The 56,397-nt window shown below is 71.5% G+C and carries 46 protein-coding genes and 5 pseudogenes (1 of these 51 only partly in view); 33 read left to right on the top strand and 18 right to left on the bottom strand.

The annotated features are described in order from the left end of the window. From AQJ67_RS48995 to AQJ67_RS05995, 5 genes and pseudogenes are all read left to right on the top strand, one after another. Nucleotides 1-553 (top strand): annotated as a pseudogene (locus AQJ67_RS48995) (alpha-1,4-glucan--maltose-1-phosphate maltosyltransferase); the annotation flags it as partial. A gap of 5 nt (nucleotides 554-558) precedes the next feature. Beyond that, nucleotides 559-2,277 (top strand): maltose alpha-D-glucosyltransferase, encoded by a 1,719-nt coding sequence (gene treS, locus AQJ67_RS05980; RefSeq protein WP_062716990.1) that lies wholly within the window; start codon nucleotides 559-561, stop codon nucleotides 2,275-2,277. Nucleotides 2,278-2,318: 41 nt separating this feature from the next. Further along, nucleotides 2,319-3,680, top strand: coding sequence for a maltokinase N-terminal cap-like domain-containing protein (locus AQJ67_RS05985; protein ID WP_062716991.1), 1,362 nt, complete (start codon nucleotides 2,319-2,321; stop codon nucleotides 3,678-3,680). A gap of 3 nt (nucleotides 3,681-3,683) precedes the next feature. After that, nucleotides 3,684-5,891 (top strand): 1,4-alpha-glucan branching enzyme, encoded by a 2,208-nt coding sequence (gene glgB / locus AQJ67_RS05990; protein WP_062716992.1) that lies wholly within the window; start codon nucleotides 3,684-3,686, stop codon nucleotides 5,889-5,891. Nucleotides 5,892-6,024: 133 nt separating this feature from the next. After that, on the top strand, nucleotides 6,025-7,929 hold the full coding sequence (locus tag AQJ67_RS05995; RefSeq protein WP_062716993.1) for an AMP-dependent synthetase/ligase: 1,905 nt from the start codon (nucleotides 6,025-6,027) through the stop codon (nucleotides 7,927-7,929). Between the two features lie 39 nt (nucleotides 7,930-7,968). Here AQJ67_RS05995 and AQJ67_RS06000 read toward each other — a convergent pair whose 3' ends face one another. Together AQJ67_RS06000 and AQJ67_RS49000 are read right to left on the bottom strand one after the other, a co-directional pair. After that, a complete protein-coding gene (locus AQJ67_RS06000; RefSeq protein WP_062716994.1) occupies nucleotides 7,969-8,529 on the bottom strand; it encodes a fibronectin type III domain-containing protein in 561 nt (186 codons plus the stop codon). A 10-nt stretch (nucleotides 8,530-8,539) separates the two neighbouring features. Then, complete coding sequence (locus AQJ67_RS49000; RefSeq protein ID WP_244190374.1) at nucleotides 8,540-8,800, bottom strand: hypothetical protein; 261 nt, start codon at nucleotides 8,798-8,800, stop codon at nucleotides 8,540-8,542. A 541-nt stretch (nucleotides 8,801-9,341) separates the two neighbouring features. On the opposite strand from AQJ67_RS49000, the gene AQJ67_RS06010 reads away from it, so the two are divergent. The 4 genes from AQJ67_RS06010 to AQJ67_RS06025 all read left to right on the top strand — a co-directional run bounded on the left by AQJ67_RS06010 (nucleotide 9,342) and on the right by AQJ67_RS06025 (nucleotide 14,078). After that, nucleotides 9,342-10,733 (top strand): NAD(P)/FAD-dependent oxidoreductase, encoded by a 1,392-nt coding sequence (locus AQJ67_RS06010; protein WP_062716995.1) that lies wholly within the window; start codon nucleotides 9,342-9,344, stop codon nucleotides 10,731-10,733. Between the two features lie 69 nt (nucleotides 10,734-10,802). Next, nucleotides 10,803-13,049: an FUSC family protein gene (locus AQJ67_RS06015; RefSeq protein ID WP_062716996.1), complete on the top strand. Its 2,247-nt coding sequence runs from the start codon at nucleotides 10,803-10,805 to the stop codon at nucleotides 13,047-13,049. 52 nt (nucleotides 13,050-13,101) lie between these two features. Beyond that, a complete protein-coding gene (locus tag AQJ67_RS06020; RefSeq protein WP_062716997.1) occupies nucleotides 13,102-13,323 on the top strand; it encodes a hypothetical protein in 222 nt (73 codons plus the stop codon). A gap of 299 nt (nucleotides 13,324-13,622) precedes the next feature. Further along, complete coding sequence (locus tag AQJ67_RS06025) at nucleotides 13,623-14,078, top strand: cyclic nucleotide-binding domain-containing protein (RefSeq protein ID WP_062716998.1); 456 nt, start codon at nucleotides 13,623-13,625, stop codon at nucleotides 14,076-14,078. A 3-nt stretch (nucleotides 14,079-14,081) separates the two neighbouring features. Here the strand turns inward: AQJ67_RS06025 and AQJ67_RS06030 are convergent, their stop codons facing one another. Further along, a complete protein-coding gene (locus AQJ67_RS06030) occupies nucleotides 14,082-15,395 on the bottom strand; it encodes an MFS transporter (RefSeq protein WP_062716999.1) in 1,314 nt (437 codons plus the stop codon). A 79-nt stretch (nucleotides 15,396-15,474) separates the two neighbouring features. Beyond that, nucleotides 15,475-15,726: pseudogene (locus tag AQJ67_RS46595) on the bottom strand (LysE/ArgO family amino acid transporter); the annotation flags it as partial. Between AQJ67_RS46595 and AQJ67_RS46600 the strand changes: the two are divergent. Beyond that, a pseudogene (locus AQJ67_RS46600) lies at nucleotides 15,725-16,150 on the top strand (LysR substrate-binding domain-containing protein); the annotation flags it as partial. The pseudogenes AQJ67_RS46595 and AQJ67_RS46600 sit on opposite strands and share 2 nt — an antisense overlap. 131 nt (nucleotides 16,151-16,281) lie before the next feature. On the opposite strand, the gene AQJ67_RS06045 reads toward AQJ67_RS46600, so the two are convergent. Beyond that, nucleotides 16,282-16,983 carry a TetR/AcrR family transcriptional regulator gene (locus AQJ67_RS06045; protein ID WP_062717000.1) on the bottom strand — a complete coding sequence of 234 codons (702 nt, stop codon included), beginning with the start codon at nucleotides 16,981-16,983 and terminating at the stop codon, nucleotides 16,282-16,284. Between the two features lie 144 nt (nucleotides 16,984-17,127). Between AQJ67_RS06045 and AQJ67_RS06050 the strand changes: the two genes are divergently transcribed. Both AQJ67_RS06050 and AQJ67_RS06055 read left to right on the top strand, forming a co-directional pair. Further along, nucleotides 17,128-18,345 carry a saccharopine dehydrogenase family protein gene (locus tag AQJ67_RS06050; protein WP_062717001.1) on the top strand — a complete coding sequence of 406 codons (1,218 nt, stop codon included), beginning with the start codon at nucleotides 17,128-17,130 and terminating at the stop codon, nucleotides 18,343-18,345. 106 nt (nucleotides 18,346-18,451) lie between these two features. After that, a complete protein-coding gene (locus AQJ67_RS06055; RefSeq protein ID WP_062717002.1) occupies nucleotides 18,452-18,685 on the top strand; it encodes a WhiB family transcriptional regulator in 234 nt (77 codons plus the stop codon). A 103-nt stretch (nucleotides 18,686-18,788) separates the two neighbouring features. Here AQJ67_RS06055 and AQJ67_RS49010 read toward each other — a convergent pair. Both AQJ67_RS49010 and AQJ67_RS06060 read right to left on the bottom strand, forming a co-directional pair. Further along, nucleotides 18,789-19,043 (bottom strand): annotated as a pseudogene (locus AQJ67_RS49010) (response regulator transcription factor); the annotation flags it as partial. Continuing rightward, a complete protein-coding gene (locus AQJ67_RS06060) occupies nucleotides 19,034-20,446 on the bottom strand; it encodes a M1 family metallopeptidase (protein WP_062717003.1) in 1,413 nt (470 codons plus the stop codon). The pseudogene AQJ67_RS49010 and the gene AQJ67_RS06060, both read right to left, overlap by 10 nt. 141 nt (nucleotides 20,447-20,587) lie before the next feature. On the opposite strand from AQJ67_RS06060, the gene AQJ67_RS06065 reads away from it, so the two are divergent. Next, entirely contained in the window at nucleotides 20,588-20,938 is a 351-nt protein-coding gene (locus tag AQJ67_RS06065; RefSeq protein ID WP_062717004.1) for a DUF488 domain-containing protein, read from the top strand. On the opposite strand, the gene AQJ67_RS06070 is transcribed toward AQJ67_RS06065, so the two are convergent. After that, a complete protein-coding gene (locus AQJ67_RS06070; protein WP_062717005.1) occupies nucleotides 20,935-22,608 on the bottom strand; it encodes an FAD-binding dehydrogenase in 1,674 nt (557 codons plus the stop codon). The two genes, AQJ67_RS06065 and AQJ67_RS06070, sit on opposite strands and share 4 nt — an antisense overlap. A 24-nt stretch (nucleotides 22,609-22,632) precedes the next feature. Beyond that, nucleotides 22,633-23,259, bottom strand: coding sequence for a TetR/AcrR family transcriptional regulator (locus AQJ67_RS06075; protein ID WP_062717006.1), 627 nt, complete (start codon nucleotides 23,257-23,259; stop codon nucleotides 22,633-22,635). 130 nt (nucleotides 23,260-23,389) lie between these two features. Here AQJ67_RS06075 and AQJ67_RS06080 point away from each other — a divergent pair, with 130 nt between their 5' ends. The 4 genes from AQJ67_RS06080 to AQJ67_RS06095 all read left to right on the top strand — a co-directional run bounded on the left by AQJ67_RS06080 (nucleotide 23,390) and on the right by AQJ67_RS06095 (nucleotide 27,410). Next, nucleotides 23,390-24,019 (top strand): alpha-ketoglutarate-dependent dioxygenase AlkB family protein, encoded by a 630-nt coding sequence (locus tag AQJ67_RS06080; RefSeq protein WP_062717007.1) that lies wholly within the window; start codon nucleotides 23,390-23,392, stop codon nucleotides 24,017-24,019. 109 nt (nucleotides 24,020-24,128) lie between these two features. Next, on the top strand, nucleotides 24,129-25,340 hold the full coding sequence (locus AQJ67_RS06085) for an acyltransferase family protein (RefSeq protein ID WP_079055802.1): 1,212 nt from the start codon (nucleotides 24,129-24,131) through the stop codon (nucleotides 25,338-25,340). A 49-nt stretch (nucleotides 25,341-25,389) separates the two neighbouring features. After that, on the top strand, nucleotides 25,390-26,136 hold the full coding sequence (locus AQJ67_RS06090) for an MBL fold metallo-hydrolase (RefSeq protein ID WP_062717009.1): 747 nt from the start codon (nucleotides 25,390-25,392) through the stop codon (nucleotides 26,134-26,136). 41 nt (nucleotides 26,137-26,177) lie between these two features. Continuing rightward, nucleotides 26,178-27,410, top strand: a complete 1,233-nt coding sequence (locus tag AQJ67_RS06095; protein ID WP_062717010.1) for a DUF4032 domain-containing protein — start codon at nucleotides 26,178-26,180, stop codon at nucleotides 27,408-27,410. Between the two features lie 37 nt (nucleotides 27,411-27,447). Here AQJ67_RS06095 and AQJ67_RS06100 read toward each other — a convergent pair whose 3' ends face one another. After that, nucleotides 27,448-28,320, bottom strand: a complete 873-nt coding sequence (locus tag AQJ67_RS06100; RefSeq protein ID WP_062717011.1) for a universal stress protein — start codon at nucleotides 28,318-28,320, stop codon at nucleotides 27,448-27,450. A 62-nt stretch (nucleotides 28,321-28,382) separates the two neighbouring features. Between AQJ67_RS06100 and AQJ67_RS06105 the strand changes: the two genes are divergently transcribed. The 4 genes from AQJ67_RS06105 (at nucleotide 28,383) to AQJ67_RS06120 (ending at nucleotide 32,335) form a co-directional block, all read left to right on the top strand. Further along, entirely contained in the window at nucleotides 28,383-28,739 is a 357-nt protein-coding gene (locus tag AQJ67_RS06105; RefSeq protein ID WP_062717487.1) for a VOC family protein, read from the top strand. A 118-nt stretch (nucleotides 28,740-28,857) separates the two neighbouring features. Then, the gene (locus AQJ67_RS06110; protein ID WP_062717012.1) at nucleotides 28,858-30,534 is read left to right on the top strand and encodes an NAD(P)/FAD-dependent oxidoreductase; all 1,677 of its coding nucleotides are present in this window, start codon (nucleotides 28,858-28,860) and stop codon (nucleotides 30,532-30,534) included. Next, on the top strand, nucleotides 30,531-31,976 hold the full coding sequence (locus AQJ67_RS06115) for an ATP-binding protein (RefSeq protein ID WP_062717013.1): 1,446 nt from the start codon (nucleotides 30,531-30,533) through the stop codon (nucleotides 31,974-31,976). Before AQJ67_RS06110 ends, AQJ67_RS06115 begins: the two co-directional genes overlap by 4 nt. Beyond that, nucleotides 31,973-32,335, top strand: coding sequence for a UBP-type zinc finger domain-containing protein (locus tag AQJ67_RS06120; protein ID WP_062717014.1), 363 nt, complete (start codon nucleotides 31,973-31,975; stop codon nucleotides 32,333-32,335). Before AQJ67_RS06115 ends, AQJ67_RS06120 begins: the two co-directional genes overlap by 4 nt. 18 nt (nucleotides 32,336-32,353) lie before the next feature. Here the strand turns inward: AQJ67_RS06120 and AQJ67_RS06125 are convergent, their stop codons facing one another. The 4 genes and pseudogenes from AQJ67_RS06125 to AQJ67_RS06140 form a co-directional block, all read right to left on the bottom strand. Beyond that, nucleotides 32,354-33,556, bottom strand: coding sequence for an SGNH/GDSL hydrolase family protein (locus AQJ67_RS06125; protein ID WP_062717015.1), 1,203 nt, complete (start codon nucleotides 33,554-33,556; stop codon nucleotides 32,354-32,356). Then, nucleotides 33,553-34,356: pseudogene (locus AQJ67_RS46605) on the bottom strand (glycosyl hydrolase family 95 catalytic domain-containing protein); the annotation flags it as partial. The gene AQJ67_RS06125 and the pseudogene AQJ67_RS46605, both read right to left, overlap by 4 nt. Nucleotides 34,357-34,632: 276 nt before the next feature. After that, nucleotides 34,633-36,444 carry an alpha-galactosidase D gene (locus tag AQJ67_RS06135; protein ID WP_062717016.1) on the bottom strand — a complete coding sequence of 604 codons (1,812 nt, stop codon included), beginning with the start codon at nucleotides 36,442-36,444 and terminating at the stop codon, nucleotides 34,633-34,635. Nucleotides 36,445-36,476: 32 nt separating this feature from the next. Further along, entirely contained in the window at nucleotides 36,477-37,655 is a 1,179-nt protein-coding gene (locus AQJ67_RS06140; protein ID WP_062717017.1) for an ROK family transcriptional regulator, read from the bottom strand. Nucleotides 37,656-37,872: 217 nt separating this feature from the next. On the opposite strand from AQJ67_RS06140, the gene AQJ67_RS06145 reads away from it, so the two are divergent. From AQJ67_RS06145 to AQJ67_RS06175, 7 genes are all read left to right on the top strand, one after another. Beyond that, a complete protein-coding gene (locus tag AQJ67_RS06145; RefSeq protein WP_079055803.1) occupies nucleotides 37,873-39,126 on the top strand; it encodes a serine hydrolase domain-containing protein in 1,254 nt (417 codons plus the stop codon). 89 nt (nucleotides 39,127-39,215) lie between these two features. Beyond that, a complete protein-coding gene (locus AQJ67_RS06150; protein ID WP_062717018.1) occupies nucleotides 39,216-40,622 on the top strand; it encodes a CAP domain-containing protein in 1,407 nt (468 codons plus the stop codon). Between the two features lie 65 nt (nucleotides 40,623-40,687). Continuing rightward, nucleotides 40,688-41,365 (top strand): AIM24 family protein, encoded by a 678-nt coding sequence (locus AQJ67_RS06155; RefSeq protein WP_062717019.1) that lies wholly within the window; start codon nucleotides 40,688-40,690, stop codon nucleotides 41,363-41,365. Nucleotides 41,366-41,569: 204 nt separating this feature from the next. Then, entirely contained in the window at nucleotides 41,570-42,658 is a 1,089-nt protein-coding gene (locus tag AQJ67_RS06160) for a tetratricopeptide repeat protein (protein ID WP_062717020.1), read from the top strand. Continuing rightward, the gene (locus AQJ67_RS06165; RefSeq protein ID WP_062717021.1) at nucleotides 42,655-43,689 is read left to right on the top strand and encodes a polyprenyl synthetase family protein; all 1,035 of its coding nucleotides are present in this window, start codon (nucleotides 42,655-42,657) and stop codon (nucleotides 43,687-43,689) included. Before AQJ67_RS06160 ends, AQJ67_RS06165 begins: the two co-directional genes overlap by 4 nt. 138 nt (nucleotides 43,690-43,827) lie before the next feature. Continuing rightward, nucleotides 43,828-44,787: a threonine/serine dehydratase family protein gene (locus tag AQJ67_RS06170; RefSeq protein WP_062717022.1), complete on the top strand. Its 960-nt coding sequence runs from the start codon at nucleotides 43,828-43,830 to the stop codon at nucleotides 44,785-44,787. Between the two features lie 157 nt (nucleotides 44,788-44,944). After that, nucleotides 44,945-46,537: a serine/threonine protein kinase gene (locus tag AQJ67_RS06175; RefSeq protein WP_062717023.1), complete on the top strand. Its 1,593-nt coding sequence runs from the start codon at nucleotides 44,945-44,947 to the stop codon at nucleotides 46,535-46,537. On the opposite strand, the gene AQJ67_RS06180 is transcribed toward AQJ67_RS06175, so the two are convergent. After that, nucleotides 46,538-47,974: a serine hydrolase domain-containing protein gene (locus AQJ67_RS06180; RefSeq protein WP_062717024.1), complete on the bottom strand. Its 1,437-nt coding sequence runs from the start codon at nucleotides 47,972-47,974 to the stop codon at nucleotides 46,538-46,540. A 137-nt stretch (nucleotides 47,975-48,111) separates the two neighbouring features. On the opposite strand from AQJ67_RS06180, the gene AQJ67_RS06185 reads away from it, so the two are divergent. Then, nucleotides 48,112-49,083: an LLM class F420-dependent oxidoreductase gene (locus AQJ67_RS06185; RefSeq protein ID WP_062717025.1), complete on the top strand. Its 972-nt coding sequence runs from the start codon at nucleotides 48,112-48,114 to the stop codon at nucleotides 49,081-49,083. A gap of 70 nt (nucleotides 49,084-49,153) precedes the next feature. Further along, nucleotides 49,154-50,197, top strand: a complete 1,044-nt coding sequence (locus AQJ67_RS06190; RefSeq protein ID WP_062717026.1) for a hypothetical protein — start codon at nucleotides 49,154-49,156, stop codon at nucleotides 50,195-50,197. A gap of 47 nt (nucleotides 50,198-50,244) precedes the next feature. Here the strand turns inward: AQJ67_RS06190 and AQJ67_RS06195 are convergent, their stop codons facing one another. Then, entirely contained in the window at nucleotides 50,245-50,727 is a 483-nt protein-coding gene (locus AQJ67_RS06195; protein ID WP_062717027.1) for a DUF6328 family protein, read from the bottom strand. A gap of 82 nt (nucleotides 50,728-50,809) precedes the next feature. Then, nucleotides 50,810-51,793, bottom strand: a complete 984-nt coding sequence (locus AQJ67_RS06200; RefSeq protein ID WP_062717028.1) for an aldo/keto reductase — start codon at nucleotides 51,791-51,793, stop codon at nucleotides 50,810-50,812. Between the two features lie 137 nt (nucleotides 51,794-51,930). Here AQJ67_RS06200 and AQJ67_RS06205 point away from each other — a divergent pair, with 137 nt between their 5' ends. Next, nucleotides 51,931-53,619, top strand: a complete 1,689-nt coding sequence (locus AQJ67_RS06205; RefSeq protein WP_062717029.1) for a cholesterol oxidase substrate-binding domain-containing protein — start codon at nucleotides 51,931-51,933, stop codon at nucleotides 53,617-53,619. A gap of 7 nt (nucleotides 53,620-53,626) precedes the next feature. On the opposite strand, the gene AQJ67_RS06210 is transcribed toward AQJ67_RS06205, so the two are convergent. Then, entirely contained in the window at nucleotides 53,627-54,850 is a 1,224-nt protein-coding gene (locus AQJ67_RS06210; RefSeq protein WP_062717030.1) for an FAD-dependent monooxygenase, read from the bottom strand. A 340-nt stretch (nucleotides 54,851-55,190) separates the two neighbouring features. Here AQJ67_RS06210 and melC1 point away from each other — a divergent pair, with 340 nt between their 5' ends. Then, nucleotides 55,191-55,565, top strand: a complete 375-nt coding sequence (melC1, locus tag AQJ67_RS06215) for an apotyrosinase chaperone MelC1 (RefSeq protein WP_062717031.1) — start codon at nucleotides 55,191-55,193, stop codon at nucleotides 55,563-55,565. 34 nt (nucleotides 55,566-55,599) lie between these two features. Continuing rightward, nucleotides 55,600-56,397, top strand: partial view of a tyrosinase MelC2 gene (gene melC2 / locus AQJ67_RS06220; RefSeq protein ID WP_062717032.1) — the 5' portion only. The gene runs 27 nt beyond the window's last position; the window shows 798 of its 825 coding nt (coding positions 1-798); it begins with the start codon at nucleotides 55,600-55,602; its stop codon lies off the right edge, out of view.

The following is a 56,397-nucleotide window of genomic DNA, read 5'->3' on the forward strand; positions in this document are numbered from 1 at the left end:
CGGCGGCCGCCCCGCCTTCGAACTGCGCGCCGTCCTCGCCGCCACCCTCTCGCCCACCTGGGGCATCTACAGCGGCTACGAACTCTGCGAGAACACCCCCCTGCGCAAGGGCAGCGAGGAATACCTCCACTCCGAGAAGTACCAGCTACGCCCCCGCGACTGGACGGCCGCCGAGCGCGAAGGCCGCACCATCACCCCCCTGATCACCCAGCTCAACGCCATCCGGAGGAGCCACCGCGCCCTCCACCGGCTCAGGAACCTCCGCTTCCACCACACCGACAACGACGCCCTCATCGCGTACAGCAAACGCACGGGTCCGGACACGGTTCTGGTGGTCGCCAACCTTGATCCTCACCACACCCAGGAGGCCACGGTCTCGTTGGACATGCCGCAACTCGGCCTGGACTGGGATGCCTCCCTGTCCGTGCACGACGAACTGACGGGTGAGACCTACCGCTGGGGCCGGACCAACTACGTGCGCCTCGAACCCGGCAGGGCCCCCGCGCACGTGCTCCACGTCCAGGCATCGCCACCGCAGATCGGAGGGTCTTGAGCGTCATGACCGTCAACGAGCCCGTGCTGGACACGTTCGAGGACACGCCCGCCAAGGATCGTGACCCGGACTGGTTCAAGCGCGCCGTCTTCTACGAGGTCCTGGTCCGCTCCTTCCAGGACAGCAACGGCGACGGTGTCGGCGACCTCAAAGGCCTGACCGCCAAACTCGACTACCTGCAGTGGCTCGGCGTCGACTGCCTGTGGCTGCCGCCCTTCTTCAAATCGCCCCTGCGGGACGGCGGCTACGACGTCTCCGACTACACCGCGGTCCTTCCTGAATTCGGCGATCTCGCCGACTTCGTGGAATTCGTGGACTCAGCCCACCAGCGCGGTATGCGGGTCATCATCGACTTCGTCATGAACCACACCAGCGACCAGCACCCGTGGTTCCAGGAATCGAGGAAAGACCCCGACGGGCCTTACGGCGACTACTACATGTGGGCCGACGACGACAAGCAGTACGCCGACGCCCGCATCATCTTCGTCGACACCGAGGCCTCCAACTGGACGTACGACCCGGTCCGGGGCCAGTACTTCTTCCATCGCTTCTTCTCCCACCAGCCGGACCTCAACTACGAGAACCCGGCCGTCCAGGAGGAGATCCTGGCCGCCCTCCGTTTCTGGCTGGACCTCGGCATCGACGGATTCCGGCTCGACGCCGTGCCCTATCTGTACGCGGAGGAGGACACGAACTGCGAGAACCTTCCCGCGACCCATGAATTCCTGAGGCGTGTCCGACGCGAGATCGACGCGATGTATCCGGACACCGTGCTGCTGGCCGAAGCGAACCAGTGGCCGGAAGACGTCGTCGACTACTTCGGTGATTATCAAAACGGTGGCGACGAATGCCACATGGCCTTCCACTTCCCAGTGATGCCCCGCATCTTCATGGCCGTACGGCGGGAATCCCGCTACCCGGTCTCGGAAATCCTCGCCAAGACGCCGGCCATTCCCTCCGGCTGCCAGTGGGGCATCTTCCTGCGCAACCACGACGAGCTGACCCTCGAAATGGTCACCGACGAAGAGCGCGACTACATGTGGGCGGAGTACGCCAAGGACCCCCGTATGCGGGCCAACATCGGCATCCGCAGGCGGCTCGCCCCGCTCCTCGACAACGACCGGCACTCGATCGAGCTGTTCACCGCCCTGCTGCTCGCCCTGCCGGGCAGCCCGATCCTGTACTACGGCGACGAGATCGGGATGGGCGACAACATCTGGCTCGGCGACCGCGACGCCGTCCGCACCCCCATGCAGTGGACGCCGGACCGCAACGCCGGCTTCTCCTCGTGCGACCCCGGGCGGCTCTGTCTTCCCACGATCATGGACCCGGTCTACGGCTACCAGGTGACGAACGTCGAGGCCTCCATGGCCTCCCCGTCGTCGCTGCTGCACTGGACGCGCCGGATGATCGAGATCCGTAAGCAGAACCCGGCCTTCGGGCTCGGCTCCTACACGGAACTCCAGTCCTCCAACCCCGCGGTGCTCGCCTTCCTCCGCGAGTACGAGGACGACCTGGTGCTGTGCGTGAACAACTTCGCGCGCTTCGCGCAGCCCACGGAACTCGACCTGCGTGAGTTCAGCGGACGTCATCCGGTGGAGCTGTTCGGCGGGGTCCGTTTCCCGGCGATCGGCGAGCTGCCGTATCTGCTGACCCTCGGGGGCCACGGCTTCTACTGGTTCCGGCTCTCCCGAGTCGCATCCCGCATCGGTCGACGGCTGTGAGCGTGCGCTCCGAGTCCGTGCCGAGGAAAGGACGGGTCACCATGCAGAAGACCGCATCTCCCCGATCGAGCCGTACGGTCGACGCGAGCCCCATGGTCTCGCTCGCCGGGCTGCTGCGCGAATGGCTGCCACGGCAGCGCTGGTTCGCGGGCAAGGACCGGCCCGTCACGGACCTCGCGCTGCTGTCGATGACGGAGCTGTTCCCGGGCTGTCTGCATCTGCTGGTGCACGCCGGTCACTCGGCGGTGCCCGCGCCCGGCGGCGCTCCCCCGGCCGGCGACTGCTACCAGCTGCTGCTCGGCGTACGACAGCATCTGTCGCCGCGGCTCGGCCGGGCGCTCATCGGGCGTGCGGAGGAGGGACCGCTGGCCGGGCTGACGGTCTTCGACGCGTTGCAGGACCCCCGGTCGGCCCAGCTGCTGCTGGAACGGCTGCGGCATCCGGGCACGTCGGGCCCGCTGTGCTTCGAGGCCGACCCGTCGGTGTCCGTGCCCGCCGGGCTTGTGCCCCGGGTGCTGGACGCCGAGCAGTCGAACTCCTCGCTGGTGTACGGCGATACGTTCATCCTCAAGCTGTTCCGGCGCATCCAGCCCGGTGTCAACCCCGACCTGGAGCTGTCCGGCGCGCTGGCCGGGCAGGGCTGTGGTCGGGTACCGGCCCCGGTGGCCTGGTTCCGGACGACGTACCCGTGGGAGGCCACGCTCGGCGTGCTGCAGCCGTTCCTGCGGGACGCCTCCGACGGCTGGACGCTGGCGCTGAACGCGCTGGCCTCGGGCGGCGACTTCACGGCCGAGGCCCGTCAGCTGGGGCGGGCGACGGCGGAGGTGCATCTGGCGCTGGCGTCGGCGTTCCCGTCGCTGTCCCGCGGCGAGAACGACCGGATGGCGGCGGCGATGACCGAGCGCCTGGAGCTCGCCGCGCACTTCGTCCCCGCGCTCCAGCCGTACGTCCCCGGCCTGCGTACCGCCTTCGGTGCCCTCGCCGGCTGCGATCCCGGGCCGCCCGCCCAGCGCATCCACGGTGACCTGCACCTGGGTCAGGTGCTGCGGGCCGGCCGGGAGTGGTTCGTCATCGACTTCGAGGGCGAGCCGTCCCGTCCGCTCGCCGAGCGGCGTGGCGTCCACTCGCCGGTGCGGGACATCGCCGGCATGCTGCGCTCCTTCGACTACGCGGCCCGGCAGCGCCGGCCGTGGCGTCCGGAGTGGGCGCGCCGCTGCCGGGAGGCGTACTGCGCGGGCTATGCCGGCCTCGCCGGATGGGACCCGCGCAAGAAGCACGGCTTGCTGCGTGCGTATGAGACCGACCGCGCCGTGTACGAGGTCCTGTACGAGGCCCGGCACCGACCCGACTGGTTGCCCGTACCGATGGCGGCGATCGAACGCCTCGCCGTGAGAGGAGCCTGACCCATGGCCCTGCACGAGACCTCGCGCCCCGAATCGGCCGGCCCGGGCCGACGCGCCGCCGCGCCCGATCTGGACCCGGCCGACCGTGAGCGCCTGCTGTCGGGCGCCCACCACGATCCGCACGCGCTGCTCGGGGCGCATCCGGTCCCGGGCGGGATCGCCTTCCGGGCGTTGCGTCCGTTCGCGCGTGCGGTGAGCGTGGTGGTCGACGGCGAGCGCACGGGGCTGGTCTCGGAGGGCGGCGGGCTGTTCTCCGGTGTGCTGCCGCTGGACACGATCCCGGCGTACACGCTGCTGGTGTCGTACGCCGAGGACGGGTCCGACGAGCGCGAGGTCCATGACCCGTACCGCTTCCTGCCGGCCCTCGGCGAGCTCGACCTGCACCTCGTCCGCGAGGGCCGGCACGAGGAGCTGTGGAAGGCGCTCGGCGCCGAGCCGATGACCCATCAGGGGGTGGCCGGAACCCGATTCACCGTGTGGGCGCCGAACGCCCGGGGTGTCCGGGTCGCCGGGGACTTCACCTGCTGGGACGGTACGGCGTTCCCGATGCGGTCCCTCGGGGCGTCCGGGGTGTGGGAGCTGTTCCTGCCGGGGATCGGCGAGGGCACGCGGTACAAGTTCGAGATCACGTCCCGGTACGGCGGCCGGTTCCTCAAGGCCGACCCGATGGCCCGCCGTGCGGAGGTCCCGCCGGACACGGCGTCGATCGTGCACGCCTCGCACTACGAGTGGGGCGACGAGCACTGGATGGCGCACCGGGGTGACGTTCCGGTGCACCAGGCCCCGTTCTCGGTCTACGAGGTGCATCTGCCGTCCTGGCGTCCGGGCCTGACCTACCGGCAGCTGGCGGATGAGCTGCCCGCGTATGTCGAGGAGCTCGGTTTCACCCATGTCGAGTTCATGCCGGTCGCCCAGCACCCCTTCGCCGGGTCGTGGGGCTACCAGGTCACCGGCTTCTACGCGCCGGCCTCCCGGCTCGGCACGCCGGACGACTTCAAGTACCTGGTGGACGCCCTGCACCAGGCCGGCATCGGGGTCATCGTGGACTGGGTGCCGGCCCACTTCCCGAAGGACGACTGGGCGCTGAGCCGGTTCGACGGGGATCCGCTGTACGAGCCCGGGGACGCGCGGCGGGCGGAGCACCCGGACTGGGGGACGTTCGAGTTCGACTACGGCCGTACCGAGGTGCGCAACTTCCTGGTCGCCAATGCCACGTACTGGTGCGAGGAGTTCCACGTCGACGGGCTGCGGGTGGACGCCGTCGCCTCGATGCTCTATCTCGACTACTCGCGGGACTCCGGGCAGTGGGCGCCGAACGCCTACGGGGGGCGCGAGGACCTGGACGCGATGGCGTTCCTGCAGGAGATGAACGCGACCGTGTACCGGCGCAACCCCGGCGTCGTCACGATCGCGGAGGAGTCCACGGCCTGGGGCGGGGTGACGCGGCCGACCGACAGCGGCGGGCTGGGGTTCGGGCTGAAGTGGAACATGGGCTGGATGCACGACTCGCTCCAGTACATGGCCAAGGAGCCGGTGCACCGCAAGTACCACCACAACGAGATGACCTTCTCGATGGTGTACGCCTACAGCGAGAACTACGTGCTGCCGATCTCCCACGACGAGGTCGTGCACGGCAAGCAGGCGCTGGTCTCCAAGATGCCCGGCGACTGGTGGCAGCGGCGCGCCAACCATCGCGCCTATCTGGGCTTCATGTGGGCGCACCCGGGCAAGCAACTCCTTTTCATGGGGCAGGAGTTCGCGCAGGGCGCGGAGTGGTCGGAGGCGCACGGGCCGGAGTGGTGGCTGCTGGATCCCGGGTACGCGTCCGCGGGCGACCACCGGGGCGTACGGGACCTGGTCCGGGACCTCAACACGCTGTACCGGGCGACTCCGGCGCTGTGGGAGCGGGACACCGACCCGTCCGGTTTCCAGTGGGTGGTCGGGGACGCCGCGGACGACAACGTGTTCGCCTTCCTCCGCTTCGGATCGGACGGTGACATCCTGCTCGCCGTCTCCAACTTCTCCCCCGTCGTCCGGCACGACTACCGGCTGTGGGTGCCGGACCGCGTCGACGCCTGGCACGAGACCCTCAACACCGATGCCGCGCACTACGGCGGGAGCGACGTCACCAACCCGGAACCGCTCAAGCCGGAGGACGGGCACATTCGGCTGACGCTGCCTCCGCTCGCCACGGTGTGGTTGTCGCCCTGACCGAGGGGAGATCACCGAACGAGGTCAATTGTCAGTTCTCGACACCGCGCGCTCTCAGCTGGGCTAGATTCGGGCACCGCCGATAACAGTACTCATCGGTGCTGTCACACCCGGTACACAACAGGAGCAGCGCATGCGTGACCTCGGCCTCGCTCCCCCCACCGTCACATCCCTGACCGGCGGGCTCGCCGACAGCGTCTTCGAGACGGCGGCCCTCGATCCCACCCTGCCGTTGCTCGCGCGCCGCCCGGACCCCTCCTCCACCACCTGGGAGGAGGTGACCGCCGTCGAGGTGCGCGAGGAAGTGACCGATCTGGCCAAGGGTTTGATCGCTTCGGGGATCTCGCCCGGTCATCGTGTGGCCATCATGGCGCGCACGCGGTACGAGTGGACGGTGCTCAGCCACGCGCTGTGGGCGGTGGGCGCCGAGGTGGTCCCGATCTATCCCACGTCGTCGCGCGACCAGGTCGAGTGGATCCTGCGGCACTCCGGCTGTGTGGCCGTCGTGGTCGAGGACGAACAGGCGGTCATGACGGTCGGCTCGGTGTGCGGGTCGCTGCCGCAGCTGCGCCATGTCTGGCAGCTGGACGCGGGTGCGTTGCAGCAGTTGGTGGAGCGGGGCGAGTTCGTGCCGCTCGCGACGGTGGAGTCGATGCGCCGGATCGTGCTGCCGGACTCCACCGCGGTCGTCGCCTACACCTCCGGTACGACGGGCCGGCCCGTGGGCTGCGCGCTCAGCCACCGCAATCTGGCGAGCACCTGCGACACGTTGCTCGCGGGCTGGGGGCACAAGGTGGTGCCGCCGGGCGGGCAGGCGTCCGTGCTGGCCTTCCTGCCGTTCTCCCATGTGTACGGCCTTCTGGTGCAGACCCTGTGCATCCGCGGCGGCATGATGATGGGCCACGAGCCCGACCTGCACGAGGAGGCGCTGTCGGCGGCGCTGCGTTCGTTCAGACCGACGTATTTCTGCGGGGTCCCGTCGATCTTCGAGAAGATCTACAAGAATTTCCTGCGGGTGGCGCAACAGGCGGGCCGGGGCGCGCTGTTCGAGCGTGCCGCCGACACGGCGCGGGACTACGCGGCGGCCCTCGAACGGCAGCGGCTCGGCGGCGGGCCGGGGCCGGGTTTCGATCTGCGGCTGCAGCACGCCCTGTACGAGCGGACGGTGTACCGCAAGCTGCGTGCCGCGCTGGGCGGCCGGGTGCTGCTGGCGACCTCGGGCGGCTCGTCCCTGAACCGTGAGATCTCCTTGTTCTACGAGGGCATCGGCATCTACGTGAACGACGGTTACGGGCTCACCGAGACCAGTGGCGGGATCACCGCGCAGCCGCTGGGCCGGGAGATGTCAGGGACGGTCGGTCGGGCGTTGCCGGGCACGGACATCCGCGTCGCCGACGACGGGGAGATCCTGGTGCGCGGGCCGTCGGTGTTCCAGGGCTACGTCCATGACGAGGCCTCGACGCGGGCCGCGCTGCGTGGCGGCTGGCTGGCCACCGGGGATCTGGGGCGGCTGGACTCCGACGGCTATCTGACGATCACCGGCCGCAAGAAGGACGTCGTCGTCACGAGCAGCGGCAAGAGCGTCTCCCCGGCGCTCCTGGAGCAGCGGCTGAGGATGCATCCGCTGGTCCACCAGGCGGTGGTCGTGGGCGACAACCGGCCCTGCGTCGGGGCCCTGATCACCCTGGATCCGGACTTCCTGGCGTACTGGCGGGAATCCCTCGCGGTGCGCAGCGACGCGCGGGTGAAGGAGGCGCGGGAGGAGAACGCGCTGCGGGAGGAGCTCTCTCGGGCGGTGGCCGCCGCCAACAGCGCGGTGTCGCGTTCGGAGTCCATCCGGGTGTTCCGGGTGCTGCCGGCGACGTTCGACGTGGCCAGCGGCTTGCTGACACCGTCGATGAAGCTGCGCCGGGACGCGATCGTGCGGCACTACGCGCTCCAGATCGACGCGATGTACCAGGCACGCTCGCGTGCGCCCCGGGAGCACATGGCGGACGAGTTGGCGCACTGGGACGACGCGGACAACGTCTTCGGCTGACCGCACCCGGCTCGTCCTGCCGGCCCCGCCGACCCGCGTCTACTGGCCCGTGGTGAGCCGTACTTCATTGGACTGCTCGCCGAGGACGAAGGCACGGACGCGGTAGGTGGCGTGCCGTTCGTCGGGCAGGGGGACGAAGTCGGTGGTCTCGGTGTCCGGAGGGACGACGGCGACGGGGTCGTAGCGGTGGCTGTTCTTCTTGCGGATCTCCAGGAGGAAGCCGTCCTCGTCCGGGGAGTCGTCGGTCCAGGTGAAGCGGAGGCCGTCCGCGAGGTCAGTGCGGGTCGGCCGGGCGGTGGGGCCGCGGTAGGAGCGCAGCCGGTAGTGGAAGGTGGTGTGCGGCAGGAGGTCGGGGTGGCGGTAGCTCGTCACCTGGGGGGCGAGGTACTTCAGGACGGTGTAGGGGCCGCTCTCCTCGGTCGCGAACTCCAGGACGTGGCCCGCGATTGAAGGTCGGGTGTCCTGCCAGTCCAGGTCGATGTCGGTGGGTGTCGTGAGGACACCGCGCAGTGGCCGCTCCGGATCGGTGGCGTCGGCCGAGCAGGCCGGCAGCGCCAGGATCAGCGCTGCCGACGCCGCGATGGGCGCCTTTCCTCGCATACGGCGGCCGCTACTTGCGCCAGAAACGGACGTTGCTCCACTCCACGGTGGCCTGTCCGCCGCCGCTGTCGGTGCGGTAGGCGCCGAACTTGTCGTAGAAGCTGCCGCCGGGGCTCGCGTAGGTGTGTTTGAGCGAGCCGTTGATGTAGGTGCGGTGCTCGGCGCCGACCTGGTGGACGGTGTTGACGCGGACGGTAGCGCCGACGGTCCCGGAGGCTGGTGATGCGGAAGTAGCCTTCGAACTGGCGGGTTCCTCCGGTGTAGGTGGCATAGCGTCGTTCAGCCCGTTGGTCGCCACTGGCGGTGGAGCAGGTGAGCCGGAACGTGAGGCCGTCGACCTGGCCGCAGCCGCGTTCCTGCACGGTGAAGGTCGGTGACACCGACTGCCAGCCGCCGGGCTCGACTTCGGCGAAGGCGTCCGGGGTGGCGAGCAGGGAGGTGGCGCACAGCGCCGTGGTGACGGTGAGGGTGCGCAGGCGTATGGGCATCCTGCCTCCTGTCGGATGTGGGGGGGCGGGCCGCACGCCATACACGCCGGGTCACATACTTGAACTGCGGCCCCTGACTTGGACGAGCGAGGGGGACGCTAGGTCCGGACCAACGGACCGTCAAGAGATCCCGCGCACATGTCTTTCGCCTCCGAACCGGTGTGCCCCCGCACGGGTTGGGGCAAGGTGGCTGTCGACGAGTTCATCTGCCTGCCGCACCCGGCTGGCGGAACGGCCGGTGGCGCGGTGGGATCGAGGCGTGCGAAGCCGCGGTCCGGGGGCAGGCGAACGACGTCAGGCACCCCGCCTGGAGCCGCAGAAGGGATGATCACCGTGACACGACCCAGGATCCTGGTGGTTGGCGCAGGCTTCGCCGGAGTCGGATGCGTGCGCCGGCTGGAACGCAGACTCTCCCCCGACGAGGCCGAGATCACCTTGGTGACGCCGTCCTCCTACCAGCTCTACCTCCCGCTGCTGCCCCAGGTCGCCTCCGGCGTCCTGACGCCCCAGTCGATCGCCGTGTCCCTGCGCCGCAGCCGCCGGTACCGCACCCGGATCATCCCGGGCGGCGCCATCGGCGTGGACCTCGCGGCCAAGGTCTGCGTCATCCGCACCATCACCGACGTGACCGTCAACGAGCCGTACGACTACATCGTGCTGGCGCCCGGCAGCATCACCCGTACCTTCGACATCCCCGGACTGACCGACCACGCCTACGGCATGAAGACGCTCGCGGAGGCTGCCTACCTCCGTGACCACGTCATCTCCCAGCTGGACCTCGCCGACGCCAGCCAGGACCCGGACGAGCGCGCCGCGCGGCTCCAGTTCGTGGTGGTCGGCGGCGGGTACGCGGGCACCGAGACCGCCGCCTGTCTGCAGCAGCTGACCCACAACGCGGTCAAGCGCTATCCGCGACTGAACCCGAAGCTGATCAAGTGGCATCTGATCGACATCGCGCCGAGGCTGATGCCCGAGCTCGGCGAGAAGCTGGGCAGTGCCGCGCAGGAGATCCTGCGCAGGCGGGGCGTCGACATCTCCCTGGGCGTGTCCATCGCGAAGGCGGGTCCCGAAGAGGTCACCTTCACCGACGGCCGCGTGGTCCCCACCCACACCCTGATCTGGACCGCCGGCGTCGCCGCCAGCCCGCTGATCGGCACGCTGGGCGCCGAGACGGTGCGGGGCCGCCTCGCGGTGAACGCCGAGATGAACCTGCCGGGCCACGACGGCGTGTTCGCGCTGGGCGACGCGGCCGCCGTGCCCGATGTGGCCAAGGGCGAGGAGGGCGCGGTCTGCCCGCCCACCGCCCAGCACGCCATGCGTCAAGGCAAGGTCGTCGCCGACAACGTCATCGCGGCCCTGCGCGAGCAGCCGATGCGGCCGTACGAGCACAAGGACCTCGGCCTGGTCGTCGACCTCGGCGGCCGCGACGCCGTCTCCAAGCCGCTCGGCATCGAGCTCAAGGGTCTGCCCGCGATGGCCGTCGCCCGCGGCTACCACTGGTCGGCGCTGCGCACCAACGTCGCCAAGACGCGCGTCATGACGAACTGGCTGCTCAACGCCGTCGCCGGGGACGATTTCGTACGCACCGGCTTCCAGTCCCGCAGCCCGGCGAAGCTGAAGGACTTCGAGTTCGTCCACGCGTATCTGTCGCCGGAGCAGCTGCGGGCGCGCGTCGACGGGAAGGGCGACGGGTCGATCGAGGGGACGGCTGACTGAGGTGACGGCCGCGCCGCGAGCCGCCGCTCGCGGCGGGAACGGGGAGAGAGCGGGAGAGAGTACGGCGACGTGAGGGCAGCGGGACGGCCGGTCCGGGCACGACTGCGGGACCGTTTCGCGGCGTCCGACCCCGGGCTGCTGCGGCTGACCGCCGGGCTGCGCACGGCGGGCGCCATCGCCCTCGCGGTCGCCGTGCTCGCCCTGCTCGGCACCGATGTGACGCACCTGGTCGCCGGGGCCCTGGCGGCGATGGTGGCCACCTTCGCGATCCGGGAGAAGCTGCGCGGACAGCAGGCGGTCACGCTCGCCCTGGGCCTGCCGGTGGCACTGGCGTCCATGACGCTGGCGGCGGCCCTGCACAGCGACATCGTGGCCGGGGACGTGTTCTTCGTCGTGCTCATCTTCTGCGCCGTCTACGGGCGCAGGTTCGGCGACCGCGGCACCGCGCTCGGCCTGATCGGCTTCCAGATCTACTTCGTTTCCCTGTTCGTCGGCGCCACGGTCTCCGGCCTGCCCGAGCTGTACGGTGCGGTCGCCCTGGCCTTCGGGTGCAGCGCGCTGGTGCGGTTCGCTCTCGTCCCCGAGACGCCGACGGGGGTACTGGAGCGGCTGCGCAAGGCTTTCCGCGCCCGGCTGGCCCAGTTGCTGTCGGCCCAGCTCGAACTGCTCGGCGCCGGCCCGGAAGAGGCGGACCGGGCCCTGGAGCGGGTGCGCGAGGGCACGGCGCGGCTGCACGAGACGGCCCTGCTGATCCAGGGCCGGCTGGCGGAGGGGACGACGGACGAGGCCGTCGCGCGGCTGGTGCAACGGCGGGTCGCGGACGCCGAGATCGCGGCCGAGCGGCTGGGTCTGTCGCTCCTCGCGGCGCGCGGCGCCGAGCGGGCCGACACCCTGGCCCTGCATCTGCCCGGCGCGCCCGTCCCCTCGGGCGGACGGCAGCCGGTCCGTGAGGAGGCGACCGTCACGCTGCGCCGCGACCTGGAGGCCCTGCGCCTGCTCGTCCTGCACCCCGTCGGCGAGGCCTCCAAAACCGCGCTGTCCCACGTCCGCAACCGGCTCCTCGGCTACCGCGACGAGGAGAACCTGCCCGACGCCTCCCCCGCCGTGCAGGACGCCTTCCGGGCCGTCGGCGAGGCCGCCCGCGCGGTCCTCGGGCTGCGGATCGCCCTCGGCGGACCCCAGGACGAGTCCGACGACAGTCCGGCCACGGCGCGCTCGCGTGAGGAGCTGGACGCGGAGGACGCCGTGCTCGACGCGGACGAGGCAGCGCCCTCGGAGGAACCGTCCGGGCTGCGCCGGCCCACCACGCGGGCCGCCGTGCAGGTGGCCGTCGGGTCGACGCTGGCGATGGTCGGCGGCGAGCTACTCTCCCGCGACCGCTGGTACTGGGCGGTGCTGACCTGCTGGATCGTGTTCCTCAACACCGCGTCCACGGGCGAGATCCTGGTCAAGGGCTACCGCCGGCTGCTCGGCACCGTGCTGGGCGTGCTGGCCGGCATCGTGCTGGCGGGCGCGGTCGGGCAGCACACCTGGACGGCGTTCGCGCTGGTGCTGCTGTTCGTGTTCGCGATGTTCTACTCGGCCCCGCTGTCCTACACGCTGTCCTCCTTCTTCGTCACCGCCGCCCTGGGGCTGCTCTACACGCTGTTGCACACCTACAGCCTCTCGGTGCTGGTGCTGCGGATCGAGGAGACGGCGCTCGGCGCGGCCTGCGGGGTGATCGCGGCCGCGCTGGTGCTGCCGGTGCAGACGGACCGCCGGACGAACGAGCTCCTGGCCACCGTGCTGGAACGGCTCGGCGAGGTCACTCGCAGCGCCGTCGAGCAGCTCAGCGGCGGGCCGCCCGTCGAGTTGCTCGACCAGGCGCGGGACCTGGACCAGGCGCTGGCGGACCTGCGGGCCGCGACCAAGCCGCTCACGCATCCGGTGACGCCGCTGCGGGCCCGGCGGGAGACCGCGCGCCATGTGGTGGCGCTACTGGAGACGTGCGCGTACCACGCGCGGTCCCTGGCCGCGACGGCCGAGCTGTTGCCCACCCACCCCTCGATCGCGGCGGATCCCCGGCTGCGCCGGGCCGCGGGGCGTATCGCGCACAACATCGAGACGATCACCCGGCACGTCACCGACGAAGACGCCACGGCCGGGATCGAGACCGGCCCGAGCATCGCCTCGCTCCTGGGCCGCAGCGCCCCCGGCGCACCGCGCTACGGCCGGGTCACCGACCGCGTCCTGCGGCATCTGCAACGCCTCGACGAGGGAGTGGCAGGTCTGGCCCGCCCGCTGGGCGTGCCGGTGACGGCGTCGGACGGTGTGTGAAGGCATCGGGGGAAGGACGGCTCATCGGGGGATACGGGGGTACGCGGATGTCATGACCGATGTCGTGGACTCAGACGAACTGCTGCGGCGCATGCAGCGCGCCAGGGCCTGTGCCCGGCAGGAGGAGCGGACGTGGCGGGCACGGAGCGAGCAGCTCAGGTCGACCGACCCCGACGCGGCCCGCGAGGCCGCCGTACGCACGGTGGCCTATGAAACCGTGATCACGGTGCTGGAGGAGATTCTGACCCCGGGCAGGCATCCGGAGCGGCCCTGAAACATAGATCCGAGTGAAACCGGTCACGTAACCCGGTCTTGGTTACGCAGAATCCACCAAGATGGTTTACGGTTCATACATACGTGGTCACGGGGTAGACAGTCTCGTCCCCCGCACCACCGCTTACGGCCCTGGCTGGCCTCCCCCGTCCAGCCAGGGCTTTTTAACACCCTGGCACGCTCTCGGTACGAACTCTCGACGAAACCGTCCGCCGCCGAGGTGCCCACCACGGCGGTAGCGGCTGAAATGGACGCAGGGAAAGCACCGGTACCTCAGTCGTCGGCGAGGAGCCCCGTGTCATGACCAAAGCGATCAAACTGCTGACCGCCCTTCCGCCACCTCAGCGCCAGCGTCTGATGGGGCTCGCCCGGGAGGTCTCCTTCCCGGAGGACACCCGGATCTTCGAGGCGGGCGGCACGGCCGACCGCTTCTGGGTGATCCGCTCGGGCGCCGTCTCCCTCGACCAGCGCGTGACGTCGATCCAGCGGGTGACCGTCGCCAGCCTCGGCTCCGGCGACCTGCTGGGCTGGTCCTGGCTGTTCCCGCCGTACCAGTGGGACTTCGGCGCGGAGGCCTTCAGCCCGGTGCGCGCCTACGAGTTCGACGCGGCGGCGGTGCTGCGGCTGTGCGAGGAGGATCCGGGCCTTGGGATGTCCCTGGTCCGCCATGTCGCCGAAATCCTCGCGCACCGGCTGGAGTTGACGCGCGGCAGACTGATGGAACAGTACGGCCACCAGCGGCGCAGCGCGCTCTGAGACTCAGACGCGATAACGGCGCAAGGCCGGAACCACCACGGCCAGGCCGACCATCAGGGCGACGACCAGCAGCCCGCCGCCCACGGTCGCCGTGCGCGCGCCGAACGCCGAACCCGCCGTGCCGTGCAGCACGTCGGCGAGGCGCGGCCCGCCCGCCACGACCACCGTGAAGACGCCCTGCATCCGGCCGCGCATCTCGTCGCTGGCGGCGGACAGGAGGATCGCCCCGCGGAAGACCATCGAGACCATGTCGGCGACCCCGGCGAGGGCGAGGAACGCCACGGCGAGCCACAGACTGCCGCTCAGTCCGAAGCCGGTGATGGCGCCGCCCCAGGCGACGACCGCGCCGATCACCATCCAGCCGTGCCGGCGGGCCCGGGAGAACGTGCCGGAGAACAGTCCGCCGGCGACAGCACCGATCGGGATCGCCGCGAACAGCAGTCCGAGGGCGAGCCCTTCGCCGTACGCCCCGTAGGTCTCGCTCGCGAGTTGCGGGAACAGGGCGCGGGGCATGCCGAAGACCATCGCGATGATGTCGGCCAGGAAGGACAGCAACAGCACCTTGTGCAGGGCGATGTAGCGGAAGCCGTCCGCGATCTCACGGATGCCCGCCCGGCGCCTGGCGGTGCCCGGGGCCGCGAGGGGCGGCAGCGCGGGCAGCCGTACGACCGCCCACACCGTGACGCACAGGGCCAGCGCGTCGATGAGGTACAGCTCGGCCAGGCCGATCACGGGTATGAGCACGCCGGCCAGCAGGGGCCCGACCACCTGGCCGGTCTGCATGACGGTCGAGCCGAGGGCGTTCGCGGCGGTCAGCTCGTCGGCCGGCACCAGACGGGCGATGGAGGCGTTGCGGGCCGGGGCGTTGAGCCCCCAGAAGGCCTGTTGGACGGCGAGCAGCACCATCAGCACGGCCACCGACGCGAGGCCGGTCACGGCCTGGAGCCAGAACAGCACCGAGGTGACCGCGATGCCGCTGTTGGTGATCAGCAGCAGCTTGCGCCGGTCCATGCTGTCGGCGACAGCCCCGCCCCACAGCGCGAACACCACGAGCGGCAGCAGTCCGGCGAGACTCGCCGCGCCGACCCACGCCGACGAGCCGGTGATGTCGTAGATCTGCTTGGGCACCGCGACCGCGGTGAGCTGGCTGCCGACGGCCGTGACGATGGTCGAGGACCACAGCCGGCGGTAGGCCGGACGGCGCAGCGGCCGGGTGTCCATGGCCCAGCGGCGCCAGCCACGCCGCCCGGGCGGCACCGCGGAGGGGGCCTTCTCCAGTGGATCCTGTGGTTCGGCACTGCTCTCGCTGGTATCCACGCGCTTCCTGGATGCTCGTTACATCTTTTCCGGTCGGGGATCACTATCGCAGTACCGGCCAGGCGTTCGGACGCGCGTCTCAGCTTCCGGCGAGGAGGCTGACGCCGAGGGCGATCATCGTCGCGGCGACCAGCCCGTCCAGGACGCGCCAGGGCGCCGGCTTCGCGAGGTGGCCGCTGAGCAGCCGGGCGCCGAAGCCGAGGGCGGCGAACCAGCACAGGCTGGCCAGCGCGGCACCGAGACCGAACGTCCAGCGCATCGGACCGCGGTCGGCGGCGACCGTGCCGAGCAGGAAGACGGTGTCGAGGTAGACGTGCGGGTTCAGCCAGGTGCGTCGCCTCGGCCGGATGCGCTACCTGGCCGCGGCCAGCCCCGAGTTCGCCGAGCGCCACCTCGGCTCGTCACTCGGGGAGGCGCTCGCGCGGGCGCCGGTCATGACCTTCGACCGCAGCGACGACCTCCAGGACGCGTTCGTCCGCACGCTCCGCCGCGGCCGCACCGGTGCGAGCCCCGTACGCCACCACATCCCCACCTCGGAGGGCTTCCTCGCGGCCGTGACCGCCGGCCTCGGCTGGGGCATGATCCCCGAGGTCCAGGCGGAACCGCTCCTGAAGACCGGCCGTCTGGTACAGCTGGCCCCGGACCGCCCGGTCGACGTCCCGGTGTACTGCCAGCAGTGGAAACTGGACTCACCGGCACTGGCAGCGGTCACGCAGGCAGTGCCGTCAACGGCAGCGGAATCGCTGCGCGCTTGAGCCAGCAGGCAACCCTGCAACGCCCTCAAGGGGCGCGGGGCTGTATCGATGTGCGGCTCCGCCGCGTGGGCGCGCCCAGCCACAACGAAGCCGCAGCCCCAAGACCACCTGACCCGGCACCACCTGCGGAGCTACAACGCTTCCAGCTGCGCCGCGGCACTGTCCAACAACATCTCCAACGCGGTCGGATACGCACTGTCCACCATCCGCGCCGCCAGCAAAGGCGCCGCCTCGGCGATCCGCGGATAAGCGGCACGGGGCAGCCGACCATACGTGGACCGCCACACATCCTCGTCAGCGCGCAGCGAATCCGTCGGCAGGGCCAGCGCCGCAGCGTCCAGCGCCGCGAAGGCCAGCGCTTGGTCGATGAAGGCGTGGTAGATCCGCACGGTGTCCGGCAGCGGAAACCCGGCGGTGCGCAGCACGTCCAACACCGTCTCGTCGGCGGCGAGTTCGTTGGGCCGCCCGGTGACCCGGCTGGTCGTGAGCGCGGCGGCCTGCGGATGGGCGACGTACGCGGCGTGGACGCGCAGCCCCACGGCGCGCAGGTCCGCCCGCCACTCCCCCGTCCGTTCCCAGCCGTCCAGCGCCTGGCCGATGAGGGCGTCGCCGATGGCGAGGGTCAGGTCGTCCATGCCGCGGAAGTACCGGTACAGGGTGCTCGGGTCCGCGTCGAGGGCGAGGCCGAGGCGGCGGGCGGTGAGACCGGAGCTGCCGTGTTCGCGCAGCATCCGCAGCGCCGTTTCGACGATCAGCCGCTCCGACAGCACGGTGCCGCTTTTCGTGGGACGGCGTCGGCGCCGCTTCTCCTCCGGCACGACCGGTTTCGGCACGATGACCTCCGTCCTTCCCGTCCTCTCCGTCCTTATGCCAACGCCATTGACCTTACGTGAACGGACCGCGTTGTATCTCGGGCGGGGCCCCACCTCGCCGTAGACCTTCAAGCCCGTGGACCTTCAAGCCGAGGGAGTCTTGTCATGCGTGTACTGCTCGTGGGAGCCGGTGGAGTGGGCACCGCCATCACCCGGATCGCGGCCCGGCGCCCGTTCTTCGAGGCGATGGTGGTCGCCGACTACGACCTGGCGCGTGCCGAGGCGGCCGTGGCGGCGCTCGACGGCGACGCCCGTTTCCGGGCCGAACGCGTCGACGCGAGCGACGAGGCGGCGGTGACCGCGCTGCTTCGGCGGCACGCGTGCGACGTGCTGCTCAACGCCACCGACCCGCGTTTCGTGCTGCCGCTGTTCCGGGCGGCACGCGCCGCCGAAGCGACCTATGTCGACATGGCGATGTCACTGTCCCGGCCGCACCCGCAGCGCCCGTACGAGGAGTGCGGGGTCAAGCTGGGCGACGCCCAGTTCGAGCAGGCCGCCGACTGGGAGAAGGCCGGTGCGCTGGCCGTCGTCGGGATGGGCGTGGAGCCGGGTCTGTCGGACGTGTTCGCCCGGTACGCGGCCGACGAGCTCTTCGACGAGATCGAGGAGATCGGCGTTCGCGACGGCGCGAACCTGACCGTCGACGGCTATGACTTCGCGCCGTCCTTCAGCATCTGGACCACGATCGAGGAGTGCCTCAACCCGCCCGTGGTCTACGAGGAGGGCCGCGGCTGGTTCACCACCGAGCCGTTCAGCGAGCCCGAGGTGTTCGACTTCCCCGAGGGCATCGGGCCGGTGGAGTGCGTGAACGTGGAGCACGAGGAGGTGCTCCTGGTGCCGCGCTGGGTCGACGCGCGCCGGGTGACCTTCAAGTACGGCCTGGGCGAGGAGTTCATCGGGACGCTGAAGACGCTGCACCTGCTGGGCCTGGACCGCACCGAGCCGGTGACTGTGCCGGGCGCCGACGGGCCGGTGCGGGTGTCTCCCCGGGACGTCGTCGCCGCGTGTCTGCCGGATCCGGCGACGCTGGGCGAGCGGATGCACGGCAAGACCTGTGCGGGCACCTGGGTGCGGGGCGTCAAGGACGGCAGTCCGCGCGAGGTGTACCTGTACCACGTGGTCGACAACCAGTGGTCCATGAAGGAGTACGGCAGCCAGGCCGTGGTCTGGCAGACCGCCGTCAATCCGGTCGTCGCCCTCGAACTCCTCGCCGACGGCGCCTGGTCGGGCGCGGGCGTGCTGGGCCCGGAGGCCTTCCCGGCCCGGCCGTTCCTGGATCTGCTGACGGCGTACGGCTCCCCGTGGGGCATGCGCGAACAGTGACCGGATTCGCCGGGGTCCGACGGGGTTTCACTTGCGCATCGACAGGCGACTCGAAAACGAGTAATGCATCCACCGAGGGCACATACGACGATCGCAGGTGACTTTGATGGACGACTGGCGAGACCACGCCGCCTGCCGCCATGAGGACCCCGACCTCTTCTACCCGATCGGCACGTCCGGACCGACCGTGCTGCAGACGGAGCAGGCGAAGGCCGTCTGCCGGCGCTGCTCGGTCCGGGAGCAGTGTCTGCGCTGGGCGCTGGACATGGACCAGTTCATCGGGATCTGGGGCGGCACGAGCGAGACCGAGCGCAGGGCGCTGCGACAGCGCGCCGGCTGAGCGGCCGTACCGCCGTGCGCCGTGACCAGGTGCCGGACGATCGGCAGCCCGAGCCCGCTGCCGCCGGTGCGCCGGCTGCGGAACTTCTCGGCCCGCCAGAACCGGTGGAGGCCCAGTCGATGCCCCGGGTCCACTCCAGCAACTGCCGCCTGGAGAAGACCCGTTCGGGTTCGGCGACCATCGCCGGCAGGATCTCGAACCCGGCCGCGGCGCATTCCACCGCCGCCCCCTCGCACCGCACTTCGTGCCGGACGGGGTCGACGGCGATCCCGGCGGCGCGTACGACGGGCTCCTCCCGCCGGCCGCCGGCCCGTCCGCCGCGCCGCAGCACGGTACGGATGCGGGCCATCAGCTCGTTGAGGAACTCGTCCGGCCCTGGGGCCGGTTCGGCTTGCCCGGTGTGTCCAGCCAGGTCCGGAACAGACCGTCCAGGTCCCGCCCCGAGACCTGTTCCGCGAGGCGCTCGAACTGTGCGGTGGTGCCGTGGCCGTAGCGGTGCCCGGACGCCCAGGCGCGCAGGATCAGGAGGAACGCCCGGTCGCCGACGGCCTTGCGCAGGGCGTGCAGGGTCATCGCACCACGGTTGTAGACGGGGGTGCCGAAGATGTTGGCGCCGCTGCCGGGGTTGGCGGGCGGGAACTCCCACAGGCCGTCGCTCGCGGGTTTCGCGTAGAGCTCGTCGAACGTCTTCTGCGCGCTGTCGCCGCCGTGCTGCTCGGCGTAGAGCCACTCCGCGTAGGTCGCGAAGCCCTCGTTGAGCCAGATGTCCTTCCAGGAGGTGAGCGAGACGGAGTCGCCGAACCACTGGTGGGCGCTCTCGTGGACGAGGGTGCTCAGGTCGGGCGCGCTGTCGTAGACCGGACGGCTCTGGGTCTCCAGCGCGTAGCCCACGTTCGGGGCGTGGTCCACGATCGATCCGGCGGCACGGAACGGGTAGGGGCCGAAGAGCTTGCTCTCCCACTCCAGGACGGAGGGCAGCTTCTTGAGCACGGGCGCCGCGGCGGCCGCCTCGCGCGGGTCGACGGCGTTGTAGACGCGGATGCCGTTCCTGGTGGTGAACTGCTCCACCTTGAACTTCCCGACGGTCGCGGTGGCCAGGTAGGCGGCCATGGGCTCGCTCTGACGCCAGCGGAACGTGGTCTTGCCGTGCGTGGTCCGCCGGGAGAGCAGGACGCCGTTGGCGACGGCGGTGCGCCCCTGGGGGACGGTGATCGTGAAGTCGTACGACGACTTGTCCGTGGGGTGGTTGTTCGCCGGGAACCAGGTCATCGCGCCCTGCGGTTCCCCGGCGACGAAGGCTCCGTCGTCGGTGGGGATCCAGCCGTCGAGCGAGCCGTCCGGGTCGGTGACGGGGGCGGGCTTCCCCTTGTAGGTCACGGTGATGGTGAATCGTTCCCCCTTGCGCAGGGCGCGCTGTGGGGTGACGACGAGTTCCTGTCCGTCGCGCCGGAATCCGGCCTTGGTGTGACCGACCGTCAGGCCGGTGACGGTCAGCCCCTTGAAGTCGAGGTCGAAGCGGGTCAGACGCTGGGTGGCACGGGCGGTGAGGACGGCCCTGCCGTCGAGGCAACCGCTGCCGGTGTCGTAACGGAGCGTCAGGTCGTAGTGGCCGACGTGGTATCCGCCGTTTCCGGCGAGCGGGAAGTAGGGGTCGCCGGCTCCGGATGAGCCCGTCGGCGAGGGCGCGGCGGCCCCGAGCAGAGCGGCGAGGGCGAGGGGGGTGGTGACGAGGACGAAGGTGCGTCTGACGGCCTTCGGCACGTGCTCTCCTACGGTTCGGGGGGTGGACAACGGCTTCACACTAAAGGCCCCCTCCCCCGCAACTCGCCCTTGATCGGGTCAAGTCCCGGCGGGCTCCGCAGTACGCTCCGACGCACCCGCCCCTTCGTCGAGAGGCCGCCCGTGAGCGTGCGCGTCCGCCGTGTCTACGAACCGCCCGAGCCCGCGGACGGCGTCCGCGTCCTGGTCGACCGGCTGTGGCCGCGCGGCCTGTCGAAGGAGGCGGCCCGCGTCGACGAGTGGCCGAAGGCGCTCACCCCGTCGACCGAACTGCGCCGCTGGTACCACGCGGGCGAGGGCTCGTACGAGGAGTTCGCCGAGCGGTACGAGGCGGAGCTGGCCGATCCCGAGGCCGTCGAACTCCTGGACCAGGTACGGGAGTTGGCACACAAGGGCGACGTGACCCTGCTGACGGCGTCCAAGACGCCGGAGCAGAGTCACGCCACCGTGCTGGTGCGCATGTTGGAGTCCTAGCCGACCTGCCGCGCCGCCGCCCGTCCCGCCGTGCGGCCGGAGAAGAGGCAGCCGCCGAGGAAGGTTCCCTCCAGGGCGTTGTAGCCGTGGACGCCGCCGCCGCCGAAGCCGGCGACCTCGCCGGCCGCGTACAGGCCGTCGATCGGCGTGCCGTCGGCGCCGAGCGCGCGGGAGTCGAGGTCGGTCTGGATGCCGCCGAGGGTCTTGCGGGTCAGGATGTGCAGCTTGACGCCGATGAGGGGGCCGGCCGCGGGGTCGAGGATGCGGTGCGGGGTGGCGACGCGGCCGAGGCGGTCGCCGATGTAGCGGCGGGCGTTGCGGATGCCCTGGACCTGGGCGTCCTTGCTGTACGGGTTGGCGATCTGGAGGTCGCGGGCCTCGATCTGGCGTCGGACGGTCTCGGCGTCGAGGAGCGGCTTGTCCGTCAGCTGGTTCATCTTCTCGACCAGTTGGTCCAGGTTCGGGGCGGTCACGAAGTCGGCGCCGTTGCGCAGGAAGGCCGCCACCGGTCCCGGGGCTCCCTTGCCGAGCACCCGCTCCTTGAGGAAGCCGGTCCGGTCCTTGGCGGTGATGTCGGGGTTCTGCTCGGAGCCCGACAGCGCGAACTCCTTCTCGATGATCTTCTGGCTGAGGATGAACCAGGAGTGGTCGTAGCCGGCGATGTCGGCGTCGGTGCGCAGGTGCTTGAGGGTGCCCAGGGTGTCGTAGCCGGGCAGGCAGGGGTCGGGCAGTCGGCGGCCGAGGGCGTCGAACCACATGGAGGACGGTCCGGGCAGGATGCGGATGCCGTGGCCGGGCCAGATCGGGTCCCAGTTCTGCAGGCCCTCGGTGTAGTGCCACATACGGTCACGGTTGACCAGGCGTACGCCCGCCTCCGCGCTGATGTCGAGCATGCGGCCGTCGACGTAGGCGGGGACGCCGGTGACCATCTCGGTGGGCGGGGTGCCGAGCCGTTCGGGCCAGTAGCGGCGGACGATGTCGTGGTTGGCGCCGATGCCGCCGGTGGTGACGACGACGGCCTGGGCGGTGAGCTCGAACTCGCCGACGCGGTCGCGGTTGGAGGCGACGCCCCGGGCCGAGTGGTCGTCGGCCAGGACCGTGCCGCGTACGCCGCGCGCCGTGCCCTCCTCGATGACGAGCTCGTCGACCTGGTGCCGGTGGTAGAAGGTGAGCAGCCCGTCGCGCGAGGCCTGCTTGGCGTACCGCACGAACGGCTCCACGACGCCGGTGCCGGTGCCCCAGGCGATGTGGAAGCGGGGCACGGAGTTGCCGTGGCCGTGGGCGCGCAGGTCGCCGCGCTCGGCCCAGCCGACCGTGGGCAGGAACTTGATGCCGTGCCCGTCCAGCCAGGCCCGCTTCTCGCCGGCCGCGAACTCGACGTAGGCGCGCGCCCAGCGCACCGCCCAGGAGTCCTCGTCGTCCACCCGGTCGAACCCGGCGCTGCCCTGCCAGTCGTTCCAGGCCAGGTCGAGGGAGTCCTTGATGCCCAGGCGCCGCTGCTCCGGGGAGTCGACGAGGAAGAGCCCGCCGAAGGACCAGAACGCCTGCCCGCCGAGGTTGGCGGCGTTCTCCTGGTCGACCAGCGCGACCCTGCGGCCCCGGCTGGTCAGTTCGCTCGCGGCGACCAGGCCCGCGAGTCCCGCTCCGACGACGATGACGTCGGCATCCATGGCGACCGTCCCTTCCTCATGTCCTCATCGGGTGGTGTCGCTGCCGTCGGTGAGCAGCGCGGTGAGCAGTTGCCCCAGCCAGGCCCGGGCGTGCTCGCCGTCCCGGTCCAGCAGCAGTTGGGTGGTGACGCCGTCGTAGGCGGCGACCACGGCGTGGGCGGCGCCGTCGATGTCGCCGAGCACGGCGGGCAGTGCGGTGTGTCCCCGTGCCCTGGCCAGCCGGTCGGCGATGGCGCCGCGCAGCCGGGCGCGGTGTTCCAGCAGGGCCTGCGCGACGGCCGGGTCGCGCGCGGCGTGCACCAGGAAGTCCGTCTTCACCAGCAGCCAGTCCCGGTCCAGCAGCAGCACCTCGGTCACCCGGTCCACGGCGGCGGGCACGTCCAGGTCCGGCCCGTCGAGGGCGAGCGCCCCGGACACCTGCTCCGCGATCAGGTCGGCGCGCTGCCGGTAGAGGGCGAAGAACAGCTCGTCCAGGCTGTCGAAGTTGGAGTAGAAGGCGCCCCTGCTGTAGCCGGCGGCCTCGCAGACCTCCTCGATGGAGACCCGGCCGAACCCTTTTGCGGCGAACACGGCGAACGCGGCGTCGAGCAGGTTGGCGCGCGTGCGGACGCGGCGCTTGGTGACGCGTCCGGTCGTTTCCTTCACCGCCATGTCCCGCCTCCGTTCGATACGTGAATGTATCCGATACAGGAATGTATCCAAAGAGCCGGGCGGAAACCGGCCAGGCGTCGACTGGGAATCGAATAGGAACATATTTTCGATTGAGGGTTACGCTGGAACCATGGCCACGCACCTCCAAGGCTCCCTGTTCGACCAGACCGACGAGCTGCGGCTCGGCGACCCCGCCGGGATCCGCCGTACCCGGCTGGCCCACGGCGCCTGGATCGACGTGCTGCCCGGCTGGCTGAGCGGCGCCGACGCCCTGTTCGAACAGCTCGCCGCCGAGGTGCCCTGGCGAGCCGAGCGGCGCACGATGTACGACCACGTCGTCGACGTACCTCGACTGCTCTGCTTCTACGGCGCCGACGACGCACTCCCGCACCCCGTGCTCACCGAGGCCCGCGACGCGCTGTCCGCGCACTACGCCGAGGAGCTCGGCGAGCCGTTCACGACGGCCGGGCTCTGCTACTACCGCGACGGCCGGGACGGTGTCGCCTGGCACGGGGACCGGATCGGGCGGGGCGCGCGCGAGGACACGATGGTCGCCATCCTCTCCGTGGGCGCGCCCCGGGATCTGCTGCTGCGCCCGGCGCGGGGCGGCGGCGAGACGGTGCGCCGCCCGCTGGGCCACGGCGACCTCATCGTGATGGGCGGCTCCTGCCAGCGGACCTGGGAGCACTCGATCCCGAAGACCACACGCGCCACGGGACCACGCATCAGCGTGCAGTTCCGCCCGCACGGCGTGCGCTGAGGCGGAGAGGCGGCCGCTTCGGGGGCGCGCGGGAGGGTGCCTCCGGTGGACGGCGCCGGAGGCGGCCCTTCCTCTGGGCGGAGCCCCGCCGGGCGGCCACACTGTGCGCGTGAGCGTCGAGACGCAGGTATCGGCCACCGCCCCCCGGCGCGGCGAACTGGACGCGCTGCGGGTCTTCGTCGTCCTGGGGCTGGTCTTCTTCCACTCCGCCCTGGTCTTCTCGCCGGACGACGACTTCTACGTCAAGAGCGCGCGGACGACCGAAGCCGTCACCGTGCTCGCCGGGTTCGGGGTCGTGTGGGCGATGCCGATGCTGTTCCTCGTCGCCGGGCTGGGTTCCCGCTACTCGATCCGCCGCCGAGGTGCCGCCCGCTTCACCCGTGAACGGCTGCTGCGGCTGGGCGTTCCGCTGGTCTTCGCGACCGTCGTCCTGTGCCCGCTCCCCCAGTGGCTGCGGCTGCGGGCCGCCGACCCCGGCTACGAGGAGTCCTACGGGCGTTTCTGGCTCCGCTTCCTCACCGTCCGTCCGGACCCGGCCGACTTCCCGTTCGTCCTGCGAGGGGAGCACTTCGAGACCGGCCATCTGTGGTTCGTCGTGCTGCTGCTCACCTTCAGCCTGCTGCTCGCCCCGGTCGCGGCGCCGCTCGCGGCCCGGTCGGAGCGGCTGGGGCAGGTGGTGCGGCGGAGGCCTTCCCTGCTCCTCGCGCCCCTCGTGCCGCTGGCCGCGATCAACGCGTTCCTCGGCATGGAGGAGGGCTTCGCGGGCTGGAACCGCTGGGCGTATCTCGTGTTCTTCGCCTTCGGGTACGTCCTCGCCGACGACGTACATGTCCGTGGCACGCTGCGTCGGGTGGCCGTTCCCGTGGGCGTGGCCGGGCTGGTCCTGTTCGCGGGGGCCGCGCCCGGGTTCATGTCGCTGGACGACCCGTTCACCGACGGGAGTCCGCTGGGCCTGGTGACGCGGGCCGTGTTCGGGGCGGCGGGCTGGTGCTGGGTCGTGGCGATCCTGGGGGCGCTGGACCGGCCGCGCCCAGGAAAGGCACGCGAGGGCCGGCCGGGCGAGGGACGGCCGCCGTCGCGCGCCATGGTGTACCTGGGGATCGCCGCCCTGCCCGTGTACGTGCTGCACCAGCCGGTGGTGGTCGCTCTGGCGTACGGCGTCGTCGGCCGGCCGGCGCCGATCGTGATCAAGTACGCCGCGATCGTGGCCGGTTCGCTGGCGGTGATCGCGGTGCTGTACGAGTGCGTGGTGCGCAGAACTCGGCTGACGCGGTTGCTGTTCGGGATGCGGCCCGACCCGCCGGTCACGCCCGCCTCCTGATCTGCTTTGCTGTGTCCGTCGGGCACAAACCTCACCACGCGGGACGATCATGCGGGCAGATGTGCAGCAAGTCGCGGACGGCACCTATCTGGTACACGGCAGCAACACCAACTGGGTGATCCTGACCGAGGGGGACGCGGTCACGCTGATCGACACCGGCTACCCCGGGGACCGGCCGAGGCTCCTCGCCTCGCTCGCCGAGGTGGGCAGTTCACCGGAGGCCGTCACGGCCGTGCTGATCACGCACGCGCACACGGACCACCTGGGCAACGCCGAGTACCTGAACGCCACGCACGGCACGCCGATATACCTGCACGAGGCCGAAGTGCCGCACGCGCGCCGGGAGTTCCTGCACCAGGTGAACGTGGGGACGGTCCTGAAGAACGGCTGGCGGCCCGGCGTCCTGCCGTGGGCGATCCACGCGATCCGCTCCGGCGGCACCGCGCACGTCCCGGTCACCGCCCCCGAGCCGTTCCCCTCGGCGGGCCCGCTGGACCTGCCCGGCCGCCCCGTCCCCGTGCACACGCCCGGCCACACCGACGGGCACTGCGCCTACCACCTGCCCGACGCCGGCGTGCTGATCGCGGGCGACGCCCTGGTGAGCGGGCACCCCACCTCGCGGATCAAGGGACCGCAGCTGCTGCCCGACATGTTCCACCGCGAGCGGGCACAGGCCGTGGCCTCGCTGGACGTGCTCGAAGGCCTCAAGGGGGACGTACTGCTGCCCGGCCACGGACCCCTGCACCGGGGCTCCGTGCGGGAAGCCGCTCTTCAGGCGCGGGAGCGCGCGCTTTAGGGTGAGGTGACGATCACCGGCGAGGCGAGGACGAACGGCCCATGGCACTGCAGATCAGCGCGACGAACCCGGAGCACCCTGCGCTCCTGCTGGAGCTGCCCTGGCATCTGCCACTGGAGCAGTGGCCGGACGACGTCCTGGTCCCGCTGCCGCGCGGTATCTCCCGGCACGTGGTGCGCTACGCCCGGGCCGGCAACGAGGTGATCGCCGTCAAGGAGCTCGCCGAGCGCCCGGCGCTGCGCGAGTACGAGCTCCTGCGCGACCTGGACCGCATCGGCATCCCGGCGGTGGACCCGCTGGCCGTGGTCACCGGACGCGCCGACGGCGACGGCGGCCCGCTGGAGTCGGTCCTGGTGACCCGGCACCTGGGCGGCTCGATGCCGTACCGCTCGATGTTCGAGACGACGATGCGTCCGGCGACCATGCACCGGCTGATGGACGCGCTGGCCGTGCTGCTGGTCCGACTCCACCTCGCCGGGTTCGCGTGGGGCGACTGCTCGCTGTCCAACACGCTGTTCCGGCGCGACGCGGGCGCCTACGCCGCGTACCTGGTGGACGCCGAGACGGGCGATCTGCACCCGCAGCTCAGCAACGGCCAGCGCGACTACGACCTGGACCTCGCCCGGGTCAACATCAGCGGCGAACTGCTGGACCTGGAGGCGTCCGGGGCGCTGCACCCCTCGGTGGACCCGATCGAGTTCGGCACCGAGATCTGCGCCCGCTACCGCAGTCTGTGGGAGGAGCTGACCCGCACCTCGGTGTACCCGGCGGGCAAGTACCACTACATCGAGCGCCGGATCCGCCGGCTGAACGACCTCGGCTTCGACGTGGCCGAGATGCAGATCGAGCACGCCACGAACGGCGACACGGTCACCTTCGTGCCCAAGGTCGTGGACGCCGGCCACCACCAGCGTCAACTGCTGCGCCTGACGGGCCTGGACACCGAGGAGAACCAGGCCCGACGGCTGCTGAACGACCTGGAGAGCTGGATGGCCACCCAGGACGACTACGCCCCGGGCGACCCCCTCGGCGCCCGCCCGGAGGTCCTCGCCCACCGCTGGGTGCGGGACGTCTTCCGGCCCACGGTGCGGGCCGTGCCGCTGGAGCTGCGCGGTGCGATGGACGCGGCCGAGATCTATCACGAGCTGCTCGAACACCGCTGGTACCTGACGGAGCGGGCGCAGCACGACATCGGCCTGGACACGGTGGTCGAGGACTACATCGAGAACATCCTGCCCCAGGCCCGGGAGACGCTTCTGCCGACAGCCGACTGAGCCGGGACGGGTGGCGGGCCGGCTCGGCCGTACGTCCTCAGACGGGCGGTACGACCGCCACCGGGCAGGGCGCGTGGTGCAGGACGCCGTGTGCGACCGAGCCGATCCGGGCGCCGACGGCCGTACGGCGGGCGCGCCGCCCGACGACCATCAGCTGGGCCCGTCCGACGACCGACAGCAGCACCTGCCCGGCACTGCCCATCTCGACGTGCTCGACCACCGGGACGTCGGGGAAGCGCTCCCGCCACGGCCGCAGCGCCTCGCCCAGGGACTTCTTCTCGTACGGCTCCAGCCCGCCGGCCTCGTCGAGGAGCTTCAGGGAGGCCGGGCTGTAGGCGAACAGCGGCGGCAGCGTCCAGGCCCGTACGGCGCGCAGGGTCGCACCGCGTGCCGCGGCCGTCTCGAACGCGAACCGCAGCGCGGCGGCGCTGTCGTCCGCGTCCCCGTGCTGGCCCACGACGATCTCGCGTCCGGCGGCTTCCGCGGCGGCCTGGTCCCCGGCGCGCACGAGCACCACGGGGCTCTTGGCTCCGGCGATCACCTGCTGTCCGACGGAGCCCAGCAGGAACCCGACGACCGCGGCCTGGCCCCGTGACCCCAGCACCAGCATCTCGGCGTCCGCCCCGGCCGCGACCAGCGTGTCCACGGAGCCGTCGTCGATGACGTCGGTCGTCACCTCCAGGCCCGGGTGGCGCTCGGTGACGGAGCGGGCGGCCTCCGCGAGACCCTCCCGCACCCACTGGACCTGGATGTCCGGGTCTCCCGCGTCGATCGCCTCGTGCGACTGGAACCGCCAGGCGTGCACCACCCGCAGGGCCAGCCCCCGACGGACCGCCTCCCGGGCCGCCCAGCCGAGAGCGGCGAGACTCTCCTCCGAGCCGTCCACCCCTGCCGTGATCGGGCGCGTCATTCCGGCTGCCTCCTGCTGTCGTGGTCACGTCCTTCGGGCCCAGTCTTCACTACGCTGCGGCCATGGCTTTGGAGTGGGAGCAGGTAGTCGTCGACTCGGCCGACCCGGCGGCTCTGGGCCGCTGGTGGGCGGAGGCGCTGGGCTGGGTCGTGCTGAACGACTCGGCCGAGGAGTTCGAGATCCGGCCGGAACCGGACCGCATGCCCGGCCTGATCTTCGGGCCGGTCCCGGAGGGCAAGACGGTGAAGAACCGCCTGCACCTCGACTTCCGCCCCGAGGACCAGGACGCCGAGGTCACCCGCCTTCTCGCGCTCGGCGCCCGACATGCCGACGTCGGGCAGAGCGGCGGCGAGCCGTGGGTGACGCTGGCGGATCCCGAGGGCAACGAGTTCTGCGTGCTCGCCCCGCGGCGCGGCTGAGAACCGTCGCCTCCCGCATACCCGCGCGGAGCGGGCGGATCGAACATACGATGGGCCCCAGTCGGCGCGGCAACGTGGAGACGCCGTGCCCTGGTTCCGATCCCGGGGTGGGAGACGTATGGCACAGGCCGCCGACGCAGCGCGGACCGTCATCCTGACCGTGGACGACGACCCGGGCGTGTCCCGGGCGGTCGCCCGGGATCTGCGGCGGCGCTACGGCGCGTCGCACCGGATCGTGCGGGCGGAGTCCGGCGAGTCCGCGCTGGAGGCGCTGCGTGAGCTGAAGCTGCGCGGCGATCTCGTGGCCGTGATCCTGGCCGACTACCGGATGCCGCAGATGAACGGCATCGAGTTCCTGGAACAGGCCCTGGACGTCTACCCGGGCGCGCGGCGGGTGCTGCTGACCGCGTACGCGGACACGAGCGCGGCGATCGACGCGATCAACGTCGTCGACCTCGACCACTATCTACTCAAGCCCTGGGATCCGCCCGAGGAGAAGCTGTACCCGGTCCTGGACGATCTGCTGGAGGCGTGGCGGCGCAGTGACTACCGGCCGGTGCCCAGCACCAAGGTGGTCGGGCACCGGTGGTCGGCGCGGTCGTCGGAGGTGCGGGAGTTCCTCGCGCGCAACCAGGTGCCGTACCGCTGGTACTCGGCCGACGAACCCGAGGGGCAGCGGCTGCTGGCCGCCGCCGAGCAGGACGGGCAGCAACTGCCGCTGGTGATCACGCCGGACGGCACGCCTCTGGTGGCGCCCGAGGCACCGGAGCTCGCCGCGCAGGTCGGGCTTGCCACGATGCCGACGGCCGACTTCTACGACCTGGTCGTCATCGGCGGCGGACCCGCGGGGCTGGGCGCGGCGGTGTACGGGGCGTCGGAGGGGCTGCGGACCGTGCTGGTGGAGCGGTCGGCGACGGGCGGGCAGGCCGGGCAGAGCTCCCGGATCGAGAACTACCTCGGCTTCCCGGACGGCGTGTCGGGGGCCCAGCTCACCGACCGGGCACGGCGGCAGGCGGCGAAGTTCGGCGCGGAGATCCTCACGGCGCGCGAGGTCACGGCGCTGGAGGTCAGCGGCGCCGCCCGGGTCGTACGGTTCTCGGACGGCTCGGCGGTCGCCGCGCACAGCGTGATCCTGGCGACCGGCGTGTCGTACCGGCAACTGGCCGCGCCCGGCTGCGACGACCTGACCGGCTGCGGGGTGTACTACGGGTCGGCGCTCACGGAGGCGCCCGCATGTCAGGGTCAGGACGTGTACATCGTCGGCGGTGCCAACTCGGCGGGGCAGGCGGCGATGTATCTGTCGCGGGGGGCGAAGTCGGTGACGCTGCTGGTGCGCGGCGAGTCGCTGGCGGCGTCCATGTCGCACTACCTGATCCAGCAGATCGAGGAGGCGCCGAACATCTCGGTGCGCACCCGCACGGTCGTGGAGTCCGCGCACGGCTCCGGCCGTCTGGAGCAGCTGACGCTGCGCGACGTGGACAGTGGGCGGACCGAACTGGTCGACGCGCAGTGGATGTTCGTGTTCATCGGCGCGGCCCCGTTGACCGATTGGCTGGACGCGACGGTGCTGCGGGACGAGCGCGGGTTCATCCTGGCCGGGCCCGACCTGACCGCCGACGGGCGGCCACCGGCCGGCTGGGAGCTGGACCGGCCGCCGTACCACCTGGAGACCAACGTCCCCGGTGTGTTCGTGGCGGGTGACGCGCGCGCGGAGTCCGCCAAGCGGGTCGCGTCCGCCGTCGGAGAGGGAGCCATGGCCGTGATGCTCGTCCACCGGTATCTGGAGCAGTCATGAGCGGGCAGTTGATGCCGTGCAACCCGCAGGAGATCGGGGCGCTGTTCCTGTTCGAGAAGCTCACGCCCGAGCAGCTCGGCAGGCTGTGCGGCGCGGGGCGGGTGGAGCGGTTCGAGCCCGGTCCCGTGTACACCGAGGGTGATCCCGCTACCTGCTTCTACGTGATGGTCGAGGGCACCGTCGTGCTGTCCCGGCGGGTCGGCGGCGACGACGTGGAGGTCAACCGGACGTCCCAGCGCGGAGTGTACTCCGGGGCCTGGCAGGCCTACCTCGGGGACCGGGTGCCGCAGGTCTACAACAGCTCGATGCGGGTCACGGAGCCGACGCGGTTCTTCGTCCTGCCCGCCGAGACCTTCGCGGAGGTGATCCGCGAGTGGTTCCCGATGGCCCTGCATCTGCTGGAAGGTCTCTTCTTCGGTCAGAAGAGCACCGAGTTGGCCGTCAACCAGCGTGAACGGCTGCTCGCGCTGGGCTCGTTGTCGGCGGGGCTCACGCACGAGCTCAACAACCCCGCGGCGGCCGCCGTCCGGGCCACCGCGACGCTGCGGGAGCGGGTCGGCAAGATGCGGCACAAGCTGGCGATCATCGCGCAGGGTTCGTACTCCCCCGAGGTCATGGCCAACCTCATCGACATCCAGGAGCGCACGGCCGAACGGGTCGCGAAGGCGCCGACGCTGAGCCCGCTGGAGGCGTCGGACCGGGAGGACGCCGTGACGGACTGGCTGGACGACCACGACATCCAGGACGGCTGGCGGATCGCGCCCACCTTCGTGCAGGCCGGTCTCGACGAGGACTGGCTGGACCAGGTCGCGGCGGCGGTCGACGAGGAGATCCTGCCGAGCGCGATCGGCTGGCTCAACTACACCGTCGAGACCGAGCTGTTGATGGACGAGATCAACGACTCGACCACCCGGATCTCCCATCTGGTCGACGCCGCCAAGCAGTACTCCCAGCTGGACCGCGCGCCCTTCCGGAACGCCGACGTGCACGAACTCCTCGACAGCACCCTGATGATGCTGTCGGCGAAGATCGGCCCGCAGATCAAGGTCGTCAGGGAGTACGACCGTACGCTGCCGGAGATCCCGGCGTACCCGGCGGAGCTCAACCAGGTCTGGACGAACCTGATCGACAACGCGGTCTCGGCCATCGACAGCGCGGGCGGCGAAGGGACGTTGACCGTGCGGACGGCCCGGGACCACGACCGGCTGCTGGTGGAGTTCCGGGACACGGGTGTGGGGATCCCGGCGGAGCACCGGGGGCGGATCTTCGATCCGTTCTTCACGACCAAGCCGGTGGGCGAGGGGACCGGGCTCGGTCTCGACATCTCCTGGCGGATCGTGGTCAACAAGCACCACGGGACCATTCAGGTGGAGTCGGAACCGGGCGACACGCGTATCCAGGTGCTGCTTCCGCTCACGTCGGCCGAGGAGGAGTCCGCATGACCAGCGACCGGGACGGCAAGGGAATCGACCCGAGCGTGCCGCCGAGCGGCAGCGGGTGTGTGGAGTGCGACGCGGTCGGCGGGTGGTGGTTCCATCTGCGGCGGTGTGCGCAGTGCGGGCATGTGGGGTGTTGTGACAGTTCGCCCGCGCAGCACGCGACGGGGCATTTCCGGGAGACCGGGCATCCGTTCGTGCAGAGCTTCGAGCCGGGTGAGAGCTGGTACTGGGACTACGCGTCGAACGAGCTGTACGAGTCGGGGCCGGAGCTGGCCGCGCCGGTGAGCCATCCGGCCGAGCAGCCGGCACCGGGGCCCGCGGGGCGGGTGCCGGCCGACTGGGCGAAGACGTTGCGCGGCTGAGGTTCCGGCCGCGAGGCTTCAACGGTCGCTGTCGCAGTCGAGGGCCGTCAGGTCGACGGCGTCGGCCATCGCCTGCATCCCCTTGTCGTTGGGGTGGATGTGGTCGCCGCCGTCGAGGGCGGGCAGCATGCGTGCGGGGTCGTAGGGGCTGCGCAGGACGCGGTCGAAGTCGGTGACGGCGTCGAACAGACCGCCGGTGCGGATGAACGTGTTGACCTCCTGTCGTACGGCTTCGGCGGCCGGGTCCCATTCGTGCCAGCCCTTGAAGGGGCCGACGGTCGCGCCGACCACGCATTTGCCGGCCGCGTGCGCCCGCTCGACGATCCCGCGGTAGCCGTCGATCAGGTCGTCGGCCGTGACGCCCGTGTGAGCCTTGATGTCGTTGACGCCCTGGAAGAGGAACACGGTCCGTACGCCGGGCTGGCTCAGGACGTCGCGCTCCAACCGGTTCAGGGCGCTTGGGCCGGGGCCGTCCGCGAGGACCTTGTTCCCGGAGATCCCTTCGTTGGCGACGCCCTTCACGGCCGTGTCCGTGCGCTGCAGACGGCGGGCCAGGTAGTCGGGCCAGCGGCGGTTCAGGTCGGCGGTGGACTGCCAGCCGTCGGTGATGGAGTCGCCGAGCGCGGCCACCGCTCCGGTGCCCGCGGGGGCGCGTACGGAGACGGCGTCGAGGTAGAACCAGGAGCCGGTCGGGATGGTCCAGGCGGCGCCGCTCTCCTCGGCGGTGTGGTCGCCCTGGGTCGCGTAGGACGACTGCAGGGCCATCCAGTGGCCGCTGGCCGGGCCGCCCGCGTCGGGGCTGTGGAGGCTGACGACGAGGTCGGTCGCGGCGGGCAGCCGGCCGGGCAGCGGGTCGCTCCACACGGTGTGGCCCGCCGGCACGGTGACCGTGCGGGCACCGCCGAAGGTGAGGCGCCGGTTGCTGCCGGGCCGCAGCTCGGCGCGTTGTTTCTGGAGGCCGGCGTAGACGCTGTCGAGGGTCAGCGGCCGGTCCCCGAAGGCGTTGGAGAGCCGGACCCGGACGCCGGTGCCGCCGACGCTGGTGTGCACGACGAGCCGGTAGCTGCGGCCGGCCACGCCGTCGGCCATCCGGTCGGCGCTCGCGGCCCAGGTGACGACACCGCTCGGCTCGGCGGTGGCCTCGGCGGGCGCCTCGGCGGCCTGGGACTGACAGGCGACGACGGTCAGCAGGACGACGGCCGGCAAAAGCGCGGCCCTCACCGGGCGAGGTCCCGCAGCGTGACGGAGGCGCCGGGCCGCAGGGCGACCGTGCGGGACACCTCGCCGTACGCCACCGCCGTGGTGCGGCCGCCGACGCTGTGGATCCGCGCCTCGGTCGGTTTCCCGTCGCGCCAGCGCAGGTCGACCTCGAAGCCGCCGCGCGCCGCGCCCCCCTCGACGAAGCCCGAGCCGGCCCAGGCGTCGGGGAGCGCCGGGAGGAGTTCGATGTGTCCTGGCCGGGAGTACAGCAGCATCTCCATCACCGCGGCCGGGGTACCGAAGTTGGCGTCGATCTGGAAGATGCCCCGGCCGCGTTCGACCTCGTAGATGTCGAGGAGGTTGGGTACCGTGCCGTTGCTGCCGCCGGTCGAGGGGCGGAGGTTGTTGACGACCAGTTGGTAGGCGTTCTCCGAGTTCTTCAGACGGGCCCAGCACAGGCCGCGACAGGCGTTGGCCCAGCCGAAGCTCTCCATTCCGCGTGCGGTGAGCAGGGCGGTGGCGCCGGCGACGATGTCGGCGGGGGTGGAGCCGTCGGGGCGGATGCGGTCGCCGGGGAACAGGGCGACGAGCGGGAACAGGTGCCGGTGCGTGGTCTCGCCCAGGTTGTCGGGGGACATCCACTCCTCCAGCCAGCCGGTGGTCTCGCTGACCTGGGGCAGGTACAGCTTTCTGCGCAGTGCGGCGATCGTGGCCGCGTGGTCCGGGTCGGTGCGCAGTTCGGCCGCCGCGGTGCAGTAGCTCCCGAAGAGCGCCCACACCAGTTCCTGAGCGTAGGTGATGCCCTTGGCGTCGAGGGCGCCGAGGCGGCCGTTGCCGACGGGCAGCCCCTGCTCGATCATGGAGTGCTCGTCGGCGGGGGCCCGCCACCGGAGTCGGTGGCGTGAACTCCCTTCACCGACGGGCGAGTTCGTCGCAGGGCGCGTGGGTGCGGCCGAGGCGGTGAAGGCGGGCAGGGTGGTGAGGGCTCCGCTCGCGGCGGCGAGGGCGAGCAGGCCGCGTCTGGGCAGGCGGGGGGTGGGGGTGGTGTCCATGGCGGGCGGGCTCCTGGCGGTCGTGGGCGGGCGCCGTGGGTAGCTTCAGGACGAGGTCGGTACGTCGATCCGGTCGATGTCGGGCGCGTAGCCGCTGCCGCTGTCGAAGATGATCGTGTTGGCCCCGGCCTTCAGCGTCACCGGCACATGGACGCTGTTCACCGTGGCCCAGTCGCCGGTGGAGGCGAACTTGTGCGAGGTGGCGCCGCCTCCGCCCGCGGACACCAGGATCGACCGGGAGTCACCGCTGACGTAGGCGACCTTGATCTGGTAAGTGCCCGCCTTGGGTACCACGACGTCGCGGACGGTGACCTTGCCGCCGGTGTAGAGGTTGCCGACCTTGCGGCCGTCGGAGCAGGCGGAGCAGTCGGCGACGGAGGCGTTGCCGCTCAGGGTGCCCGCCTCGGCCTCGTGGGCGGTCCAGGCTAGGGCCGTGCCGCGCGGGGTGACGATGAACAGGCGGGAGCCGTGCGCGGGAAGCGCCTGGGTGATCCTGTCGGTGTGGCCGCCAAGGTTCTCCTTGTTCCACACGTCGCGCACCGACGCCCTGCCCTTGAAGCCGAGGGTGGACCAGTTCGCGGTCACGGCGGCCGGCGCGTCGGAGAGGTTGAACAGGGCGACGGTGTAGGTGCCGTTCGGGTTCTTCGCGGCCCACACCTGCTGCGGGTCGGAGGGGGTGACGGGCTCGGCGGGCGGGGTGCCGCTCTGGTTGATCGCGATGACCTCGCGGTCGGTCAGCAGCTTCAGGCCGTAGGAGTCGAGCCTGGTGAGGTCGTCGCCGGTGAACAGCGGGGACTTGGCTATCGCCCAGAGGGTGGCGTAGCTCTGCCGTTCGGCCTTGGTGAGGCCGTCCATCTCGCCGTTGCCGACGTTGAGGGAGTCCAGGTCGTTCCAGCCGCCGGGGCCGGCGTGGTCGGTCCAGGCGGGGGCGTCGGCCCAGCGGTCGTCGACCGAGTTCTCCCAGCTGACCAGGGTGTTGCAGTAGCACTCGACGTCGGTGTCGATGCGCCAGCCGTTGGAGTACTTCTTCCAGTCCTCGACGTGTCCGTAGTCCAGCGACCAGGACAGCTCCAGGTGGATCGGGCGGCCGGCGGCCCTGATGGCCTGCTGCCAGGCGGCGACGTCGGCGACGTCGTCGTAGTTGTCGCCGCTCTTGGACGAGCCGGGGCCGACGCCGTCGAGCTTGAGGAAGTCGTAGCCCCAGTCGGCGAACATCCGCGCCTGGGAGTCGATGTACTTCTGGGCGCAGGGATCCGAGAAGTCGATCTTGTAGGCGCTGTCCCAGCCGTTGGTGGTGCGCAGGTCGTCGTGGACGATGTCGGCGGTGGTGCATCCCTCGGCGTTCCAGACCGGCGTCCTTCCGTCGCCGTAGGCGCCCTTCTCCAAGCCGACCGGGAGGTAGATGCCGGCCTTGAGGCCCTTGGCGTGGATGCGGTCGGCGACGGCCTTCATGCCGCTCGGGAAGCGCTCGGGGTCGGCCTGCTGCCGGCCGTACCGGTCGAACCGCGGCTTCCAGGACCAGTCCATCCACCAGCCGGCGTCGATGTTGACGTACTCGTAGCCGAACTTCTTCAGCTTGGCGGCCATGGCGTCGGTCTGCTTGCGGACGTTCGCCTCGGACAGGTAGCTGTAGTCGCCCTTCGGGTTGAGGCCGGGGTACTTCGACGACTGCATGGTCCAGCTCGTCCAGCCCATGTAGGGCTTGGCGGCCACCTCGGTGGAGGTCATGGCGGCCGGGGGCGCGGTGGTCTCGGCCCGGGCGGCAGGGACGGCGGCGGTGACACCTGCGGCGAGGGCCAGGACCACCACGGCTCTCAGGGGGCGTGCGGGCAGGACGGGGTACGAGGATGACCGCATGGGCCGTACCTCCATGGTGTGGTGCAGCGGCTCTACCGCTGCTGGTCGGCTCTGATGAAGGACTGGATCGCGGTGGCCGCGGCCCCGCGCGCCCACTCCTCGAAGGGCAGCGGGCGGGTCTGTACGTCGCACTGGGCGGCGGAGCCGAACGCGGCCGCGGTGAACGCGTCGCGAATCTGTTCGGCGAACAGGTCGTAGGCGGCGAGGCCCTCGCCGGAGATGACCACCCGCTCGGGGCCGAGCAGGTTGGCCACGGTGGCGATGCCCCGGCCGATCGCCTCGCCCGCGCGCGCGTAGGCCTCGCGGGCGCCGGTGTCGCCCTGACGGGCCAGCTCCACGGCGGCGGCGGTGTCGGCGACCTCGACGCCCGTGGCCTCGCGAATCCGGCGGAGGATCGCCGCGTCCCCCGCGATGGCCTCCACGCAGCCCCGGTTGCCGCAGTGGCAGGGCGGACCGGCCGGGTCGACGGTCACATGGCCGATCTCCCCGGCCACGCCCTGCGCGCCGGCGACCACCCGGCCGTGCACCACGAGCCCGCAGCCGATGCCGGCGCCGACCGTCACCACGGCGAAGTCGGACAGTCCCACGCCGGCGCCGAACCACTGCTCGGCGACGGTGAGAGCCCGTACGTCGTTGTCGACGGTGACCGGCAACCCGGTGGTCGCGGCCGCGAGTTCGGCGAGGGGCACGTCCCGCCACTCCAGGAAGGGTGAGTAGCGCACGACGCCGGCGCCGCGGTCCACGTCACCGGAGACGGCGATGCCGAGACCGAGGACCGGTACGCCCAAGTCGGCCGCCTCGGCGAGCAGTTCGCCGGTCAGCTCGGCGACCGAGGCCAGGACCTGCTTCGGTTCCCGGTCCGGGAGCGGGGCGTGCCGGGCGAGGCGGATCCGGCAGCACAGGTCGGTGAGCACGCCGATGATCTCGTCGCCTGTCACCTTGACGCCGATGAACAGGGCCCGTCCCCCGTCGACGCGCACCGGGTTGGCGGGGCGGCCGAGGGTCGGGCGGGCCGGTTCGTCCGCGTCCTCCACCAGATAGCCGGCCTCGATCAGCGGCCGTACCGCCTTGGTGACGGCGGCCGGGGACAGTCCCGCCCGCCGGGCCACCTCAAGTCGGGTCAGCGGCCCGTGGGACAGGACCGTGGTGAAGATCTGCGAGGCGGCCGGCGTGTTCGCCGGGAACGTCTCGGCGCGTCGGGTCGAGGACATGCCGGGAACCTAGAGCCCTTATTTTCCGCCGTCAATAAAAGAAGCAGGATTCGTTCACGACGGATCCGATCGGCGATCGAGGACTCCTACCCGGTGATCAATGACTGTCCAACTGTGCGTCGTCCGTGGCGATGTGACGGGATGCGAGAAGGTTGCCCCGCACGAAGGTGATCGTTCTCGTACGGGCGACACGTCGACAGAAACGGGAGGAAGCCGGATGGTCTCAGCAACGGTGGTCAGGGGTACGGCGATGGCGACAGCCCTGGTGGCGCTCCTGACAGTGCCCGCACACGCCGTGTCCGGGGCCGGGAAACCCGGCGCCACCAAGGTCGACGCCCGGGCGGGCGCCCTGCCCGCGCCGGACGTCACCGGGGTGTGGAACGTCCTGCGCACGGCCCAGCGGCAGGGCGCGCCCGGCGCCATCGCGCGCCTGGACGACCGCGACTCGGTGCACTGGGCGGCCGTCGGTGTCGCCGATCGCAGGACCCGGCGTGCCATCAGCAACGCCGACCGGTTCCGCATCGGCAGTGTCACCAAGGTCTTCTCGGCCGTCGTCCTGCTGCAACTGGCCGACGAGAAGAAGCTGAAGCTCGACGCCCCGGTCAACCGCTATCTGCCGGGGCTGCTGCCCGACGACCGCATCACGGTGCGGCATGTCCTCAGCCACCGCAGCGGCCTGTACGACTACAGCAACGACATGTTCGCGCGGACGGTTCCCGGCTTCGAGGCGGTCCGCGGCAAGGTCTTCACCTACCGGCAGCTGGTGAACCGTTCCCTGAGCAAGCCCCGGACCACCGGGCCCGGCGGCGCGTACTCCTACTCCAACACCAACTTCGTCGTCGCCGGGATGCTCATCGAGAAGCTGACCGGGCACTCGGTGCGCACCGAGTACCAGAACCGGATCATCAAGCCGCTGGGGCTGGGCGACACGTTCTACGTGCACCCCGGCAAGAAGATCCCCGGCCGGCACACCCGTGGCTATCTCACTCCGGACGCGGCGGGTGCCGCGCTCGTCGACGCCACCGAGCAGACGGTGTCCTGGGCGCAGAGCGCGGGCGCCGTCATCTCCAGCACCCGGGACCTCAACACGTTCCTGTCGGCGCTGCTCGGCGGCCGGCTGACCTCCAGGGCGCAGCTGGCCCAGATGCAGCGGTGGGTGCCGGCGGGCGGCACGCAGGCGTACGGGCTCGGGCTGCGGCGCCGGGACCTGTCGTGCGGTGTCTCCGTGTACGGCCACACTGGCGCCGTACAGGGCTACTACACGTACGCCTTCGCGTCGAAGGACGGCAAACGCAGCCTGGCCGCGCTCGCCAACGCCTCGAACAACGGCGCGCTGCACAACACGATGCTGACCACGCTGGAGTCGGCGTTCTGCGGCAAGCCGGCGAAGAAGTCGGGGCGGGCCACGACACCCGTCGAACGGCACGAGGTCATCGCAGCGGGAAACCCGCCGGCCACTGACGAGGGCTGAGGGCGCGGGTCGGCCGGGAACCCTCGAGATCCGGTGCGCGTTGTGCGGACATCCCCACCGGATCCCGAACCACCCAGCAGGACGGCCCCATGAGCGAGTTGGTTCCCGGGGGCAATGTGCCCCTCCCGGGCGGCAGCGTGACCGTCCGGGTGCCCGGCCCCTTCGACGTGTCCGCGCTCGTCACCGACGACAGCGGCAAGGTCCGGGGCGACGCCGACTTCGTGTTCTACAACCAGCCGTCCGCGCCGGGCGCCCGGCTGCGGGGCGACACGCTGACCCTCGACCCGCCGCGCCTGCGCTCGGGCGCGACCCGGGTCACGGTGGTCGTCAGCCCCGCCGACCCCGGCACAGCCCTGGGCCGGCTGCCCGCCCCCGCGCTCCAGGTCACCGACTCCGGGGGCCGCACGGTCGCGCGGTTCGCCCCGCCGCGTCCGCGGCAGGAGACGGTACTGCTGCTGGCGGAGGTCTACCGGCGTGGCGGCGGCTGGAAGCTGCGGGCCCTCGGGCAGGGGTACGCGGACGGGCTGGCGGGGCTCGCGCGGGACTTCGGGGTGGACGTCGTCGAGGACGCGACGCCCTCTCCGGCCCGGCAGACACCCGCCCCTCCCCCACCCACCGGTTCCCCCGGGCCCGGCGCCCCGCCGATGCCCACCGCGCGGCCCTCGGTGCACACCCTGTCCGCCGTCACCGCCCCGCACGCCCGCCATGCCCCGCTCCCCGACCGCGACGGCTTCCTCGGCCTGGCCAACTCCGCCCGTGCCGACGTCGGTTCACCGCCCGTCACGCTCGACGCCCGCCTCGCCTTTGCCGCTCAGGCCCACGCCTCCGCCATGGCCGCGGCAGGGCGGCTCGGCGTCGAGGGCCCTGACGGTGTCTCCGTGTACCAGCGCATCACCGGCGCCGGATACGCGTATCTCACCCTCGGCGAACACCTGGTCTCCGGCCCCCGCACCCCCGTCGAGTTCATCGCCTACTGCCTGCGCACCGAACAGCCCCGCCGCACCCTGCGCGACCCGGCCTTCACCCACGCCGCCGTGGCGTACGTCAGCGGCGGCCGCTCGGGCGACACCTACTGGACGGCACTGTGGGCCAGACCGCTCGCGCCGGGCGACCTGCCGCGCACCGCGGCCGAGGTCGTCGGCCTCACCAACCGGGAACGGGCCCGGTCCGGGCTGCATCCCCTGTCCGTCGACCCCGCGCTGACCACCGCCGCACAGGCCTACAGCGCCGACATGGCGGCCCGCGCCTTCTACTCCCACACCTCGCCCGAGGGCACCCAGCCCTGGGACCGGGCCGCCGCCGCGGGTTCCCGGATGCGCACGATCGGCGAGAACATCGCATGCGGCCAGCGCTCCCCCGGCGAGGTCGTGGAGGGCTGGATGAACAGCCCGGGCCATCGCGCCAACATCCTCAAGCGCGACTTCACCCACATAGGGATCGGCTTCGCGGGCGGCGGGCCGGCCGGCACCTACTGGACCCAACTCTTCGGCGGCTGACCGCCCATGGACGGCGACACGCCGCGATCTAGGCGGAAGGGAACGGTCCGGGACAGGATGCCCCCATGAAGGGTGACCTCTTTTCCAGCGAGCACATGGTCCAGCCCGCCACGGCGCCGGGCATGACGATCGAGAACGCCAAATGCATCAAGTACGCGGTGAACGGCGAGATGCACGCCCGCCAGGGCGCGATGGTCGCCTACCGCGGCAACCTCCGGTTCGAGCGCAAGGACCAGGGCGTGGGCGGCATGCTCAAGCGGGCCATGACCGGTGAGGGGCTGCCCCTGATGGCCGTGCGCGGACAGGGCGAGGCCTGGTTCGCGCACGAGGCGCAGAACTGCTTCGTCGTCGACGTCGACCCCGGCGACGAGTTCACGGTCAACGGCCGCAACGTCCTGTGTTTCGACGCCTCGCTGTCGTACCGGATAGCGACGGTGAAGGGCGCCGGCATCACCGGCGGCGGCCTGTTCAACAGCGTCTTCTCCGGCCACGGCAAACTGGGCCTGGTGTGTGAGGGCAACCCCCTCGTCATCCCGGTCTCGCCGCAGTACCCGGTGTACGTGGACACGGACGCGGTGGTCGGCTGGACCGCCGGTCTGAACACGTCGCTGCACCGTTCCCAGTCCCTCGGCTCAATGCTGCGCGGCGGTTCCGGGGAGGCCGTGCAGCTGATGCTGGAGGGCCAGGGACATGTCGTCGTACGGCCGAGCGAGGCGACACCGCAGAAGGCCCAGCAGCACTGATGCCGCCCGTGAGGTGATCTGCGCCTCACGAGCAACCCCGTCCGCCCTGCCGACGTCTTGATCGACAACAGGTGAAGCCCTGGCCGCCCTTTCCGGCCAGGGCCGGTTTCCAACGCTCTATACATGCCGCGTATACCCATGACGTATACACACCATCTATACACACAGGGTAGAGACGGCATGTATATCGATCGAGAGGCATCGATGTACGGCAAGGCATTCGCCCCGGAGTACCAGGGCTCCCTGACCAAGCTCTCCGTGAACTCCTCGCTGACCGACGTACTGGCCGCCGGCACCGAGCAGTTGAGAGCGGCCGAGCAGGCAGGGCAGCACGGCGAGGCGGCGCGCTCGGGGCTCGCGGTCGCCGAGGCACACCGTCGGCTGGGGCAGGTCGGGGACGCGGAGCGGGCCTGGAAGGCGAGTTATCGCGCCGCGCGGGAGGCCGGTGACACCGCGGCGATGGCCTGGGCGCTGTGGAGCGGCGGCACGCTGGCCCGGCAGCGCGGCGCGTTCCCGCTGGCCAGGCGGCTGCTCCAGCTCGCGGCAGACCTCGGTGAGCGCGGCGGCGACATCGTCGTACGCGGCTACTCGCTGGCCGGCCTTGCCGAGACCGGCCGCATCCAGGGCGACTACGAGGCAGTCCGCCGGCTGCACGAGCAGCTGCTGGCCGAGGCACGGCGGCGCGGTGAGGCGCGGCACACCGTGTGGGCGCTGGAGGGAATCGCGCAGATCCATCGCAACACCGGCTCGTACGACACGGCGTACGACCTGTTCGAGGAGGCGGCCGAGATCGCCTCGCGCGCCGAGGACCGGCGCGGCCACGCCTGGGCGCTGCGCGGGCTCGCCGACATCGTCTCCGTACGCGACGGCGACACCGAACGGGCGCTTGAGCTGCTGTCCGAGTCGGAGGCCGGCTGCCGTGCGATGAAGCTGTCCAGCGCGCTGGCCTACAACCACAAGATGCGCGGCAACGTCCTGTACCGGGCGGGGCGTTACGCGGAGGCCCGCGGACTGTACGAGCAGGCGCTCGCGGAGTTCCGCGCCATGAGCGAGCCGCGCGGGGAGGCACTGTCCCGGCTGGGGCTGGTCAAGTCACGGGCCCGGCTGGGCCGCGACCGCGCCGAGACCCTCGCCGAACTGGCCGAATTGGCCGAGGTGTTGGAGCGCATCGGGCTGCGGCACGCGCGGGAGATGGTGGCGCGGGCGCAGGAGGAGTTCGGCGCCGCGCCGGCCGCCGCGGGGAGCGCCGTGGCGGCTGTCGGGGCGGGTGCCGGGACGGTGGCCGTACGGTGACGACGTTCCCCTCCGCGGTACAGGCTCCGGCCGACGCCCGCCACGTCCTCGACCGCTGCCGCGCACTGGTGCGCCCGGCGCTGCGGGAGGCCGTGGGGCGGACGCATCCGTGGGTCGGCGAGATGGCCGCGTACTCCTTCGGCTGGTGCGAGGTGGGCGGCGCACCGGCCGTCGCCTCCGGCGGGAAGGGCATCCGGCAGGCCCTGGCCGTGCTCGGTGCCGAGGCGGCGGGTGCGCCCGGGCGGGTCGCGGTGCCCGGGGCGGTCGCGGTGGAGCTGGTGCACGCCTTCTCCCTGCTGCACGACGACATCATGGACGGCGACACGTCCCGGCGCGGCCGCCCCACCGTGTGGCAGGCGTACGGCACCGGGCCGGCCGTGCTCGCGGGTGACGCGCTGTTCGCGCTGGCCGTCGAGACGCTCGCGACCGCACCGGCGGGCGCGCGGGCGGTACGGCTGCTGTCCGTGGCCTTGCAGGACCTGGTGCGCGGGCAGGCCGACGACCTGCTGTTCGCCACCCGGCCCTGGACGGGACCGGAGCGCGTACGGCCGGACGAGTACCGGGCGATGGCCGAACACAAGACGGGCGCCCTGCTGGGCTGCGCCGCCGCGCTGGGCGCCCTGCTCGGCGGCGCGCCGCCCGCGACCGTCACCGCCCTCGACCGTGCCGGACGGCATCTGGGCGTCGCCTTCCAGGTGGTGGACGATCTGCTGGGGATCTGGGGCGATCCCGAGGTCACCGGGAAACCGGTGTACGGCGATCTGCGCGAGCGCAAGAAGACGTTCCCGGTGCTGGCGGCGCTCGACTCGCCCGCGGCGGGTCGGCTCTCCGGGCTGCTGGGGTCGGCCGCCGCGGACCCCGGCGAAGTGGCCGCGCTGGTCGCGGAGGCGGGCGGACGCTCGGCGGCGCTCGCGGAGGCACGGCGTCATGTGACCGCCGTGGAGGCGGCTCTGGCCCATGTGCCGTTGAAGGCAGGGCCCATCGGGGAGCTGCGGTCGCTGCTTGACTTCCTGGTCCGGCGTGATCTGTGAAAGCACGGTTCACAGGCTGACGACGTGACCGTCGCGTCATCGTGGCGCCCTCGGTGAAACCGAGTTGACCGCGGCCACCTCCCGCGTCAGGGTGCCAGACGGCGTGGCCCCCGCCCCCACGCCGGAAAGGTGACTGCCTTGATCGGGATCTCGGACGTCGAAGCCGCGGCCGACCTCATCGCCGCCCATGTCGTACACACCCCGACCGTCCCCAGCCCCGCCCTGTCGGCGCTGCTCGGTGTGCCGGTGACGGCGAAGCTCGAACTCCTCCAGCGCACGGGCTCGTTCAAGGCGCGCGGTGCGACGGCGAAGCTGCTGTCGCTGAGCGACGCCCAGCGTGCGGCGGGCGTGGTCGCGGTCAGCGGGGGCAACCACGGGATCGCCCTCGCGATGACGGCCGCCGTCCTCGATGTGAAGGCCACCGTGGTGATGCCGCGTTCGGCGCCGGCCCGCGCCGTCGAGATCGCCCGGGACGCCGGGGCGTCGGTGCGGCTGACCGACGACATGGACGGGGCGTTCTCACTCGTCACCCGGCTGCGGGACGAGGGGCTGACGCTCGTCCATCCCTTCGACGACCCCTTGGTGATCGCCGGCCAGGGCACCGTCGGGCTGGAGCTCGCCGACGACGCCGGTGAGCTCACGGACGTGATCGTCAGCGTCGGGGGCGGCGGGCTCGTCGCGGGTGTCGCCGTCGCCCTGCGGGCCCGCCGTCCGGACGTGCGGATCTGGGGTGTGGAGACCGAGGGCGCGCAGGCCATGTCCGAGGCGCTGGCGGCGGGCGGGCCGGTTCCGGTGACGCTGTCGTCGATCGTGTCCACGCTGAGCGCGCCGGCCGTGTCCCAGCTGACGTACGACCATGTGTCCGCGCTGGTCGACGAGGTGCTCGTGGTGCCGGACCGGGAGGCGGTCCGCGGTGTGCTAGAGCTCGCGGAGCACGCCAAGGTGTGGACCGAGCCCGCCGCCGGCTGTCTGCTGCCCGCGGCCCGGCAGGTTCTGGCGCGGGCCGGGGACGGTGCCCGGGTCGGTCTCGTCGTGTGCGGGGGCAACGCGACGACCGGGGACGTGCTGCGCTGGGCGGCGGCTTTCGGTCTCCGCTGAAGTGTTCCAGCTCAATTCCCTTAACTTTTTCGTCAGCTTACTCATGCGTCAGAAGCAAATGAAAGGAAGCGCCCTTTGGTTGGGGATTTCATTGAACGCTTCCCGTCGCACCTCTCGTACTTCCTGTGAGAAATGAGAGCCAGGGGTTCAACGAGGGATGGCCATGGTCAAGGCGCGCGTCTCCACAGCCGAGTTGGTCGCCGGAAGGTATCGGCTCGTCGATGTCGTCCATCGCGAGACGAATCGCGTCAGCTACTACGGCGAGGACACGGAGACCGAGCGCCCGTGCCTCCTCACCCAGATCGGGCTTCCCGACGACCCGAGCCCCGACGACGGGCGCCGGGCCACCTCACGCATCCTGCGCACCTCCGAGCGGATCGGGCTGCTGCGCCCGGGCTCCGTCGCCACGGTCGTGGACGCGATCGAGGAGGCCGGGAGCCTGTGGACCGTCACCGAGTGGATCGACGGCATCCCGCTCGGCGAACTCCTCGCCCAGCAGGGCACGTTCAACTACGTGCGGGCCGCCCGCATCGGCCTCGAACTGCTCGACGTGCTGGAGGCCGCGCATGTCGCGGGCATCACGCACGGTGAGCTGAGCCCCGGCCAGGTGTTCGTGCGCGACGAGGGCTCGGTCGTGGTCACCGGCTTCGGGCTGGCCGGCGCGACCCTCGCCCCGAGGGTCGCCGCACCGTCGTACGCCGCACCGGAACAGGCCCGCGACGAGCGCATCGGCCCGGCGTCCGACCTGTGGGCGCTCGGCGCGATCCTCTACACGATGGTCGAGGGGCGCCCGCCCTACCGTGAACGTGACCGGCCCGAAACCACGTTGAAGGGTGTGGACCGGCTTCCGCTGCGCGCCCCGGTACGGTCCGGGCCGCTCACCCAGGCCGTGCAGGGGCTGCTGCGCAAGGACTCCCGGGAGCGGCTGAGCCGGCCCGTGGTGCGGGACGCGTTCGTCCGCGTCCTCAACGAGGACCCCGAGACTCCACTGCGGACGGCACCTCGGCTGCGGGGCCGACGCGTCGTGGCACCCGGCTGGAGCAGACGTGCCATGGTCTTCGGCACCGCCCTGGCCGTCGTCACGGTCGCCGCCGCGGTCCTCGTGGTGACCAGCGGGCGGCCCGACGACTCCGGTTCCTCGGCGGCGGACACGGCGCCCGGCCCGGCCACCTCAGCGGGCGCGCCGACCGGGCCGTCCCGGACGCCCACGCCGAGCGCGTCCCCCACCCAGGAGACGACAGAGCCGGAAACGCCCACCGCCCCACCTTCGGGCACGGCGGATCTACCGCCCGGATACACGACGTACACGTCACCGGACGGCTTCTCCGTCGCCCTGCCCGAGGGCTGGACCGCGGTGCGCACCAAGCGGGCCGGCGACGTGGCGTACCGGGTGATCTTCAGCGCCGACGACGATCCGCGCAGACTGGCGGTCACCTACAGCGAGGCCCTCGGCCCGGACCCCGTCGCCGTCTGGCGCGACGACGTCCAGCCCGGCCTGGCGGAGCAGGCCGGGTTCGAGCTGATCGGCGACATCGAGGCGACCACGTACCAGGGGTACGAGGCCGCCGACATGCAGTGGCTCTCCGAGAAGGACGGCACCCGGCTGCGTACCCTCGGCCGCGGCTTCCTCATCGCGGACCACCGGGGCTACTCCCTGCGCTGGACGACCCCGGAGGCCGACTGGGACGACGCCGCGAACCGCGAGGCCCTCGGCGTCGTCCTGCGGACCTTCAAGGTCTCCGAGGACTGATCACACCGACGCGCGCGGTGCGCCCATCGCCCGCAGCGGCATGCTGTGCAGCGGTTCGGTGCGCCAACGCGCCATGAACGTACGGCCCTTGAGCGAACAGGTCACGTCCAGGTGGTGCGGGGTCTCCAGGAACGCGACGTCCACGACGAGGGTGTCGGCGTCGGTCCAGCCGCCGCTCACCGCGGTGGGCACCTCGCCCTCGTCGACGGTCCAGCCGGTGCCCCCGAGCGGCAGCCGCAGCGGGTGCCCGTCCTCGGTGAGCGTCAGGGCCCAGCCGTCCGCGTCCCGTGTGAGGTCGATCGCGGTCAGCTTGGGCAGGTGCTCGCAGACGCCGCCGTCCGGGGTGAACGCGGCCCCGGACCAGGCCTCGGCGCCCTCGGGCGGTGCGGGCTCGCCGGCGGCGGGCGGCAGGGCGAGGCCCGCCAGCCGCTCCGCCAGGGCCGCGTCCGCCGCCTCGGCGCCGGTCAGGGCGGCGGGCCGGAACGCGGGCAGCAGATGCTCCCAGACCAGGTTGAGCAGGCCCTGCATGTTCCAGGTGTCCGCGGTCGTCGCGATCACGGCGTCCTGCTCGGGCAGCACCACACAGAACTGACCGAAGGCACCGTCACCGCGGTAGCCGTGCCGGGACATCCAGAACTTGAAGCCGTACCCGCGCTGCCAGTCGTCCCCGGGCATGACGCCGGCGTTCGGGATCTGGGTGCGCGTGGCCTCGGCCACCCACCACTCGGGCAGCAGTCGCTCGCCCTCCCACACCCCGCCGCGCAGATAAAGCAGGCCGAGCTTGGCGAGCGCGTCGGTGGTGGCGTGCAGCCCGCTGAAGCCGAGCTCCCGGCCACCGCGGTCGCTCAGCCACGCGATCTCGCCGATGCCGAGCGGGTCCAGCAGACGCGGCCGCAGATAGTCGGTCAGCGACTGGCCGCTCGCTCGCTGGACGATCGCCGACAAAGTGAAGGTGGCGGGCTGGTTGTACGCGAAGACGGTCCCCGGATCGCGGGGCGGCGGGATCAGGAGGAAGCCGCGGACGAGGTCCTCGCGGTCGCGGCCGTACGCCTCGAAGACGGTGTCGCTCTCGTGCCCGCTGGCCATGGACGCCACATGCCGTACGAGCATCGCGCGGCTGCGCGGATCGGTGATGTCGGCGTCGAGCTCAGGGAAGTACGAGATCACCGGGTCGTCGAGCCGTATCAGCCCCTCGCCGGCGGCGATCCCGGCGGCGGTCGCGGTGAAGCTCTTGCTGATCGAGTAGAGGAGATGCGGGCGCTCGGGGGTGTACGGCGCCCACCAGCCGGACGCGACGAGACGGTCGTGCCGGAGGATCATCAGGCTGTGCGGCTCGATGTCGGGGGCGGCGTCGAGGGCGTCCAGGAAGGCGAGGACACCGGAGGCGTCGACGCCCTGGGCAGCGGGGGCGCTGGCGGGCAGCGGGCGGGCAGACATACCGGCATCCTCTCCCGAGCCCGGAGCGTGGCCGAGGGGTTTTCCGCAGCCGGGGGCCGGGGGCCGTGGTGATCGGCACCGCCGCTTCCGTCCCCTGCGTACCGTTTTCCCCACCCGTGTCCGGGGACTCGGCCCCCATGGTGCAGATCGGATACACGATGATGACCGAGCAGGCCGGCCCCCGTGAGCTGGTGGACCACCTGGTCCGCGCCGAGGAGGCGGGCTTCGACTTCTCCGTGACCTCGGACCACTACTTTCCGTGGCTGCGTTCGCAGGGTCACTCGCCGTACGCGTGGAGTGTGCTGGGCGCCGCCGCCCAGGCCACCTCGCGGATTCCGCTGATGACCTATGTGACGTGTCCGATGTTCCGCTACCACCCGGCCGTGGTCGCGCAGAAGGCGGCCACGCTGCAACTGCTGTCGGAGGGCCGGTTCCGGCTGGGGCTCGGCTCGGGCGAGAACCTCAACGAGCATGTGGTGGGCGGTGGTTGGCCGGCCGTGGACGTGCGGCACGAGATGCTTCAAGAGGCGGTGGAAATCATCCGGGCGCTGTTCGAGGGCGGCCATGTGAACCGTCGCGGCCCGCACTTCGACGTGGAGTCGGCGCGGCTCTGGGACCTTCCGGACCAGCCTGCGCCCATCGGCATCGCCGTCTCCGGGGACCAGTCGTGCGAGCTCGCCGGCAGGCTCGGCGACCTGGTGATCGCCACGGAACCCAAGGCCGACCTGCTGGCGGCGTTCGACCGGCACGGCGGCGCGGGCAAGCCGCGCGTGGGGCAACTGCCGGTCTGCTTCGACCCCGACCGGGACACCGCGATCAAGCGCGCCCACTCCCAGTTCCGCTGGTTCGCCGGAGGCTGGAAGGTCAACGCGGAGCTGCCGCACCCGGACTCCTTCGAGGCGGCGACCCAGTTCGTCACCCCGGACGACGTCGCCGACTCGATCCCGTGCGGCGACGACCCGGACGCCTTCGTCGAGGCCGTACGCCCGTTTGCCGAGGCGGGCTTCACCGAGATCGCCCTGGTGCAGATCGGCGGCGACACACAGGTGCCGTACATCGACTGGGCGCAGAAGACGCTGCTGCCCGCGCTGCGGGACGCGCTCGGCTGACCGCGCGGGTGCCATAAGCTGCCGGTCCGTACTTCTGCCGTCCGCGCAGCCCGCAACAGGAGAGTCTTCCGTGACACTGGCGTTCGTCCCGCCCGAGACGTCCCCCTCGCCCCAGGCCCCGCTGTCCGACCTCGTCGCCCGTGACGCCCGCGAGTTCGGGGTCTACGCGCGGACCGGAGGGTGGGCCTTCGGCCTGTTGGTGGCGCGCAGCGTTCGGCCCGGCGGGCAGGGCGCGGGCGAGACGCCGAAGGTGTCGGCGAAGGAGTTCGCCGAGCTCGCCGGCTGCTCCCCCGACCGCGTCATGCGCTACTACAAGGCCTGGGACCGGGCCGCCGACGACGGTCTCGTCCCGCACTTCGAGGCCCTCGCCCCGGGCCAGGAGGTGGAGCTGCCCGACGCCGACGTGTGGCTCGGCTACTACGTCTCCCGTAACAGCGCCACCTCCGAGCGGGGCACCGCCATCTCCGAGGCCGCCGAGGCCGAGGGCATCCGCCCCACGAAGGCCCTGGAGGTCGCCGAGAACCCCACGGCGCTGCGTGCCGCGATCCTCGCCGACCCCTCCACCGCCCGCGCCGCCCGCCAGGCGCTCCTGGACCGGGTCCGCGAGGACCCGGACCTCCAGGCCGAGTTGGCGCGGGACGTCGTGCGCACCGACGACCTGAAGAAGGCCGTCGCCACGGAGAGCCGCGCGGCGGACCGGATCGGTTACGTCCGGCAGATCGCCGAGTCGGGCCAGATCAAGACCCCGGCCGGGCAGACCGTCGACGCTCCGGTCGACGTGCGCCAGGAGGCCGAGCGGCATCTGTCCCTCATCGAGGAGCTGGAGGACGACGAGGGCACGGGCGAGTGGGCCACCGAGGCCTACGACACCATGAAGACCCTCGTCGCCGAGACCGTGGAGGCCGACCCCGAGCTGCGGGTGCAGGAGCGGCGGACGAAGTTCTACAGCAGCCTTCAGAAGGCGACGAAGGTCTTCGAGGAGCTGACCTTCGACGATGTGCAGGAGTTCGTCGAGGACGACATGGTGCAGCGTCTTGAGGAGCTCCAGCAGGCCATCTCCACGTGCATCACGGCGCTGCGCGGGGCGCAGGGCGGCACGGCGCGGGAGCAGTAGCCCCGCTGACGCCTCATTCGCGGCTCACGCACCGTTCACGCCGTCGCTCACTCCGTGTGGCGGCGGCGTGTCCACAGCGGCAGCGCGAACCAGCACAGCAGGTACCAGACGACCACGCCCGTGACCAGCCAGGGCACGTAGCCGTCGTGGGTGGCGACCCGCAGGATGAGCAGCAGTGAGGAGCCCGTCGTGGCGAGAAGCAGGATCAGGCCCACGAACGTCAGCCGGGAGGCCCACTCAACGGCCTGCGGCTTGATGCGCCGGCCGGAGACCAGACGGTGCAGGGACACCGGACCGATCAGGGCCCCGGTGGCGGTGGCACCCAGCATCACCGTCACGATGTAGATCGTCTGGTCCGTGTCGCTCAGCGTGCCGTACTTCGGCGTGAAGACGACGGTGAGCAGGAAGCCGAACAGGATCTGGACGCCCATCTGGGCCACCCGGACCTCTTGCAGGAGCTCACCCCACATCCGGTCGGCCCGCTCCTCCTCGCTCTCGTCGCGTCCCGTCCGTCTTTCCTTCTCGGTCATGCGGGCCGGGTATCCCCGGCGTTGAACGCTCAAACGAGTGGGCTCCGGGAGCAGCGGCGGGCCGCTCCCGGGCCGCAGGCGTCTACCAGCGGTTTTCCACCTGGTCCTTGATCCGCCGGTCGTAGAGGTCCCGGACGGCGGCCAGCGTGTCCGCGGACAGCTCCGGCAGCGCTGCGGCGGCCGCGTTGGCACGGGCCTGCTCGGGCGAGCGGGCGCCGGGGATCACGGTGGTCACGCCGGGCTGCTGGATGATCCAGCGCAGCGCCAGCTGGGCGGGGGTGAAGCCCTCGGGGGCGAGGGCGGCGAACTCGACGGCCGCCTCGACACCCGACTCGTAGTCGACGCCGGAGAAGGTCTCGCCCTGGTCGAAGGACTCGCCGTGCCGGTTGTAGGTGCGGTGGTCGTTCGCCGGGAACACGGTGTCCTTGGTGTACTTGCCGGACAGCAGGCCGGAGGCCAGCGGCACGCGCGCGATGATGCCGACGCCCGCCTTCTCGGCGGCCGGCAGGACCTCGCGCAGCGGCTTCATGCGGAACGGGTTGAGGATGATCTGCACGCTGGCCACGCCCGGCCGGGCGATGGCGGTCAGCGCCTCCTCGCAGGTCTCCACGCTGACGCCGTACTGGGCGATGCGCTCCTGCGCGACCAGGGTGTCCAGGGCGTCGAACACCTCGTCCGTGGAGTAGACGGAGGTCGGGGGGCAGTGCAGCTGGACCAGGTCGAGACGGTCCACGCCGAGGTTGCGGCGTGAACGGTCGTTCCAGGCACGGAAGTTGTCGAGAACGTAGTTCTCGGGGATCTGGTCGACGCGGCGGCCCATCTTGGTCGCCACGAAGACGTCCAGCTCGGGCCTGCCGCGCAGGAAGGCGGCGATGGTCTGCTCGCTGCGCCCGTCGCCGTACACGTCGGCCGTGTCGAAGAAGGTCACGCCCGACTCGACGGCCGCGTCCAGGACCGCGAGGGCTTCCTTGTCGTCGACGTCTCCCCAGTCGGCGCCCAGCTGCCACGTCCCCAGACCGACGACGGATGCCCGCTGACCCGACCTACCGATTACACGCTCGTCCATGGCGTCAGTGTGTCATTGGCGGTCCCCCTGCGCGGAACGGACCCCTCCGCCCCGCTACCTGTGAATCCGTCACCCACACGGGTGAATCGGATCGACAGGCCCGCGGCGGCTGTCAAGCCGGTCCCTAGCGTGAGCCCGTGAACGACGACTTCAGCCGCAGGGGCTTCCTCCGCGCCGCCGCCCTGGCGGCGGCACCGACTCTTCTCCCGGCGGATCCGGCCGTCGCCGCCCAGGAGTTGCCGGATTTCCCGACGGACGTGGCGCTGTACCGCTCGGCGTACCGCAACTGGGTCGGTGAGATCACCGCCGACGGGCTGTGGGCCTGCGCTCCGGACGGCCCGGACGAGGTACTGGCCGTCGTCAACTGGGCGTGGCGGCACGGCAGGAGAGTCCGCGCCCGGGGGTCCTCGCACGGCTGGTCACCGCTGACGATCACGCCGGGTACGGAGCCGGACGCGCCGGTCCTCCTCGTCGACACCGCCTCCCGTCTCACCGGCCTGTCGCTTCAGTCGCCGACCTCGGTGCGCGCCGGCACCGGCGTCACCCTGGAGGCGCTGCTCACCTTCCTGGAGGAGCGGGGCCTCGGCGTCACCGCCGCACCCGCGCCCGGCAACCTCACCCTGGGCGGCGCCCTGGCCATCGACGCGCACGGCAGCGCCGTACCGGCACACGGCGAGCAGCGGCTGCCCGGGCACACGTACGGCTCGCTGAGCAATCTCGTGCTGTCGCTGACGGCCGTCGTCTGGGACGAGACCGCCGGCGCGTACGTGCTGCGGACCTACGACCGTGACGAGGCGGACTGCGCCGCCCTGCTGACCCATCTGGGCCGCGCCCTGGTCACCGAGGTCGTGCTGCGGGTGGGCGCGAACAGCAACCTGCGCTGCGTCAGCCGTACGGACATCCCGGCCGGCGAGCTCTTCGCCGCGCCCGGCGCCGAAGGACGCACCCTCGCGAGCTTCCTCGACCGGGCCGGGCGCGCCGAGGCGATCTGGTTCGCCTTCACCGAGTTCCCGTGGCTGAAGGTGTGGAGCGTCTCCCCCACCCGGCCGCTGACCTCGCGGCACGTGCGGACGCCGTACAACTACCCGTTCTCGGACAGCGTCCCGACGCCGGTCGCGGACCTGGTCGGGCGGATGGTGTCGGACGGGGCGTGGTATCTGGCGCCGGTGCTGGGCAACGCGCAGTACGACGTGGCCGCGCTGGGGCTGGTGGCGACGTTGTCGGCGGACATCTGGGGGCCGTCCAAGAACACGCTGCTCTATCTGCGGCCGACGACGCTGAGGATCGCCACGAACGGCTACGGGGTGCTGACCAGCAGGGCCCAGGTGCAGCGTGTGGTCGCCGAGTTCACCGCCTTCTACCGGGAACGGCTCTCGGCGTACGCCGACCGGGGGCAGTTCCCGGTCAACGGGTCGGTGGAGATCCGGGTGACGGGGCTCGACGATCCGGCGGACGCCGGCGTGGCCGGGGCGCGGGCCCCGCTGCTGTCGGCGCTCGCGCCGCGCGCTGACCGTCCCGAGTGGGACACCGCCGTGTGGCTGAACATCCTGACGCTGCCCGGCACACCGCACGCTCAGGCGTTCCTCAGCCAGATGGAGCGGTTCCTGCTGCGCACCTTCGATGGCGAGTACGCCATGACGCGGGTCGAGTGGTCGAAGGGCTGGGCCTACACGCGGGACGCCACCTGGAGCGACGGCGAGGTGCTGGGCGCGGTCGTGCCCGGCACCTTCGGGGCGGACGCGTGGGGCGAGGCGTCCGCGGCCCTGGAGCGGCTCGACCCGCACGGCGTGTTCGGCAACGCCTTCCTCGACCGGCTGTTCCGGTGAGGCCCGGTCACTCGCGGGAGGCCAGCGTCCTGGCGTGCACGGTGCGGGCGACCCGCACTCCGATCCACTGCTTGAGGCGGCGCCAGGCCTGCGACTGTCCGGCCGCCCGGTCGAGCCGGTAGTACAGCTGCGGCGGGACGTAGGGCAGCAGGGGCGAGTGGCGCTGGCCGAGCAGGGCGAACATCTGCTGCGGGGGCAGATGGATGTAGCGCTGCAGGTCCTCGTACCAGCGGGCGCTGTAGTGGGCCGCGCTCTGGACGGCCAACAGCTCCTGCTGGCGCCGCTGTTGGTAGCCGGCGAGGGCCTGCGGGAGGGTGGCGTGCTCGTGCAGCGCTGTGGCGAGGGCGGCGGCGTCCTCCACGGCGAGGGTGGTGCCGGCGCCGATGGAGTAGTGGGTGGTGTGGGCGGCGTCGCCCAGCAGGACGAGGTTGTCGCGGTACCAGGTGCGGTTGGTCAGGGTGCGGAAGGTCTGCCACTGCGCCTTGCCGTCGGCGCCGGCGCGGCCCATGAGGGAGTGGCCGTCGAGGACACCGGCGAAGATCTTCTCCAGCACGGCCAGGGCCTCGGCCTCGGACGCGGTGTCGAACCCGAGGCCGGTCCAGGTCTCGGGGGCGCACTCGACGACGAAGGTGCCGGCGTCGGGGCCGAAGCCGTAGCCGTAGCCGTAGCACCAGATCCAGCCATGGCCGGACTCGACGAAGGAGAAGGTGAAGGCCTCGAAGTTCTTGCTGGTGCCGAGCCAGATGTAGTGGTTGCGGCCGGCCCGGCTCTCCGTACCGAAGTGGTGGGCGTGGCGGGTGCGCAGGGCGCTGTTGACGCCGTCGCTCGCCACGACCAGGTCGGCGGCGGGCAGGTTCCCCGGTGTGATCTCCTGCTCGAACCTCAGCCGTACGTCCAGGGCGCGGGCGCGTTCGGCGAGGATCTCCAGCAGCCGGTGGCGGCCGATGCCGTACCCCGCGTCGCCGGGTCTGCGGGTCGTGCGGCCTCGGACGTGGGCGACGCCCTCGCTCCAGCGGACCGAGCTTTCCTCGATGACGCGGGCGGAGACGGGGTCGTGTTCGCACAGTTTGTCGAGCAGTCCGCGCCAGTACGTGACGCCCCAGCCGTAGGTGGAGCCCTCCGGGCCGCGTTCGTAGACGGTGATGTCGTGGGACGGGTCCCGCAGCTTCAGCAGGATCGAGAGATACAGGCCGGCGGGCCCGCCACCGACGCAGGCTACCTTCACGCGCACCCCTAGAAATGGTCTAAAACGGTCATATCACTCCGCAGGGTAGCAAGGCGGGGGCCTTTGGCCACGACATTCGGGATCGCGCCAGTTTCGACTGGTGAGACAGACCACTCGCACCCCGTCCGCCCGCGAAGGATCACCGCAAACGCGACCCCCAAGGGAAGGAATTTCCCCTTCCGGCCTTCACGAGGGCCCCTCACGGCAAGATCATCTTGGTTCAAGTCTGCACGACATGTGGGCACTTGTCCGGATCGCGGCCAACCACTCCCGGCCGATTTCTCCCGCTCTCACCAGGCCCGATAGGCATGCGGAGTCGTCAACCGAACGAACCCAGGAGGTCCGCATGCCGGAACTCAGCCGTCGCCACGCGCTCACCGCCGCGGCCGTCCTCGCCACCGCCGCCGGTGTCCCCGCGGTCACCGCGCTCACCGCGTCCGCGGCCGGCCCCGCCCCCCACCACGACCTGCCGCCCTTCGACGAGGTCTACAAGGGCCGCCGGATACAGGGCGGGCCGCCCTCGGGCGGCGGCCACCACCATCACGGCGGCGGATACGCGGTGTTCGTCGACGGGGTGGAGCTGCATGTGATGCGCAACGCCGACGGCAGCTGGATCAGCGTCGTCAGCCACTACGACCCGGTACCCACCCCGCGCGCCGCTGCCCGTGCCGCCGTGGACGAGCTGCAGGGCGCCGAGCTGCTTCCCTTCCCCGCCAACTGACCTTCCGCACCCGCACCTTGGAGCACGCTCTACCATGACCGTCCGCAAGAACCAGGCCCTGCTCACCGCCGACGAGAAGCGCCGCTTCGTCGCCGCCCTCCTGGAGCTGAAGCGCAGCGGCCGCTACGACGCGTTCGTCACCACGCACAACGCCTTCATCGTCGGTGACACCGACAACGGGGAGCGCGTCGGCCACCGTTCACCGTCCTTCCTGCCCTGGCACCGCAGATTCCTGCTGGAGTTCGAGCACGCCCTGCAGGAGGTGGACGCCTCGGTGGCGCTGCCCTACTGGGACTGGAGCACCGACCGTTCCATACGGTCCTCGCTGTGGGCGCCCGACTTCCTCGGCGGCACCGGGCGCAGCCGCGACGGACAGGTGACGGACGGGCCGTTCGCCGCGTCGGCCGGCAACTGGCCGATCAACGTACGGGTCGACGGCCGTACGTTCCTGCGCCGCTCGCTCGGCACCGCCGTCCGGGAGTTGCCGACCCCGGCGGAGGTGGAGTCGGTGCTCGCCATGCCGGTGTACGACATGGCGCCCTGGAACAGCGGGTCGGACGGCTTCCGCAACCACCTCGAAGGCTGGCGCGGCGTCAATCTGCACAACCGGGTCCATGTCTGGGTCGGCGGACAGATGGCGACCGGCGTGTCGCCGAACGACCCGGTGTTCTGGCTGCACCACGCCTACATCGACAAGCTGTGGGCGCACTGGCAGCGCCGGCACCCCGGCTCCGGCTATGTGCCGGCCGCGGGCACGCCGAACGTGATCGACATCAACGACACCATGAAGCCGTGGAACGACGTGCGCCCGGCCGACCTGCTGGATCACACC

Source organism: Streptomyces caeruleatus (assembly GCF_001514235.1).
GTDB classification, from domain to species: Bacteria; Actinomycetota; Actinomycetes; order Streptomycetales; family Streptomycetaceae; genus Streptomyces; species Streptomyces caeruleatus.

Excerpts from the sequence above, each read along its gene's own strand:
- treS (WP_062716990.1), top strand. The coding sequence starts at position 559 with ATGACCGTCAACGAGCCCGTGCTGGACACGTTCGAGGACACGCCCGCC.
- AQJ67_RS05985 (WP_062716991.1), top strand. The coding sequence starts at position 2,319 with ATGCAGAAGACCGCATCTCCCCGATCGAGCCGTACGGTCGACGCGAGC.
- glgB (WP_062716992.1), top strand. The coding sequence starts at position 3,684 with ATGGCCCTGCACGAGACCTCGCGCCCCGAATCGGCCGGCCCGGGCCGA.
- AQJ67_RS05995 (WP_062716993.1), top strand. The coding sequence starts at position 6,025 with ATGCGTGACCTCGGCCTCGCTCCCCCCACCGTCACATCCCTGACCGGC.
- AQJ67_RS06000 (WP_062716994.1), bottom strand. The coding sequence starts at position 8,529 with ATGCGAGGAAAGGCGCCCATCGCGGCGTCGGCAGCGCTGATCCTGGCG.
- AQJ67_RS49000 (WP_244190374.1), bottom strand. The coding sequence starts at position 8,800 with ATGCCACCTACACCGGAGGAACCCGCCAGTTCGAAGGCTACTTCCGCA.
- AQJ67_RS06010 (WP_062716995.1), top strand. The coding sequence starts at position 9,342 with ATGATCACCGTGACACGACCCAGGATCCTGGTGGTTGGCGCAGGCTTC.
- AQJ67_RS06020 (WP_062716997.1), top strand. The coding sequence starts at position 13,102 with ATGACCGATGTCGTGGACTCAGACGAACTGCTGCGGCGCATGCAGCGC.
- AQJ67_RS06025 (WP_062716998.1), top strand. The coding sequence starts at position 13,623 with ATGACCAAAGCGATCAAACTGCTGACCGCCCTTCCGCCACCTCAGCGC.
- AQJ67_RS06050 (WP_062717001.1), top strand. The coding sequence starts at position 17,128 with ATGCGTGTACTGCTCGTGGGAGCCGGTGGAGTGGGCACCGCCATCACC.
- AQJ67_RS06055 (WP_062717002.1), top strand. The coding sequence starts at position 18,452 with ATGGACGACTGGCGAGACCACGCCGCCTGCCGCCATGAGGACCCCGAC.
- AQJ67_RS06070 (WP_062717005.1), bottom strand. The coding sequence starts at position 22,608 with ATGGATGCCGACGTCATCGTCGTCGGAGCGGGACTCGCGGGCCTGGTC.
- AQJ67_RS06075 (WP_062717006.1), bottom strand. The coding sequence starts at position 23,259 with ATGGCGGTGAAGGAAACGACCGGACGCGTCACCAAGCGCCGCGTCCGC.
- AQJ67_RS06080 (WP_062717007.1), top strand. The coding sequence starts at position 23,390 with ATGGCCACGCACCTCCAAGGCTCCCTGTTCGACCAGACCGACGAGCTG.
- AQJ67_RS06090 (WP_062717009.1), top strand. The coding sequence starts at position 25,390 with ATGCGGGCAGATGTGCAGCAAGTCGCGGACGGCACCTATCTGGTACAC.
- AQJ67_RS06095 (WP_062717010.1), top strand. The coding sequence starts at position 26,178 with ATGGCACTGCAGATCAGCGCGACGAACCCGGAGCACCCTGCGCTCCTG.
- AQJ67_RS06100 (WP_062717011.1), bottom strand. The coding sequence starts at position 28,320 with ATGACGCGCCCGATCACGGCAGGGGTGGACGGCTCGGAGGAGAGTCTC.
- AQJ67_RS06105 (WP_062717487.1), top strand. The coding sequence starts at position 28,383 with ATGGCTTTGGAGTGGGAGCAGGTAGTCGTCGACTCGGCCGACCCGGCG.
- AQJ67_RS06110 (WP_062717012.1), top strand. The coding sequence starts at position 28,858 with ATGGCACAGGCCGCCGACGCAGCGCGGACCGTCATCCTGACCGTGGAC.
- AQJ67_RS06115 (WP_062717013.1), top strand. The coding sequence starts at position 30,531 with ATGAGCGGGCAGTTGATGCCGTGCAACCCGCAGGAGATCGGGGCGCTG.
- AQJ67_RS06120 (WP_062717014.1), top strand. The coding sequence starts at position 31,973 with ATGACCAGCGACCGGGACGGCAAGGGAATCGACCCGAGCGTGCCGCCG.
- AQJ67_RS06135 (WP_062717016.1), bottom strand. The coding sequence starts at position 36,444 with ATGCGGTCATCCTCGTACCCCGTCCTGCCCGCACGCCCCCTGAGAGCC.
- AQJ67_RS06140 (WP_062717017.1), bottom strand. The coding sequence starts at position 37,655 with ATGTCCTCGACCCGACGCGCCGAGACGTTCCCGGCGAACACGCCGGCC.
- AQJ67_RS06145 (WP_079055803.1), top strand. The coding sequence starts at position 37,873 with ATGGTCTCAGCAACGGTGGTCAGGGGTACGGCGATGGCGACAGCCCTG.
- AQJ67_RS06150 (WP_062717018.1), top strand. The coding sequence starts at position 39,216 with ATGAGCGAGTTGGTTCCCGGGGGCAATGTGCCCCTCCCGGGCGGCAGC.
- AQJ67_RS06155 (WP_062717019.1), top strand. The coding sequence starts at position 40,688 with ATGAAGGGTGACCTCTTTTCCAGCGAGCACATGGTCCAGCCCGCCACG.
- AQJ67_RS06160 (WP_062717020.1), top strand. The coding sequence starts at position 41,570 with ATGTACGGCAAGGCATTCGCCCCGGAGTACCAGGGCTCCCTGACCAAG.
- AQJ67_RS06175 (WP_062717023.1), top strand. The coding sequence starts at position 44,945 with ATGGCCATGGTCAAGGCGCGCGTCTCCACAGCCGAGTTGGTCGCCGGA.
- AQJ67_RS06180 (WP_062717024.1), bottom strand. The coding sequence starts at position 47,974 with ATGTCTGCCCGCCCGCTGCCCGCCAGCGCCCCCGCTGCCCAGGGCGTC.
- AQJ67_RS06185 (WP_062717025.1), top strand. The coding sequence starts at position 48,112 with ATGGTGCAGATCGGATACACGATGATGACCGAGCAGGCCGGCCCCCGT.
- AQJ67_RS06195 (WP_062717027.1), bottom strand. The coding sequence starts at position 50,727 with ATGACCGAGAAGGAAAGACGGACGGGACGCGACGAGAGCGAGGAGGAG.
- AQJ67_RS06200 (WP_062717028.1), bottom strand. The coding sequence starts at position 51,793 with ATGGACGAGCGTGTAATCGGTAGGTCGGGTCAGCGGGCATCCGTCGTC.
- melC1 (WP_062717031.1), top strand. The coding sequence starts at position 55,191 with ATGCCGGAACTCAGCCGTCGCCACGCGCTCACCGCCGCGGCCGTCCTC.